Raw genomic sequence first — 45,681 nt, 5'->3', positions numbered from 1 at the left:
GGCACTCGCGACACCGAGAAGCCCTCGATTAGTAGTTTTTGGAGCACATACTTGGTCAGATCGCGTATTCGCAAGACGCAGATGCAGCCCTTATACCATGAGCCGAGAATCTCACCGCGCCTGATGTGGTGCAGAAGGGGGGTCTGGGACTTCGTTCCGCTGGATGAATAGTTCGGATTGTCGCGGGATGATGATATTCATGGTGTGTGGGTTAGTGAGAGTGTAGCGTCATTAGCGTCATCCTTAGCGTCATAGCTTCTTCGCAGCCGTGCGGCTGTGTTCCCGGCATGGTATGACGCTACTGACGCTAAAAAGCGCAAGACTTACCACTAGGGTGTATGACGCTATATTTATGTAGTACTTCACGAGTCTGCTTTTTGAGAAAAAGAAAGAGTACATATAACTTAATAGGTGTAGTGGTAAGTGTTGGTAAAAGTAGCGTCATTAGCGTCATGTTTCGTTGAGTCATAGGCCGTGTGGCTTTGCTGAAGCTATGACGCTAACCGAAAACCTTAGCGTCATTAGCGTCATTAGCGTCATCTTTTGGAACGGTGTTGTCGTTGTCGGTTTCTGAGTTGACCCAGTCGGGTTGAGACGAGTCTTGGTCGAGCCAAAGGCGGATAATTCGTCGTGTGCCAGGTGTGCTTCGATAGTAGATACCGGCATGTTCAAGAGGTCGTTGGAGTATGTTGAGTCGTCTGGACATTCTGGTGGCGTCTATGGGCCAGGTCTTGGGCGGACGCTGAGGGTCGTATCCAGCGTATGTGGTCAAAGTCTCAAAGAGCTCTGTTGGCGTGCCGCGGAACTCGTCGTTGACTGAGAGATAGTCAACTATGGTTGTGGAGAGGATGTCGGTTTTTACGATGTCTGCGAGGTTCTCGCGTGCGTTCATGGAATAGGCTTCATAGAACTCAGCGTCTTTACGTCCGAGCGCTCTGGTAAGGGCGACGCCCCATTGGGCTGCATCAGCCATTCTACATGGTTCTGTGAGTGTGATCTTGGGGTAGTGCACCATGGCCTTGCTGATCAGGTCGAGCAGTGCGCCGAAGATGCGTGGCTTGGCGAGTAGAAAGCGTTTTCGGAAGGATGATTCTGCTTCAGGATTGTTCAGTATTTTGAGATGGATTGATAGACATCGGTCGAGGAGGTCGGGTTGTTGCACGACGTTGGAAATGCCGGTCAAGATAAAGACGGGCTGAAATGCTCGGACAACATCATCGTCATCCGTGTAGTTTTTGCGTTTGGTGTCGGCTGTGCCGGTGATGGCGGAGCTAATGAAGTCTGATAGGGGGATTTTGATGTAGCTGAGATTGTCGAGTATAACGACCCGGTTGTGACAGCAATAGTGAGTGAGGCTGTCGAGGTCATGTGAATCCCTGCATATAGAGGCGGAACTAGGGTCGATGAGTTCTCGCAGGACCAATGACGCATTTGTCTTACCGCTGCCTTCGGTCCCGCTGAGTATGAGGGCGAACGCGGGCCGTTGGGCTAGGACAATGCCACCTACGAGAAACGTCAGGACGAGTAACCGGTGTTTCTCTGTTGTGTCGTCATCTCCGAGTTGGGGCAGGAAGTCCCACAGTTCATTGATGTCGCCGCCTGGGACGGGTTTGGACTGAGGCTTCATGTGTTTATAGCGTCTGAATATGGGGTGCGGCATCTTTTCAAACTGCCATCCAGAGGGTCTGATAGAGACGGTGAGCCAGTCGTGGCTGAGTAAGTCGTATCGGACGCAGCGGGAGTCAGGTTCGGTCATGACGCGGTTGTGCAATATGCGCATCCCGGTAATTGTCGTCTCGAGGGCTTGGCAAACATCGCCGATGGTTCGTCTGCCAGCGGGCTTGTCGTGAGAGTGACGCAAGAATAATTGGCCGAGGTCCCTGGTGATTACGCGACTGGCGACGGGGGCGATCTGAGTATGGGTCGTTTGAGGGAACTCAGCATATGCTTCGCCGAACTGGTCTTCAAATATGACGTATCGCTTTCGGGCCAACTTGAAGAGGATTGTCTTGTCAGGAACTTTGGGGTCTTTTCCGGGCTTCTTAAGGGGGTTCTCAACAGGTTTTCCGACCTTGCCTGCTGCAGCGACTCGCTCGCGCCACCATTTGTCTAGGTCCCGGCCCTTGCAGACGAAGTCGCTTACATCGTGGACATCCTCGGGGAGGCGAAAGACCTGGAGGTTGGAGAACAAGCCTTGCCATTTTTTGACCATGTCCTCGCCGGCGTCATCGTTATCGGGTAGGAGGATGACGCGCTCGAACTTCTTGATTAGCGCGTTGAGCTCGCTGCTGATTCTCGTAGTCGTGCCTAACGCCGCGACGGACACGCCGACCTGTTGAGAGACCAGCATAGCGTCAAATTCGCCTTCCGTGATTGCAAGCACCTGGCGGTCGCCGGCCAGATAGAAGAGGCTGCGATCGCTATGCTTGACGGCTTGATACTTTTTCTCTTTACCTTGCGGGTTCAAGCGTCTGACGTTGATAGATGTGACCTTGCCGTTCACGAATGAGGGGATGGTTACACCTGCGATGACTGTCGCGTCGTCGAGCCCGAATGGGCGTTGGCGGTCATTGTATCCGAGGCACATCCGCTCGATTGTCTTATCCTTCAAGGCGCGTGCATGGAGGTAGTCGAGGCCAGGCTTGCCCTCGTCGCTCCAGATGTGAGCCTTACAGCTTTGGACGAGCTCACCAGCGACCTTCTGCCAGGCGAGGCGCTGCTTGGCGCTTAGTTTATGTGGTGAGGTGGGCGTTGGCGGCGGGGTGTCACCAACGTAGTCCCTCGCTTCTTTGAAGCTCAGGCCTCGCTTCTCTTGGAGGTAGGCGATGGTGTCGCCGTGCTTTTCGCACTTCCTACACGCCCAGTAGTCTTTCCCGTTGTGATTCAGTTGAACTCTGAAACGGTCTTTGCCTCCGCAGAATGGACACGGCCCGTGGTATTCGTCGTGAGAGATGCGCTTTAGTTTGGTGTCTCCACTTACGATGTCGAGAAGGTTCATAGTGCCTCCCGTATGGCCATGAACTGACCGCAGACCTGCACAAGCGCTGATAGAAGAGCTTGATCGCTGGTGTCCCAGATGAGTTGACGAAAAAGATACAAGCCGTCGCCAAGGGCGGTGACCCACGTGGTGCTGATGTCGCATGACTCAGGGTTGATACAGAGGTTGAGCAGGTATTGCACTTGACAGCGCCGACAGCACTGGGATAACGTGCCGGTGCTGTTTAACTGGGCCGTCGTCAGGTTGCGAGTCTGAGGGCGGACCGATACTTTTCGCTGAGTCATTCCTCGGCTCCTACCTTCTGACGTTTCCCTGTGGCCAGTTGATAGGCGTTCAAGGATTCCCCATCGGGGCCAACGAGCGGCATGAGTTTCAGCCTTTGCTCTTTGTGAAGCTTGCGCCTCGAGGCCTTTCTGCGGCGGTTCTTGCGCTGCATGTTATCTCCTGCTTTGTGTGTCGCCTGCCTGCCCAGTCGGCTTGACGCGGTTTCGTTCCAAAATGTGATCGAGCTCACGGATGTCGAATCTCAAGGACCCGTTCAACCGTGAGAATGGCAACCTGCGGAGGCGGACTCGCTCGTAGAGACCTTTCGCGGACATGCCTAAATAGAGGGCGGCCTCAGCGGTGTTCAACCAACGGCGCGCGGGGCCTTGCATGATCAATTTTCTGGACATCTCTTCTCCTTTGCATCCAGCTAAGTTTGATAATTTCCGATGTCGTGCTTGACATGCCCTAACACTACTTGGTATAGTTGGGTCTATGAATCAGCAGCGCACAAAAGCATTCTTAGAACGGCTCTACGGCTGTGAGCCGGCGCATTTGGCCTCCTGCGATGAGCACAGCGATGGCGACTTTTATGCTAGAGCTCGAGGGGCGGGGGAGCGGGTGCTGAAGCGCTATGGTCGGCCGGGCAACTGGGTGCCTATCAGGGTTCGAATCGCGCAGCCAATTGAGGGAGATGACGACCCGGAGCTGCGTGAGTTTGTCGATGGGCTGTTTTCTCGGACGGTCTGGTTGCAATGCGTGGGAGGTTCGGAGCCTCGGGGGAGACTTCTGGCTGAGGGTGGGGACCGGTGTGGTGCGGGCTTCCGTAAGATAGTTTTGAAAACGGTGGAGCCGAGTGATGTTGTGCTGGCGCTTCAGGTTTCTCGGGAGGGGCCTGGGGATGTCTCACGGGAGCCTGACGTGGAGCTTCTGGACGAAGCGTATTGCGATCGTCATTTGCGGGAGGGTTTCATTAAGCGATCGTTAGTGCCGAGCTTGGGGCGTCGGTTGGGGAGGTTGGGGACCGATCGTGAGCTTTGGGATAAGGCGGTGGACGAGGCTTGGACGGCGGCAGAAGGCTGGGATGTCCCCGATCGAGAGACGGAGCGAAAGCGGTTTCTCGGTTTTCTCGAGCGGGTCGAGGCGCCTTTGCAGGAAGGTCTGGCCGTCGAACGTGCCAATCGGCTGTTCCCGAAGTACCGCTTTAACGCGCGAGGCGGGCGACCTGGGCTGTCTTGGCGGATGCAGAGGAAGGAGATGGTTGCGCTAAGAAGAGCTGCGATGCGATATTTGAAAGCGAGGGATGTAAATGGTGAAGAATGAAGGCCCGAAGCATCGAGGCTTGCGATTGAGAAGCGGTCTGTGGTGGATCGACGTGCAAGTTGCAGGTCATCGCGTGCGGCAAAGCACGGGCACAAGCTCCTTCACAGCGGCCAAGATGATTCTTCAACGCTGCCGGAGTGAATTAGCGAGACAAGAACACCTTGGGGAGCGGCCACGTCGCAGGGTTACTGTAAAAAAGCTTGTTGCGTCCTACCTCGGGAGACCTTCGCCGAATAGTCGGGACCGAGTGAGTGCAAAGCCGATTGTGAGGTTCTTTGGCGAGAACCGACAAGTGGCAGACATTCAGACAGCGGACATCCTGGGTTATCGGAAATGGAGGTTGGGGCAACCGAAGCAAATCGGTGGAGGGGATCTAAGCAACGCGTGTGTCAACCGCGAAGTGCAATTTTTGCGGGCCGCGTTCAATTATGGTCTGCAATCAGGCTTGGCGCGACACAACCCGGCAGCGGGCCTCGGGGCATTGCCGGAACAGTCACGGCTTCGCATTGCGACTCGCAACGAGATTCAAGCCTTGCTTGACGCCGCTTCAGACGGCCCGGGCTATTTGAGGCCGCTTCTTCTATGCGCGATTTATACAGCGGCCCGGAAGTCTGAGTTGCTTTCGCTTCAATGGGCGGACGTTGATTTTCAGCGTCGTGTACTTTGGATTCGGGAATCTAAGACAAATACAAGCCGATATGTTCCCGCGAATCAAACGGTCATCGAAGCCTTGCAGAGCCTGCCCAAAAACGGGGAGCTGGTATTCGGCGTCGGGGAGATCAAGAACCAATTCAGAACAGCACTGAAGCGCGCAGGCCTTGAGAAGGCGGGCATCAGGTTTCACGATCTTCGCCATTTTGGGGCCTCGCTGATGGCTGAAGGAGGCGCCGATACGCACACCCTACGCTCAATTCTTGGCCATACGTCGTTGAAGATGACCGCGACTTATGTTCACATTTCCCAAGCTCGATTGCACAGGGCGGTTGACAAGTTGCCCGTCATAGGTCGAAAAGCCGATGACGAAGGTTTGCAGAATGAGACGGCCCAATCAGAAGTAATGGCACAATAGCGGCACAGCACGTTTTCAGCGTTCCTAGCTGCCGCTTATAGGCGGCTCCTTCGACGGTAGTCTTTGGTCTTGAAAACCGCAGACCGAAAGGTCCGTGGGTTCGAATCCTACCCCCTCCGACAGCGAGCCGCGCTCGACTTTCGAGGCACGAGGTCATTAGAATGGAGCATTGCTTGCTGGATTCGGACAAGCTCAGGAAGGCACTGGGATGACTAAGAAGCAGATTAGGCAAGGGAGAGATTTAGAAACTGATTATGGGTCGATCCTTGGCGATATATCGAGCGTAATTGATGCCGCCAGGAGATCGGCAGCCCGTTCGGTCAATTCCATCATGACGGCTGCTTATTGGCTGATAGGCCGGCGCATCGTGGAGTTCGAGCAGTCGGGAGAAAAGCGAGCTGGATATGGAGAGAAGCTGCTTGAGCGGCTAGCGGATGATCTGACTACGAGGTTCGGGCGCGGCTTCTCCTATCCGAATCTGAATAAGTTTCGCCAGTTTTACCTGGCCTATCCTCAGGAGAACATCCTCTCGACAGTGTCAATAGAATCAAGCAGCCCAATTCTCTCGACACTGTCGATAGAATCGAATCAGCAAAATCACCAGACATTGTCTGAAAAATCGCAGGCCTTGCCTGGGCTGCATAGATCAGAGGTGATTCTTCAAACACTGTCCGAGGAATCGCGATCATCCACTGCCGAGGTTGTCCTGCACTATGCGGCTGCGTGCTTCCCGTTACCCTGGTCAGCATATGTCCGGCTGCTCTCAGTCAAGAACGAGAATGCGCGGCCCTTCTATGAGACCGAAGCCCTGCGTGGTGGCTGGTCGGTGAGGCAACTCAATCGACAGATCAACTCCCAGTTCTATGAGCGCACGGCTCTATCTCGAAACAAAGCCGCCATGCTGAGCAAGGGGCAAGAGGCCCAAGCAGAAGATGTGGTCCGGCCTGAGGAAGAGATCAAGGATCCGTATGTGCTGGAGTTTCTCGCGCTCAAGGATGAGTACTCCGAGAGCGATCTGGAAGAGGCCCTCATCCGGCATCTGGAGACCTTCCTCCTCGAACTTGGCGGCGACTTCTGCTTCATCGGCAGGCAGAAGCGCTTGCGCATCGGCGACGAGTGGTATCGCGTCGATCTTGTCTTCTTCCATCGTCGTTTGCGGTGTCTGGTGATCATCGATCTCAAGATCGGCAAGTTCACGCACGCCGACGCCGGCCAGATGCACCTCTATCTCAATTACGCCCGTGAGCAATGGGTGCGCGAGGGTGAGAATCCTCCTGTTGGCTTGATCCTCTGTGCCCAGAAGAACGAGGCGGTCGCCCGATACGCACTGGAGGGACTCCCGAACAAGGTGATGGCCTCGGAGTACCGGACGGTCTTGCCAGACGAGAAGCAACTGGCCACCGAGATCCAGCGCACACAGGCTATCCTACATGCCCGAAACAGCACCGCTCTTCCTTCTGTGGGAGAGGGTGGATCGAAGAAGCACGCGAAGAAGGAACTAAGCACAACCTGCGAGGAGGGGGAACAGACGTGATCCCCAAGGAATGCAAGCGTCTCGCTGAGGTGGATTTCCCGATTGCGGAAGTGTCGAGACACGCGCTGCGAGAGAAGTCTATCCGGCACGGGCGGCCGGGCAACTGGTTCTTACAGGCCTGTCTCTAGTCTCAGGGCCAGTGCGGTGGGAAGCCCTGCTGCGCAGATTTTCTGCTGCGTTCTCTTGAAATCGTAGGCGACCCGCTTGACTGAGACCGTCTGCGCCTCGTCATCCCATTCGGCGTAGCAGGCTTTGTTGGTGCCGTCCCTGGGCTGCCCCACGCTGCCAACGTTGATGATGTACTTGTCGTTGGTGTTGTAAGTTATCGTCGATTGTTCCTGACAGTGAATGATGTCGATGGCTCCGTCCGGGGCCTCAACGATGAAGATCGGCTGATGAGAATGCCCCACAAAACACAGCGGAGTTCTCATTACGGAGAACGCCATTTTGGCGAAACCGTAGGTTATGATGTAGTGCCACTCGGAGGGCTCAAACGGCGAGGCGTGCGTGAACGTTGCTATCCCTTTGCTGATCAGTATCCTGTCCTTCAACCTTTGCAGGCCGTTCCAGCCATCCTTGGTCAGATGGTCTCTCGTCCAGAGTATCGCCTCGGTGGCGACGATGTTGAATAGCTCTATCTCGGTGAGGCCGAGCACGCCGTAATCGTGGTTTCCAAGCACTGAGACGAAAGCCACCTGGGTGGTCAGATCGATACAGCGGTTTGGGTCAGGGCCGTAGCCGATGATGTCGCCGAGCGAGACTATCCTGTATTCCCCGTTTGCAGAAGCCTTGATCTGGGCGAGGACGGCCTCAAAGGCTTCGAGGTTGCCATGCACATCTGAGATGACGAAGTATTTCACGGCTGCTCGCCGGACGCCGCGTGCCCTTCCGCCCCAACGAGTCCGAGCTCCTTCACCTTGTCCAGCACACCATTTATGAACGCCGACGCCTCCTTGGAACTGAAGTGCTTGGCCAGCCGAACCGCCTCATCTATTGCGATAGCGGGCGCCGTGCCGAAATATAACAGCTCGAACGCGCCGAGTCGCAATATCGCAAGATCGACCGGTAGTATTCTCTCGAGCGACCAATGCTCTGAGACCTGTCGCAGAAGTGAATCTATGCTCTCGATGTTCGCTGCCGTCCCACTGACGAACTCCTCTGCGAAGGCTCTGGTCTCGCTGTTGACAGGGTGGGCCGCAAAATACGGCTTCAAAGCCTCCTCAACAGGGCCGCCGACCGCGTCCAACTGGTATATAAGCTGTATAGCTATCTCCCTCGCCTTGTGCTTATTTCCCATGCTAGGAACCTCGGCAGGCGGAAGGATGAAGGATGAAGGATGAAGGCGGAGGAGGGCTGTTCGCCAACTGCCAACTGCCAACTGCCAACTGCCAACCGCAGATTTGTCCCGAGTCGCGGTCCATTGTCAGGAACGTTCTTTAAGCGTCTTGTAGAGATTCACCATCTCAATCGCAGAAAGGGCGGCGTCAAAGCCCTTGTTGCCGGCCTTTGCGCCAGCCCGCTCGATCGCCTGCTCTATCGTGTCGCACGTAAGGACGCCAAAGACCACCGGGATTCCGCTGTTTAGCGAGACCGTCGCTATCGCGCGCGCGACCTGCGAGGAGACATGGTCGAAATGCGGCGTTGCGCCTCGGATGACAGCGCCCAGACAGATGATTGCGTCGTTAGTCTTTCTCTCGGCCAGCATTCGAGCAACGCTCGCAATCTCGAGCGCCCCGGGCACCCACACGACCTCGATGTCATCTTCCTCAACGTTGTGCCGCACGAGGCAATCCCGAGCGCCCGAGACCAGTTTTTGCGTAATGAACTCGTTGAAGCGAGCAGCAATGATTCCGATCTTGATCCCTTTGCCGTCGATTATCCCGTATTTTTCTATCATCATTCTCCCCTCGGTTCATTGATGATGATCCACGAAGAACACGAAAACACACGAAGAAAGAGCTTAGTGGCGCTTCGTGTCCTTAGTGGATGGCTCATAATATATCGCCAACTATCAACATGCTATCATACCTTCGTCAGGAGATGGCCCATCTTGGACCGTTTTACCTTTAGATAACCCTTGTTCTCTTCGTTCGGAGCAATCTCAAGCGGTATGCGCTCGACAGTCTCAAGCCCGTAACCTTGAAGCGCTATGAGCTTGACGGGGTTGTTGGTCAACAGTCGCATTTTCTTGACGCCGAGATGACGGAGTATCTGTGCTCCCATGCCATAGTCTCGCTTGTCAGGCGGAAAGCCGAGCGCCAAATTGGCCTCGACCGTGTCCTGGCCCTTGTCCTGAAGCTCGTAGGCGCGCAGCTTGTTGTGAAGACCGATGCCCCGGCCCTCTTGCCGCAAGTAAAGTAACACGCCCACGCCCGCCTTCGCGATAATCCGCATCGCCATCTCGAGCTGGTCTCCGCAATCACACCTCATGGACTTGAACACCTCACCCGTGAGGCACTGGGAATGGACGCGGACAAGAACGCTCTCCTGATGCTGTATGTCGCCCATCACAAGCGCCAAGTGATACTGGTCCCGAAGCGTATCTCGATACGTGAGACAAGTGAACTCACCATACCTAGTCGGCAGCCTGGTCTTCGACACCCGCTCCACAAGCATCTCACGCTTGAGCCTGTATCTGATCAGGTCCTGAACTGTAACGATCGGTATATTGTGCTTCTTGCGAAACTGCACAAGGTCCGGAACGCGTGCCATCGTCCCATCATTCTTCATTATCTCGCATATCACACCCGCCGGATACAGCCCAGCAAGGCGTGTAAGGTCAACGGCTGCCTCGGTCTGGCCAGTGCGGACCAAGACGCCTCCTGGCCTCGCACGAAGCGGGAAGACATGGCCCGGAACAACTATATCGTCCCTGCCTTTACTCGGGTCTGCGAGCACTCTGATGGCCAGCGCTCTGTCCGCAGCAGAGATGCCCGTCGTGACGCCATGAGCCGCATCAACGGAGACTGTGAAGGCAGTGCCAAAGGGCGCTTTGTTGTGCTCCGTCATCTGCGCAAGCCCCAGCTCGTCGAGTCGCTCTCCGAGCATCGGCACGCAGATAAGCCCACGGCCGAACCTCGCCATGAAGTTCACCGTCTCGGGCGTTACTCTCTCCGCAGCACATGTCAGATCACCCTCGTTCTCTCGGTCCTCGTCGTCAGCAACGATGACCATCCGGCCCGCAGCTATCTCGGCAATAGCCCTCTCGATTGTGTCGAAGGCCGTCTTCGTGACTTCTCCTGCATCCACGTTATCCATATCAAAAGCCCTTATGTCCCAATCTAATCCGCTACATGAATCCGTGTTCTTTCAAGAACTCAACACTCATCTTGCCCTTTAGGCTCCCCCCAATTTCCCCCGGCAAGTAAGACTGTAAGCACTTCAAGACATACTTGGCAAGAACGTCAAACTCAAGGTTCACTTGCTCGCCAACGCTCAGACCACCGAGCGACGTCCGCTCGAGAGTGTGGGGAATCATGGCCACACTGAAGCTGCCGCTGCCGCACTCTGCCACCGTGAGGCTAACGCCGTCAACACAGACCGAGCCTTTCTCCACGACTAGCCTGTCCCATCGCCCGGAGTGCTCCACAAACAGCACTGCCTCTCCGCCCTTCTTCTCAAAAGACGCGACCCTGCCAACCTCATCAACGTGCCCCTGCACGATGTGCCCGCCAAGCCGGTCCCCGAGCCTCAACGCGCGCTCGAGATTGACCCGAGCCCCGACCGGCAGCGCACCGAACTTGCTCCGCTGAAACGTCTCCGAGGAGACGAAGACCCCAAACTCGGCCCGGCCAACATCCGTTACCGTTACGCACACGCCAGAGACCGAGATGCTGTCGCCGACCTGGGTGTCCTCAAACGGCGAGCTGACAGCAACGCCCAATCGGTCCTCGCCTCGTCTGACGATACTTCTGATGACTCCTACTGTCTCAACTAGTCCCGCAAACATTTTTCCTCCACGTTGACCAATTGCATAATAAGTAGATCGAGGCAAGTTGACGAGTCGTATCTTCTACATGGGTGTGAATCTATATTGTTAGGTATGGTTATATAGGAGGGTGGTTGTTGTTTGGTTTAGAGGAATAACAGGCCTTCTGAAGGCGAGCTCCGTTTCGGTGCGAGGCGACCAATTGCGTTCGCCGGTAAAAAGAGCTATGGGTGCCCAGACACTGGGTCGAGGCGACCAATTGCGTTCGCCGGCAAAAAGACTAAGGGGAGCGGAGACACTCCGCCTGAAGGCGAGCTCGGCACGTGCGAGCCGACCAGGTGCGCCCGGGTCAGAAAGAGCTATCCGAGTGCCGTGGGCACTCCGCCGAGCAGGGCTAAGACCTCAGAAAGGATTGTCTCGGCTAGCTCCCGCTTGGCCATAGGCTCAAGCGCCCTGACCTTCCCATCGGGCCACAAGAGCGTGGCGGTATTCACGTCCACCTCGAGGCCGGAGTTTTTAAGCGAGACGTCGTTGGCGACGATGAAGTCCAGGTTCTTCTCGAACAGTTTCTGCCTCGCGTTCTCCACGATGTTCTCGGTCTCGGCCGCAAAACCAACGACCACCTGCCCCTTTGCCCTTGCCTGGCTGACCTCGGCCAACACGTCAGCCGTCCGAGAGAGCTCGAGAGAGAGTCCCTCGGGGCCCTTCTTGAGCTTCTGTTGCGCCGGGGCCTGGGGCGTGTAGTCGGAGACGGCAGCAGCCATGATCACAGCATGCTGCCCGGGCAGCGCGTCGAGGACGGCTTCCCGCATCTGTTCAGCGGAAATTACCTTTCTCACCTCAACCCCATGCGGCGCCTCAATACTCGTAGGCCCCGCAACTAGCGTAACCTTCGCGCCTCGTGCGGCTGCTGACCTTGCCAGCGCAAAACCCATCTTCCCTGATGAGCGGTTCGAGATGAACCTGATCGGGTCGATCATCTCGCGCGTCGGGCCTGCCGAGATCAACACGTTCAGTCCTTTTAGGTCGAGACCAAACCTCGCGACCGCGGAAACTGCATCGACGATCGTCTCTGGGTCCGACATCCTGCCCTTGCCGGAGGTCCCGCACGCCAGCTCGCCCGCCTCGGGACCAATGAACGAGGCGCCGATCTGGCGGAGTTTCTTGATGTTCTCCTGGACGATAGGATGCGCATACATGCGGGAGTTCATCGCGGGTGCGATGATCACGGGACACTCGCACGAGATGAAGGTAGTGGACAGAAGGTCGTCCGCCACGCCGCCTGCGAACTTAGCGATGATGTTGGCCGTGGCGGGGGCAATGAGCAACACGTCCGCCCAGTCTGAGAGCGAGATATGGCCGATCTGGTCGCTGCGGGCAGCGGCAAACATCTCCACGTAAACTGGATGACCGGAGAGGGTCGCCAGCGTCTCGACGCCGATGAACCTCGCCCCGTTCTCCGTCAGCAGAACCTTAACATCCAGCCCGCGCTTCGTGAGAAGTCGCACTATCTCGGCGGACTTATAGGCCGCTATGCTGCCCGTCACCCCGAGGAGGATATTGCCCGAAGGCGCGTCATTTGCGGTCATCATCTCCTGGCATGTCCTCAACAATCATGTGGCTGAAGAGCGTTCATATATGACCTTCCCCTCAAGCCAGGCCGGCCGCGCCACTGTGCCGGCATCTGGCGGTCCAGCTCAAACTCGTCCGGTGTAAGCACAATGATGTCTATTGCCAGTTCCAATCCCTCAAGAGCCCCATCCGTCTCAACCATCAACCTTCGACGCTTACCTTTGATGGGACAGGCAACGAGAATATCAACATCGCCCCGGTCATCCGACTTCCCGCGTGCATGAGAGCCGAACAGAATGATTCGCTCCGGCCGAAACCGCGCCACAAGACGTTTCGTGATGTCGGTCAGAATTCGCTCGCTAATCATGTCTTAACATCCATTGGCATCCGCTCTTCGCTCACCGGACATGCGAAAACCTGCACGGGAGCTTAACAAACTATTCCGCATGACCAGGCTCGTATGATTTGGGCCGTCTTTACGTCTAGAGACCGCTATGTTCATCCATCGCGCTTCATTAGAACAGTGAATCCTTCCTGCTCGAAATGATGATCATTCGTCAAGACCCTTGTCAATGACTCGGCTCTCATGACGTTCATTGAGATACAATCGGTCAAGCTGTATTTCTTGTCAGCTCTTTGCTCAAACAGGTCAAGACCGGATAGAAATGACTCCCTGGTTTGGGGGATTACTCTAATGTTTGGGTTCTTCATTATGGCTCGGACCATCTTCACGGCCTGTGAACGAGTGTACTTCAATGCGGAAAGCGCATTCAAGAACTCCGTAAGGACCTCATCTGTTGTGATGATGTATATCTCGCCGAGTATCTCCCGGACTTCCACCGCTATACGATGCCATGTGTCGCCAGGCCTCGCCCTGGCAATCCAGTAGAGAGTGTTCGCGAAAACGCTGTTACCGCTTTGGAGTTCCATACAGATAATGATCCAGATTGTCGGTCAGATCGTCTGGGAGCTTGTCCCATTCCTCCTGCGGAACCTCCTTCGCAAGCTCCTCCAGGATTTCCTCGATTGGCCTGGCTGTGCGGTCGTATTGACGTTCTTCAGAAACGAAACTCATCTCCACAACCTTGGTCACTCGGAGCAGCTTCCCCCGGGCCGAGTACTCGCCGAGCCCTCTCACATGCAGAGGACGTGTTTTATGCTCCTTTAGAGCGGTTGTAACCTGTTCTTCCTGTTCAGGTGTGAAGGCAGCAGTGATTCTAGTGTCTTTTCCAGCTAAGATCTGGAATCGCGACTGCCGAACATCTGCTTCAAAGACCTCACCCGAGAAATCCACGAAAGCTTCGTGCGGATTCTCAAGATAGCCTCGCAGCTTATGTCTTTGATCAGATGTCATGCGCGCAGGCTCTTTATCGCTGATATGCAGTTCTATTGCCTCATCGTCTCCAAGCGTCTGCCCCCATTTGGCGTACTCGTCCAGCAATTCCCTGGACATGTCTTTAGGCAAAGGTGAATCGGCTTCCAAAGCCATCAGTAGGTCATGGGCCGTGTTCAAAGCCTTCGTAAGTTCCGGGGCCTGTTCTTCCCACAACACGCCCTGCAGTTCCTTTTCAATATAGACCTCAAGGGGGGCAACTGCGCTTCCCTTTTCGATCTTCCTGAGATAAAGGCGCACACGCTCTTCGAAATGCGCTGGAAGATGCCTACCGTCCGGCTTCGCCGCCAGCCAAAGCGCTTTCGCAGTTTCCGCCATCATTCGTTGAAACTGGATCAGTTCGGTCAAAGCATCCAGGTCCAAGGCGTTGTCCCTGAATCGCTCGCCCTTGAAAACTAGCCTCGCCAGCTCTTTCCACTTTCCAGACATACTATTGCCTCAGAGTCGAATGCCGCGCATTGTGCTACCACGAACTCCGAGTTCGAGGGAACACCGACCACGGAATAGCCCGATGCACATCATAGTAGTGAATTGTGAGCAGTTTGGTCAACTCTGATCTGCGCCCATGTCGTGAATCAGCGCCCGATACTTCTTATCAGTCATTCTCGCGCGCTCGGCAGTGATTATGCTCCGGATACAGGAGACTGCCGAATCAACGTCATCATCGACGATAAGGTAGTCATAGCTCTTGCACAGCCGAATCTCTTCCCTCGCACGCGTAAGCCTCCTTGCCACCTCCGCGTCACCCTCGCTCCCTCGACCAACAAGTCGGGCCTTTGTGGAAGCGAATGACGGGCCAACCACAAAAAGCAAGACCGTTCCGGGACATTTTGACCGGACCGTCGTGCCGCCCTGAATGTCTATCTCCAGAAGCACGTCTCGACCGGTGGCCAGGATGTCAAGAACATCTGACGCTCGCGTCCCGTACAAATGCCCATGCACCTCGGCCCATTCAAGCATTCGACCCTGCTTGACTAGCGACTCAAACTCCGCCTGACTGAGAAAATGATAGTCAATGCCGGGCGTCTCTCCCGCCCTAGCCGGACGGGTTGTGCAGGACACATTGAGCCCTATGCGAGTATCGGCCGAGTCCACACGCCGCGACAACGTGGTCTTGCCAGCGCCGGCAGGGCCTGAAAGAACAAAGACAATCCTCCCTTCACGAAGAGATTGAGATAGAGCTCGCTCAATCGAGCCCCTGGCCGACGCTGATGGCATAATTTTCCTACAAGAAGCTTCCCTGGCTACCGCGCCAGCACCCTGCGTGACCTATTTTAACTTGTTCAACAGGGCGTCTCGCGTGAAGCTCGTCTGCCAGACGTGGTCCGTGTCTGTAATAATCAGGGTCTTGGTCCTCTTGCCCTGCGTGGCATCGATCAGCTTGCCTGCCTCGCCAGCCCGCTTCTTGATCTTCCTCGCAGGCGAGGAGTTGAAAGCTATCGCGCCTACGATCCTGGAGCGATCAAGGAAGTTACTCTCCGAATCCTCGAGGATGATGTAGCTCTTTGTCATACTTCAGTCACCTACCTTTCTATTCTAATTGCTCTGTCGCGTGGCACGTTGCCTCGAGCGCCATGCACGCATATATGACCTCAGCTTGTTTATACCTGCAATTGCGTAGTTCATCGTAATAACCGGATTCCTACTCCTCACGAGTCGGGAGATTATGTATCTCAATCTAAAATGAAACCTCCGAAAACACTCGTCCCGAAACCTCTCAACCTCGCCCTCTGTAAGATACAAGTGCCTGAAATGTGGCTCCTGTATCGCGTCCTTTTCAACAAGAAGTCCCAACTCTCTACAAATATCGTAAAGTTTTGTTCCTGGAAAACACCTAGCAAGAATAAACTCTGCAAAATCCCCGTCAAGCTCCAAAGCAAAATCTAGCGTCCTCTGCACACTCTCTGGCGTCTCCCACGGCAGCCCAAGTATGAAGAACATATACGCATCGATCCCAAATTGCCTGCACAGCCCAACGGCGCGACTCGACTGAGCCAACGTGATCCCCTTCTGCATGCGGTCCAGCATCGCCTGGTCGCCGCTCTCTATGCCGAGGCTTATGATGTGACATCCAGACCGCTTCATCCACTCAAGCCGCAACTCGTCCAGCGTATCGACCCGACCGTTGCAGCCCCACCGGATCTTCAGGCCGCGGTCCACAATCCCTCGGCACAACTCGATCACCCACTCCCTGTTTATTGTGAAAGTGTCCGCGTTGAAATAGAACTCGTGGATGTCATGTCGCGAAATACATTCCTCGATCTCCTGTATGATGTTCTCAGGAGAGCGGCTGCGGAGTCTCTTGCCGGAGACGCGCGGCACCAGGCAGTAGATGCAGTTGCTCGGACAGCCCCTCGCGGTCTGGATGACGGTTAAGCGCCTCCTCGTGTCGGGGGAGATGTAGAGGTTATTATCGATGAGGTCCCTTGCTGGAAACGGCAGCCGATCGAGCTCTTCGAGATACTCCGCGTCCCGGGTGCGACCAAATAAGCCATCTTTGCGGAAGGAATAGCCATCTGTCGTCACAAACGAACCGTCGAGAAGGGCTGATATGCGGAAGTCAACCTCGCCCCGATAGATCACATCCAGATCGCCAAACCGCCCGAGAACGTCCTCGTCATAAAGGAAAAGATACCCCCCCTTGGCGACGGTGAGGATGTCCGGGTTGACCGACTTCGCGATCTGGCAGGCCCTAAGGTCCTCAATGACCGTTGGCCCCGTCACGTTCAGCACTAGAACATCGGGTGCTATCGAGCGCACGGCGGCCTCAAATCGCTCCCAATCCCCGCCCGAGGCCGGATAGTCCTCGACAAAACACTCTGCCCCAGATTCCCTCAGTATCGCCGCCGCCTCAAGCAGAACTAGCGGAGGACGCGCGAAACTGATCGCGTGGCTCTCGACAACCGACTGACACCGGTCTTCACGCAGATACAGGCCAGTCGGAGGAACGACAAGCAATACTCGTTTGCTCAACCTCTCACACCCCTAAAGTGCCCATGACTCACCAATTCCAGCTGCGCCTCCACCAATCACAGCTACATCAGTCCTTCTCACCAGACTCCCTATTCCTTCATTATAGCTCACAGTGGCTATCGAGCGTCCCGGTCAAGAATCTCACCAGCCCCACAGCATGCTTAAAGACAAGCATCAGAAGCACAGCATACTTAAACTCAGATGGCTTGACAACGCCTTCGGCCAAGAAGAAGGCCTCTTGTTATCCATGTATTGATGTAAATGCTCTAGTTGTCTTGAGGCTTGTGGTCTGGGGCATACCCCTCACCACAAGCAGGCAGGACAGATGTCCAACATGGCTAACCGCCCTCTGTGTTTGAGGCGCGCCGGCAAGTTCCCTATTGACCTAATATATGCCTGCCCTATACAATATGTTGTGTTAATCCAGTGGCGGTGAGATGTGAACGTCATTGGTTGGTGTTCTCTAACCGGGAAGCGCGTTATTCTCGGGGCGATTCTGGTCTAATGCGCAATATGTAGGAGGCTTGGCTGATGAGGTGTCCATTTTGTGGGGTTACAAAGGACCGCGTCGTAGATTCACGCATGAGCAAAGATGGGGCGATGATCCGAAGACGGCGTGAGTGCTCGGCCTGCCTAAAGCGCTTCACGACGTATGAGGAGATTGAGGACGTTACGTATGTCGTTGTTAAAAAGGACAAGCGGCGGGAGCCGTTCGACAGACAGAAGCTGCTGGCGGGACTGGTGCGGGCGTGCGAGAAGCGCCCAATAGGCACGGTTCAGCTGGAGGAGATCGTCAACGAGGTCGAGCGCCAGTTGCACAGCAAGCCGGAGAAGGAGATATCGACGCACGAGATTGGCGAATACGTAATGGATGAGCTGCGGGCGCTTGATCAGGTCGCATACGTGCGATTTGCGTCGGTTTACAGGGATTTCAAGAGCGCGGACCAGTTTCTAAAGGAGCTGGAGCAGCTGCTACACGCAGAGCACTAGAAAGCCGTTCTTAGGACATAATTCGGAGATAATACATGGATGACAATGAAGTTCTGAAACAATTAATAAAACGAAAGGCGGCGGAACTTTCGAGCGAGATACTCTCCGTGAGGCGCACCATACATCGCAATCCCGAGCTTGCATTTCACGAGCATGAGACCTCTGCCCTTCTGGCGGAGCGGTTAGAGAAGTTCGGCATAAAGGTTCAGCGCGGCGTTGGCGGGACGGGCGTGGTTGGGCGCTTGCAGCCCGAGATTGAGGGAGCCAAGACGGTGGCGATTCGCGCCGACATGGACGCCTTGCCAATACAGGAGGAGACTGGCCTTGAGTTTGCATCACAGCATCCCGGCAAGATGCACGCCTGTGGGCACGACGCCAACTGTGCGATGGCGCTTGGCGCAGCACTCATCCTGAACTCTGAGGAGGTCAAAAAATCGCTCAAGGGCAACGTGCGTATCTTGTTTCAGCCGGCGGAGGAGGCTCCACCGGGCGGCGCGATCAAGATGATCGAGGACGGAGCGCTCGAGAATCCGAAGATCGACGCCATTATCGCCTCACACACGTTCAGCGAGGCGAAGCTCGGCGAGATAGTTTTCCGGGAAGGGCCGATGCTGGCAAGCGCCGACAACTTCGACCTGAAGATCATCGGTAAGGCAGGGCACGGCGCGATGCCTCAGCAGGGCAAGGACGCAATCGTAACATCGGCGGAGGTCATTCTGGGCTACCAGCGGATCGTCAGCAGGCAGATATCGCCGACCACTCCTGCCGTGATCACGATCGGGACGATTCACGGCGGCGACAGGTCAAATATCATCCCGAGCGAGGTCATAATGAAGGGCACCGTCAGGACGCTGGATATGGACGTCCAGAAGACGATCGAGCGGGCGATGCACGAGACCGCTGACGGCATCACCAAATCGGCTGGCTTGAGCTACGAGCTCGACTACCAGAAGGGCTATCCGACGCTTCTGATCGACCCTGACTTGAAGCGGCTAGTCGAGAGGGCGATAGGTGAGTTCGGCGCGGCAAAGTTCGTGGAGATGCCGTCCCCCGAGATGGGTGGCGAGGATTTTGCTTACTACACGCACCACGTGCCAGGCGTTTTCATGTTCTTGGGCGTCGTCTCCGAGACGAATCCTCAATGCCCGCTGCACCATCCCAAATACACGATTGACGAGCGTGTCCTGGGGATAGGCGCCTCGACTATGGCCTGGGTCGCAGCGAGGATACTGGCGGCGGGGTAAAACCGAGAGACGGTGAATGCTAGACCCCCGCGACCTTGTTGAACAGCTGAAACGGCGGTAGGGCAGACAGTCGCTCGAAGTCGTCCTGGAGTATCTTGGCATACGACCAGGATGCGCCCGTTAGCTCCGTCACCTTTTCGCACCATTCGCGCGCAGCCTGCGCCTTGAGCTCAACGTTCGCCGCCCTCATAGTCCTCCTGGCGCCAGCTCTGAACCGCCTGCCGTATTCTTGCCGCAAGTTCCATCAATGCCATCTTGTCATTTCACCAGTAGTCCAATCAGGTCCTCTCTGGACAGTCCGCACTGACTTAGGATCGCGAGTAGTGTTCCCCTTACCGAGGTCATCGTGCAGAGGCACGACGGTTCTGTGAGTCCCTTTTCGGAGACTTACATGACTGCCCCTTCGCCGGACTACAACGAACCCGGCCTTCTTTAGGGCCCGGATCAGTTCCTCGCCAGAAAGAACAGGCAGTTTAGCTGCCAACGGCGATCTCGAGGGGGTATAAAACGACCTCGCTGAGGCTCTCAGGTAGATCTTCATCTCCGAAACTCTCAATATAGAGCTCCACAGCCTCCTTGAGGTTTGCCTGGGCCTCCTCAATTGTCTTCCCCTGGCTCACGACGCCCAACTCGACACAGTGAGCCACGAACCACTTTTCCTCCTTGGTGATCACCGCCGTGAATCTCTTAAACATAGCGCAACCCCTCCAAATACTCGTCCAGATTCCTGAAGTGAAGCGGCTTGCTCCTCATCTCCTGAAGCATCCTGAGGTCCTCAGCATCCTCGAGGCGCTCCAGCATCTCCTGGTATTCGTCAATATCCAGGATAACTGCGACCGGCTTGCCATCTCGCACTATGACTTCCTGCGGCCTCACTTTCGCCCTGTCACTCATATTCTTACCTCCACGAGCTTCGTCGTGTCATTGCCGAATATATCTAAGCCTCTCGTGCATCATACTCCGCCGACTAGGCTGTCGGGAACCTCCTTTGAGCCGAAACTCTCAAGGTATAGCTCCACGGCTTCCTTGAGATTCGCCTGGGCCTCCTCAATCGTCTTCCCCTGGGTTGCCACGTCCAGTTCAATACAATGGCCGACGAACCATTTCTCCTCCTTCGTGATCACCGCTGTGAATCTCTTAGACATTGCCGCACCTCATTCAGTCCCGGCTGGCCTTCGCTCGGACTTGGCTTATCAGCTTGAGCGCTTTATCTAAATCTGCCTTGATCTCCTCGCGTTCGTACTCCGCAGGGGGGCCCGGCGGATAACGCCCATCAATGTAATACCGAGACGCTTTCTCGCAAAGCTCTAGAAAATCGCCGAAGCCGTCGTCGAAGGTCGCGATGTGATTGAGGAGCGCATCGAGCTCATGTGTCCTTGCGGCTTCCTGCCACGAAGAACGAGGTAACCTTTCAGGTACTTCTCGATCGCCTGCTGAATGTGATACACAATAGAATCTGTGTACCCATACTGCTCGTAGATTAACTGTGCCGTCTCTATGTCGTGCCGACCTCTTTCGAACCACTCCTCAGCCTGCCGCCTGAAGGCCTCATCCATAGAGCAACTCCCCCCTCTCAAGTATCTCTTCGACGAAGAAATCCCTCATAGAGAGCCTATCCTCAATCTCTTTCTCAGTGTAAACCAGAGGCGATACTGAGACCACCTGGATATGGTCCCGGACAAGCCTTTTCACCTCAAGCCATCTCTCAATGGGCCTCTTCTCAGTGTCCTTGATGATCAGAAGGTCAACGTCGCTATCCTCGTCCGGCTCGCCGTAAGCATAGGAGCCAAACAGAATCACCTTGCTGGGTTCATATCCCTCGACTATTCTTTGAACGATCTCAAGGATCGCCTGTCTCAGTCTTTCATCGGCTATCACACTGCTACCTCCAAGAGCCTCGTCGTGTCATTGCCGAATATGTCAACCACCTTGACCAGCATCTTGTATTGGCCGGGCTGTTCGTAAACATGCGAGGCGCTTGTCTGAAGCTTCGGCTGCTTGCGTGTCCTGAACGACCGCCAGCCGTTGTGAAGAAGGCTGAGTCATAGCCCCTTCATCCGTTGGCAGTTGGCAGTCAGCAGTTCCTTCATCCTTCCGCCTTCATCCTTGTAAGAACGTCCGTATCAGACCTCCACTGCCACAGATTCAATCCGCGAAATCGTCTTGGGACGCAGCCGACCAATTCGAACATAGACCACCTTCTCGCCACGCGACTCGATCGCGCGGCCTAGCTCTCTGTTAGAGGCACAAAGCTCTGTGTCGTAGTCTGGTAGGAGAACGATCTGGGCATCCTTCGGGATGGTCGATTCTATCTCGGGATGCTCAAAAAGGTAACGGCTGAACTCGGCGCTCAATTCGATGTTCTTCTGAACAACGTCTTCTTGTAGCTTGTTCATCACTCCTCCAAGAATCTTTTGCGGTAGGAAAACCAGTTTGTCTTGAGGTCGTTTTCCGCGAAGGTCAATGCGTCATTCAAGTCCTGATTAAAAAGAGGTGTTTTGATCGTGTTTCCCCGTCTGTCGAGCAGGTCTCGATGGGCGAATCCGTGCGCCGTATCATAGCGCACCACCGGCCTCCATTCTTCGTCCAAGAGGGTCTCCAGCTGCACCCGGAAGAAGACAATCCGTCCCCTAACTCTGATGTGAACATGTCTGTAGCGGTCCTTCGGGCCTAGTCGGATAACATACTCCGTCGTCTGCTCCGTGATTATCACTTGCCCTTCCAGACCAGCTCAGTCCTCTCAACGCCTTTCATCCTTCATCCTTCCGCCCTCATCCTTCTCCAGTATTAGCTCGGCATCATCATTAGGAGCGGGCGTCCTGAAGCCGGCTCACGGGCGCAGCCTCCTTCGACTAGTCGAGGCTTACCTCGGTGTATTGCATCTCGTCCGAGCCCATGTAGCGGATGCGCTCCGGTTTGAGGCGAAGCACGACGTAGTCGGGGTTGTCCGCATCGCCCACATGTTCCTTCATCACGGGCATGAGGTCGAGCAGCTCTTGCTTATCCGCCCTGTCGGTGCTGACCATGCACTTGCCCGATAGACGGACATGCTTCCCCTCTTTGTCAGCAAAGCAATACTCCACGTAAGCGACCTTCTTAATATCGACCGTCTTCGCATCCTTCATACCGGTTGCACACCAGAACTCCTTGCCAAACCAGCCGCAGCCGCCCATCGGCCTGACGCTTGCGCGCTCACCGTTCGTCGTTGCCAGAAAGCCCCAGCCGACTTGCTTCATAAACGCCTTCAGTTCCTCGAAATTCATGCCTCACCCTCCTCGTGACGTTTTGAGACTAATGTTAGGATTACGCTATTAATCCTTCCAAGAGTAATTCTCTAGTGCCGATGTTGGCAACAAGAATCGCCACTACCGGAGATTTTCGCATTTCTCCGTCTTGGTTAGACAGGTTATTGCAGGAACTCCAGCGCCTCGACCACTTGAGATCAGGCGACAGCTGGAGCATTCTCATCGGACACGACAGAAATATATGGCCATTTGCGGGGAAGTTCGACAGCGATGCGGAAGGATTACCTCATCTGTGTCTTACTGATTGCCTTTTGGGCGGTTGGCAATGTCGTCTGGCTGGCTTTGGACGACACGCCCCCAGTGTGGGACCCAGCGTTTCACATACTGGATGCTATCGAGGCGAGCCAGGCGATTTCACGGCTGGATGTTGGGCGGCTCCTGATGCTTCAGGGGGAAGGCACGTTTTACCCGCCGCTGTGGCACGTCGCGGCCGGCATCTTGATGCTTCTTTTCGGCAGAAGCGTTGACGTCGCAATCGCAGCTAACCTGCTGTTTGTGCCGGTGATCGTTTTTAGCATCTATTACGCGGCCAGGCAGCTCTTTGACCGGCGGGTCGGCCTCCTGGCTACATGCGTTGGAGTTCTTCTGCCTGGTCTTTGGGGATGGTCTCGGACGGCATACATTGACTTCGCTTTGACTGGCATGGTAGCGCTGTTTATGGCCCTCATCCTCGCGCCCGACGCACTACGTAAGAGGACGACTTGTGCCGCCTTGGGCCTCGTCTTTGGGCTCGGCATGTTGACCAAGTGGACATTTATCGTGTATGTGGCCGGGCCCGCTCTAGTTGTGCTCGTAACAGAGCTGCTCGGCAGGATTAAACAAGGGAAAGCCGAAAGCCGTTCTGGTTGTTCGACAAGAGGGTTCCTCGCGTGCGTACTCCTTCTCAGCTTGACAGCTGCCGTTGTTGCCTTGCCGTGGTATCTTCTGAATGCGAAGCACATACTGGCTCGCGCTGGCGGCACTGTTAGTGAATACCGCGAGATGGGTCCGTCGAGCGGGTTCTACACACTATTGGGAAGTTACTTATTGCGGCTCATCACCGACCAGCTTTTTGTGCCGTGCTTTCTTCTGGCCCTCGCCGGTGCCCTGATTAGCATCAGAAGGCCCAAGCCTCTGGCGTTCTTGCTGTCCTGGGCCCTAGCCCCGCTCCCGTTTCTCAGCGCCATCGGCCTTGCAGACCTGCGCTACACTTTGCCCATTGTGCCGGCATTCGCCATACTTGGCGGCATAGCTCTACAACGACTTATGAGGCGCCGCTGGCCTAGGGCCGTGGTCACATCTATTATCGTGCTACTAGCTGCACAGTGGGTCGTTGTCTCGTTTGGGGTTGGCGTCCATTCGAGCGTTGCCATCGAGGTCGGCGGCGTTCATCTGCCCATCTGGGGATGCATCGCTCAGGAGGTTCGCCCGGCGCTCGAGGCTTATTGGCCCTACAAAGAGATACTCGGCCATCTGACCCAAAGCGGCGTTGAAAGGCCCTCTGTCTTCGTGGTTCCTGTGTCGGCCGAGATCAATCCCTGGACGCTGATGCTGGAGGCGCGGCTCGCAGGGACCGGCAATGTCCGGGTCTGCTATCGCTCATTCGACCGGCCTGCACAAGATCATGTCGATGCTCTGCTGAACTCAGATTTCATCCTGTGTAAGGATGGCGGGCAGGGAGTATCGCCGTTTGCCTCAAAGGCTCTCGTGCTTGGTGGACTGCTGCTTAACGACATCCGCTCCAGTACGATTTGCGCCTCGCTTACGAAACGCTTCCCGCTTCCCGACGGGTCGTCCGTTTACGTGCTTGGGCCAAATCGCATCTCGCAAGAAGCGGCCAAGGCGCTTAAGGAGAGATTCGTCGCTGAGGTCGAACGGCTGGGGCGACCAAAGCGACCGGGGCGATTCGTCTCCCCGAATGAGACGAGCGTGTTCTCGAGATTTCCAGAACGGGTCCGATGGTCGCCTGCAGAAGAGTCGCTCTGGTATGTCGTTCGCATCTCAGGAGCGGTTCCGACGATAGAAGTAAGAGTCTGTGGAGAACAGCTAACCGTCGCAAAGATGCAGGCAGACCTAATGCCGCCGGGACAATACACGATTGAAGTCGCCGCCGCGAACCCCAAGGGCCGTTCAGAATGGCTGAAGGGGGAGTTCATCGTGGGGCACTTCTGAATCTCTTCTGTGGCTTCGCCCGCGTCATTTCTCGCGTCCGTTGGAGAAGTTACCCCCTGGGCCGGCTTGAGAACGGGCTAATGGCCATCGTCGCGTGGGTCTGGTGCGGACTTGGCCGGCTGGCCTGAACTCGCGTCGATCTGGGCAAGCTCAGCACGTGCGAGGCGCCCCAGTTCGCTCGCAAGCGGAAGAAGCTTCGGGAGCGGAGGCTCCCCGCCGCGTCGAACTCAAACTCCGTCACGTCGCTCTCAGGATTCGGCATCTTCGTCATCTGGTTCACGACGGAATACTGCCACGTCGTATTCCCGCCGCCGTCATTACTGCAAGCTGAATGTAGCCTCTGCCAGGTTGCTTGCCCAATCGAAGGTCACTGGCTCGAAGGCGGCCATGAGGATAGTGTATTCGCCAGCTTTTATGATGTCGGATGGTTCAGCGGGCGTAGGGATGGTGAATGCGAGGACTTCCGCGTCGAGGCCCGCGGCGAGAACTATGCCGGGAAGCCACGGACCGATGTCCATCGACCAGCCACCTCCCACCGCGTACCAGCCAACGTGCTCGGGTCCGAGATAGTCGTAACACACGAACAGATACACATCGACCTCGGACTCATCTCCCATGTTGTTGGCCCCCACATAGAGATAGATCGTATCTCCGAAGTCATAGGAACTGCTGTCTGTGAATACCCGCAGCACAAGTCCCCCCACACTACTGCCTGAACCAGCCAGATTCATCTCAACGCTCGGCTCATCAGGATCGTTCGATTCTACGGAGACGACGCCAGAGTAATCCGAGGCCGACTCTGGACCGAATATCACATCGAATTCGATCTGGTTGTCCGGCTCGATACTACATGGAAGCGAAATCTCTCCCAAGTCAAGGGAGAAGCCATCCCCATTAATCGATACATGATATAGCTCAAGAACTGCGTCTCCCGCATTATCCACCACTATACTGTCAACCGCCTCCCCACCAACCGCAACCTCGCCGAAATCAATGCTCTCCGGGCTCACCACGATGCGAGGCGCTGGGAATCGAACGTTGACACTGCAATCGGGATTATCCGGCAGCGATTCCCCGTTGCCGGCGGTATCTTCTGCAATCGTCGCGAACTCGTAGAGGCCCTCGCTCTGCACACTCGGCCGGAAGTTAAAGCTCGCGTTCGCCATCGGCGCCCAGAGGCCGGCGTTGGCCCAATCGCCGCCCTCGAATCTATACCACAGAGCGACCGAGCTCACCCCGCTCCCGGCATCCGTGGCCGTGTAGGACACCGCGACAGGGAAATCATGGGCCACTTCGTCGCAAGAGCAGCTTGAAGCGGGCGGAATCGTATCGACCAAAGTTGTGGCATCGGGAGCATCAGGCAGCGCCTCAACATTACCCGCGCGGTCACGTGCGAACGTGGCAAATGCATAGGTTCCATCGTCTTGGGTGGGTGGCGAGAATTCAAACGAGCCGGATATGGCAGCGCTCGTAGACGCGATTCCGCTGTCTGTCCATGTCCCGCCTTCGTAGCTGAACCACAGCTCGACCGAGGCAACCCCACTCGTCTCATCGGTCACGCTATACTCAACCTCAATCGGATACTGGTTGACCATACCTGGGGATGCACATGACGAAACTGGCGCGGTTGTGTCCACGACGACCGTGCAGTCTGGTCCTTCCGGGAGCGATTCCGTGTTCGAGGCAAGGTCCTGGGCGACCGTTGCGAACTCATAGACGCCATCAGCGGCCGCGACGAAGGAGAACACCCCTTCAGGCTCCGCCTCGCTCAACCCTGAATCCACCCAGCCCCGCCCCGAATCTGGGCCTCGATACCACAGCGAAACGGAGACCACTCCGCTGGTTGTGTCCGAGGCCGAGTATGATACCTGAACAGTCGAACCAGTCGAATATGCCTCGCACGAGGCGCTCGATGTCGGTGCTGATGTATCATAGACCGTTGTGGCCTGCGCCTCATCCGGCAACGTGCTTCTGTGGCCCTCGATGTCCTCCGCGACGACTGCGAACGCGTATTCGCCGTCCCCATCCGGCGGCTCAAAAGATAACTCCCCAATCGCCTCATACCCGCGCAGGCTGCTGTCCGCCCAAGACCCGCCCTCATACCTGTACCACAGCTCGACGTGATCCAATCCACACAGGGCACTCACCTCGTATTCGACGGCAATCGCCGTGTTGGCGTATTCCGGCGAAGTGCAGTGTAGGATAGTAAAATCCGGTGCGAAAACGTGAAGCTGAGGTTGGTCAACAAAACAGGCTACAAGGAACTTGCCCGGCCCGATGATCGTTGGTAGGCCGCTCCTAGGGAGGGCCTCTCGCACCCATCTCAGCTCTCCCTCGCTGTTAATGCAGTGAATTTCGGTATGCGCAATGCCTTCGGCGTAGATCAGCGAAGCGCCATCCGATGTGGTCACCAGGTGGCGGGCAAGCTCGCAATCCGAAACCGTGTATGTCCATTGCAGCTCCCCATCCGGTGACATGCAGAATAAATGAGAGTAATCGGAGTAACCTGCCTCATGCTTGTCCCATTCCTGATACACAGCCATTATCCTGCCAAACGAATCCCATGCCAGCGATTTGCACCACGAGCCCCATCCCTCGAACGCCGGAGAGAACGTCCATTTCTCTTCACCTGCGGAGTCCACACAACAAATGACGTCAACATCATATTCCCAATATCCGCCCTGCGCGGATCTCTCATGCTCAAATATGGTTCTTTCACCTGGCCCGATGCTCAGACCAGTGATATGGTCACTGGGACCTGTTTGTATTTCATGGCGCCAGCGAACGTTCCCGTCGGCATCCAGGGAGGTCAGGAATGACGATCCAATTAAAGCGTATATGTTGCCGCTCTCCGCGACGGCCAGCCCTTGAACAGACCCAGAACCGTAAGTCCAGGCGACTTCTCCTTCCGGGCTGATAGACCAGACTGCGGTTGTCCACCCATCACCAATGTCCCTGTTTAGTATGGAGCAAGCCCCCAGGAAGCCCGCTCGCGCATCGAGGCTATAATCCTGGCAAATCCCCCCATCTCCGGGAAACGTGTATGACCAGTTCATTTGGCCCCCGGAATTAACGGAGTAAAGGACGATGGGATTATCCACGGAGGCGCCTACCGCGTAGATTGTATGGTCACTTGTCACAGCCCTTAATCCTGTGGTCTTGCCATCATCCGGGGCCCAGGTCCATTTCACATCACCCTCAATGTCAATCCGGGCTATGCCATCCGAAGATTGAACGTAGATCTCATTCTCACTATAGACAAGGGGGGTATAGACGTTCTCCTGTATCTCACAGTGCCCGGGTGAATCCGCCGGCGCAGGGAATAGCCCGCAATAGCTGTTTCGGGCGTCCTGCCCCGGCATACCCCAGACGGGTCCCCCGTCTCCGCTCAGCGCTAGTCTCGCATTGGCAGAACCACGCTCTGCGACTGCAAACGATGCCGATTCCATCAGGAACAAAGAAAGAATCAATACAACAACTAAATACATCACATCTTTCATTCTATTCATTTTCACCCTCCTTGAGTATGGTCGATAGCCCCAGACCAGCCTTACTAACCTTGTACTGCATCGGCATCACCTTTCGCCGGGAGGCCAGGTGTCCTGGCAGTCCCGCGAATCGTCGCAATTCCATGTCCCCTACCGCCGTCAGCGCCATATTCCGTGCCTCGCCGATCGTTATCAACGTAGCACTTCGGGCCGCGTGCGTGAAGAGCTCCCGCTGGGCCTTTTATTTGGCAGCAGTTCAAGCTCGAGACCAAGGCAGGCGAGAGAGAGGATGAATCAGCCTTAGAACTACCCTCCGTCCTTCGCGGATAAGAGGATTACGTTATGAAGGATAAACCATGTCTATGGAAGGCCCTGGTGTCTGGCCGAAGCGTTTGTTTTTTGGAACGTGCTATTCCTTATCCAGTATAAGCTCGGCATCATCCCTCGAGGCGAGGCAATCACGCGGCACGGGTGCTCACGGCGAGGATACTGCTGCTGGGTGGTCTGGTTACAGGAGGGATAAAGCTGCCGCTGTGATTGCCCGGCTAATGGCCATCGTCGCGTGGGTCTGGTGCGGACTTGGCCGGCTGGCCTGAACTCGCGTCGATCTGAGCGAGCTCCTTCTCGAGCTCTTCTATGCGGGACGCGTCGAAGAACTCGTATTGACTGCGCGCTGAGTCGCCCTCATGCCTGGCCCTCTCTCTCGCCTTTTGGACGCCATCGAAAGGCAGGACAATGGTGAACTCGGTCCCGACTCCTTGCTCGCTCTCCGCGGTTATCTCGCCACCATGTTTCTTGATTATGCCGTAGCTGATCGAAAGGCCTAAACCTGTGCCCTGCCCAGCCGGCTTGGTCGTGAAGAACGGGTTGAATACATCCTTCAGCGCTCCCTTCGGGATGCCGCCGCCGGTGTCCTTTATCTTTATGACAATGTTGTTGCGCTCGGTGTATGTCTTTATCCAAATGGCACCCTCGCCCTCGATCGCCTGAGCCGCGTTGACCAGGATGTTCATAAAGACCTGATTGAGCTGGCCGGGGTAGCATTCCAGCTGCGGCAGGTCTCCGAACTCCTCGTGCACCGTGATCCTGTTCTTGAGCTCATGGTGGATAAGCTTCTCAGTGGTTTTGATCCCGTCGTTGATATTGGCGTGCTTGACCTCGGCCTCATCAACCCTGGAGAAAGTCTTGAGGTTGCGCACGATGTCCTTGATGCGCACCGCACCCTCCTTCATCGACCTGATGCTCCAGGGAAGTCCTTCCTCCAAAAGATAATCAACATCCTCCTCCGCATTGATCAGCCCATCGGCGAGCTCCTTGACCTTGCCGCCATTACCGTCCTTAATCGCCTTCAGCAGGTCCTCGTGCCGCTCCAAATAGTTTACAAGCTCCTCAACATTGCTCTCGAGCGCCTCGGCTCCGGCATAGACAGAGGTAGCGGGGTTGTTGATCTCGTGCGCGATGCCAGCAACCAGCTGCCCCAGCGAGGACAGCTTCTCCGCCTGAATCAGCTGCTGCTGCATACTCTTCAGCCGTTCCAGGCTGTGCTTCAGCTCCAAGGTGCGCTCGTTTACACGCTGCTCGAGAAACTGGTTCGCATCCTTCAGCTCCTCCAGTAAGTCCGCGTTGCGACGCCTTAGCTCCGTTTTCTCCAGCGAGGATCTCACCACGCCAACCAGGTGGTCCTCGTCGTAAGGCTTCTTGATGTAGTCAAAGATGCCCGACTTGAAAGCGCTCCGCATATCCTCAAACTCGGCGAAACCGGATATTACTATCGAGCCGATCAATGGATACTTGGCGTGAATCCTCTCCAAGAGCTGCGCACCCGACATACCGGGCATCCGCTGGTCTGTGAGGACGAGATCGATATCTCCGTGATTCTCCTCAAGGATATCGAGCGCCTCCTCCGCACATCCAGCCCGGAAAAACTCAATCTCGCCATCCTCGTCTCTATCCTCCAGAACGTCGATTATTGTCTCGAGGACGTGGGGCTCGTCATCGACAACGAGCAGCTTGTAACGACCAGCTCCACTACCGCTCACCATCAACATCTCCTCGACACAACGGAAGGTCGATCACGAACTCCGTTCCCTCGCATCTCTTGCTGGTAAACTCCACTTTCCCCCCTCGCCTGTCAATGATCTCCTTTACTATGCTCAGACCGACGCCAGTCCCTGTGAAATGCGACTTCGTTGTGAAAAACGGGTCGAATATCCTTTTCTTGACCTCATCAGTCATTCCCGCCCCGTTGTCGCGACATCGTATCCTTGCGAACCCATTCTGCTTGGCTATCTCAATCCGGATTGAACGCTCCCCGCCTGCCGGATACAGCCCGAGGTCTCGCTTCTCATTTATCGCATCAGCTGCGTTGTGCACCAGATTCTTCATTATGTATGAAATCTCATCCGGGGAGCACGCAACCCAAAGACCGCCCGGAGCACCATTAACAAAACTGATCTGAATGTTCTTCTCGCTCCTTAGATGGTCGGAGAAAAAATCAACGATCTGCTCTACCTCGCTGGAAACGTCAACCGGCGCCGGAACAACATCGCCACTTTCCCTTGCCTGCCTCAGCTGCTCGGACGCACTTCTGATAAGCTCAAGCTCCCTTAAACAAGGGTCAAAAGAACTACCGAGCTTCACCAGATCATGGTCTATCCCCCGACCCCTACCAGCCATCTTGCGGCATCGAGCGATCTCCTCCCTCAACTCCGAGGTAGGAAGCGCAGGGTCAATCCCCCGAAACTCCGCCAAGACATCGCGAACCCGGTCAAAATGCTTCCTGGCTAGCCTAATTGCCGGGAGCAGCACACTCAGCGCATTGCCTATCTCATGGTAAACCTCGGCGACTATACCGACCGGGACCACAAACTGCTGGCATTTCTCGAGGGCCTCAGCCCAGGGGTCTTCTTCAGTCCCAATACCCCCAGTGGGCCTCTGTACATTCTCACTCAAAACACGCTCCATACGTACATTCACCATCCGCTGGCGAGCTCTGCTCGTCCTAAATCTCAACAACAACACATGAAAAATGTGCCCTGCTCTTCCGGCAATTGCCAAAAGCCGGGCACTCACCCGGTGCAAGTCCGCTCAGTAAGCCTCTACGCACTAGCTCGTAAAAAGACGTCCTTCTCCCGGTCAAGGTTCTCGGAGAGACCTGCAAGGTCTGCAGCAACGAGCGATCCCGTCAGTGTGGTGGGCTGCCCATATAGAAACTGATCGAACTGATATACAGATTTGTTGACCTTTCTTACGTCAAGCGAACCGAATATGTAAACCGGCTCGATTGTAAGCCGAAGCCGTTCGCCCCGGAAGGCTCCTTTTGACAGCGATTCGATCTTCTGACCTATCTGGAGAGCGCTTTGCATCGCTGAAAAAAGCCTGTCGAAAGTTACGCGACTGTTCGGCCATCTCACCGCGTAAGTCAGATTGCTCGTCACACGTAGCGATCTGTGCCACATCTTCCGCTTCTCGAACCAGAACTTGAACGTCCCCTGAACATCCAAAACCTCCTGCTCAAACTTGTCCCCCAAAATCTTCCCCATCTCCTCAAGGTCCTCAGGAGTATTGGCGATCTTGGCGATCTCTCGCATGAAGAGGTTCCTGGGAGTCCGCGGGAACAACACAAACGACGCCTCAATAATGTATTCCTTCTCAGCGAGCTTGAACGCCTCAACGAACTCCTCACGCCGCTTGCGGATTCTCATCTGCTTCTCGTCGTAACTGAGGTCCTCAACCTTAATGCCAGCGTCCTTGAAGTCCCGATGAAACTGCGTCTGCATCTCCGTCTCGAAGTGCGTCATCATCTTACCGAGTACCAATTGCTGCTGCTCTATCGACTTGTTGATCAGCTGACGCAGCTTCTCTCGCTCCCACGGCTTGTCGATGTAGGCCGTTACCTCACCCTTGTTGATCGCGTCCTTCGCCACCTCCGCATCGGTGTAACCAGTCAGCAGCATCCTAATAGCATGAGGGTGCTTCACTTTAACCTTCACCAAAAAATCAACACCCTTCATCCCAGGCATCTTCTGGTCAGAAATGACTACGTCCGGCTCGAAATCGTCCAGGATCTTTAATCCCTCCTCCGCACTGCTCGCTATAGCTATCTCGTAGTCCTTTCTGAACTGATTCTTAAACATCCTAAGGATAGTCTCCTCGTCATCGACGATGAGAACCTTAGACTTCTGGGGGCGCTCCAATTGCTCTGTCATCATATCCCTCCGGTGGATAACTCCCTTTTTATTGACAATCGCCCACGTGTCTCGCTGTTATTCATACCAACGCAAAACATCTCCAACCATAAACATCTGGAGTATGATCATCTATATTAAATATAACAACATAGTTGACTCTTCGTCAACCCGCCTCGGACTTTCCGCGGCAGGCACAGAACATCACGCCCGGCGGGCACAGATGTGCGCCAAAAACCGAACACCACATCCGGCCAATTGAATCGAACGTGACGCCGGAAACCCAGTCGCCCAGAAGCCCATCCTCCGTTGTATAGGCCTTGAATCTGCCGTCCTTGTAACGGATGACGCCCTGGCCTGTCTTCCTGCTCATTGGATTACCTGAGCCGAGCCATAGCGCGCCATCAGGGCCCATGGTGATGCTCTGGATCGAGGGGTAGGGAAGGCCATCTGCTGTGGTGTATTTCTTGTAACGCCCTGTCCCAAGATTCGCCTCGATGAACCCAGTAGTAGTTGCGGCATAGACCATCCCGTCATCTCGTAGCAGAAGGTCCCTGATCTCATTCGAGTTCGAATAAGTCTCCCACGCGCCTCGTCTGAGCACGTTGAACCTAACGGTGTCGATGGGATCGAAATCGAGAGTCCCAGCAGCCGCCAGCCCCGCGTGGACTCTGTATCTGTGGAGCCCCTCAATCGGTTGAGAACTGCTGGGAAGACCAATCTTCAGGAAATCGACCGGGCCGACGCGCGCCCCTCCCGACAAGACGACCCCAGATATCGCTGGCGCCAGCTCAACGGGCCATCCGGGGTAAAAGAGAAACTCGCCAGAAGGAACCTCGAGCGCGAGGTAGAGGTCCACCTCAGCCTCCACCAGCGTCATGTTGATCGCCGACAACGAGACCGTGAGCACGTCGCCAGCGAAATAGCCCGTGGCGTCCGTATTGACGTCAAGTGACGTCCCGAAACCGAACGCCAACTGACACGCAGCGACAACCAATGCTGCGAACGTTGATAATAAGAGTACTCTTCGCATCTTCCTGCCTCCCTTGTCCCCGGGTTCGGCGTGGTGGCCTACACCCGGCCAAAACCAACTGTTGCCGATGGGCCGCCCGTGGGTCGTATTAGGCTCACAGAAGATGCGGGCCTAATTGCGAAAAACGATAACAGACATACCGTCAGCACCTCAAGCGCTCTTGTGCGAGGAGTTTTCGTAATCGTGCCCGGGCCTGCTGAACTGACGGCGTTCTTCCGGCATCCCCGCAAGGGGATGAACGTGAGTAGCCGTAGGTGAAACCTACGGGTCAGGGTCAGAGAAGGAAACATCATCAGCCCTGAAAGGGCTGAACATAGCCCTCTGGACGGGCTGTTCGACCCCTTCGGGCTCGCGAGCATACCGACGTGAACGGATTCCGTAGGTTCTACCTACGGCTACTATTGTGGCCCCCCTTCGGGGAACCGAAACGTCAGCATCACGTCAATCCTAATTCCACTGCCACTCTGCGCTCGTGCTACTCTGCGCTTCGCAGAGTAGCAAAGGCTACGAAGCACGAGTTCCTTCTTGGCCAGAACCAAGAACCACAGCCAACAACACAACACTCCTTAATCAAAAAATACGAAAACTCCTGGTCTGCAACGAAGAGTTTTGGCGTTGATCTGCCTTGGGCGCTTTCGATTGGGCAGAATGGCGCGGTCGGGTGCGATGGCGGCCAAGTTGACCTCTGGCGTCTTGCGGTAGAGCGAGTGAGGCCCGTTTCGGCCGCTGCGCGAGGGGTGTAATGTGAATGGGGAGCGGGGCGCTTTTATGTTGCCTCGCCATGCAGCTTGACATTTTGGCCAACTTCGAGTTATTCTTCATAGGAGAGGAGCGTTGTTGATGCGGGTGCTTTGAGGCACGATTGTTCAGGAAAGCGTTTGCCACGATTTGGAGGTTAGCTTAATGGGCAGCGAGTACAGGCCGGTAGCGAGGCCGGGTTTGGAGAAGTCCGAGATGGGCGATGAAACGTTGTTGTATAATTGCGAGAATGATAAGGTCTCGATGCTGAACAAGACGGCTGCAGCCGTCTGGGAGCTCTGCGACGGCAAACACACAATCGAGGAGATTGCGGCGGAGATAACAGAGAGCCTCGGTCCGCCGGAGGGGCGGGACGTCAAGAGCGATGTCGAGGCAGCGATCGAGAGGTTCAGAGAGGATGGGATACTTCACGAGTAGCTTGGCGAGCGGATTGGAGCCTGAAGCTTGACAGAGCAGATTTCGGTTTCGGTTGAAAGGCCCAAGATTCCCGATGGTTTTTTCGAGGTTTCTAGGGATGGGCAGTTTTTGTTGCTGCACCCGAGACTGCCGAGGTTCGCTATGCTCAACGAGACAGCCCGGTTCATCGCATCGCTATGCGACGGGAGACGGACCAGCTCAGATATAGCGAAGGTGGTTTCGAGTCACTACGGGGTTGAACTAGACCGCGTCGAGGCAGACGTTAGTGGCGCACTTAGGCAGCTTAGGGCGGGCGGGATGTTCAGCGACCGCGACGTGGCACAGAAGAGGTCTTATGGCAGGGTCAACAAGCGAGTGCATCTCACCATTACAGGACTCTGCAACCTGAGGTGTAAACATTGTGGGGCCATTAGTTCGCTGCACAAGAGCGACGGCCTTTCGACGTCGGACGTCAAGGGCATCGTGGACCAGTTGGCCGAGAGGCCGGACTCGTCAATTGCTATCACTGGTGGCGAGCCGCTCCTGCGCGGGGACATAGTTGAGATAGTTAAGTATTCTGCCGCGCGGGTGAAGACGATTGTCTCGACAAATGCCACGCTCGTAACCGAGGAGCTTGCCGGCGGTTTGGGCCCGCTTCCAGTCACATTTCAGGTGAGTTTGGACGGGGCTAGTGCGAGGGTGCATGATGCCGTTCGAGGCGCCGGCGCGTTTGAGAAGGCGCTTGCTGGGATCAGGCTTTTGCAGGCACACGGGGCGGGCGCCAATGTGGAGGTCTGCCGCACGCTCGTGGGGCAGCCGGACGAGGACCTTGACGCGCTTTTGGAGTTGGGCGAGAGGCTTGAAATCGGCGGGATAAGGTTTCTGTTTCTTGCGCGGCTTGGGCGAGCGGAGGATAACTTCGAGGCGCTCAACCCGACGCTAGATAGCTATCGCCATTTCTACCGGAGGTTCTTCGATATTCTGACCGATTCAAGCAGCAAGTTACCCATTGGCGGCGGGATGCCGGGCCTTTATATCGATGTGCCGGACGACGAGATGTGGTGCCACGTGGGCGAGATGTTTGAGGTCGGTCCCGAGGGCAAGATATACCCCTGTTCGATGCTCAATCAGCCTGAATTCGAGTTGGGAAATATCTGGAACATGACATTGCAGCAGGCAGCGGAGAGTGATAAGTTCATGAATCTGCATAAAGTTCTGGCAAGCAGGATGGAAACGGTTGAGGCGTGTAGAAAATGCTCGTTCAAGAACTATTGCCAGGGCGGATGCCCTGGAATGGCGCTGGTCGATAACGGGACGCTATTGGCGGAGGATGCGCAGTGCGAGCTGCGAAAGGAGCTTTTTGAGGAGCTCTTCTTCGAGATATTCCCGAAGCTCAAAGGCAAACAGTGCTTAAGTAGCTCAGAGGAGATTCAGATATAGTAATGTCGAGCGGGGTCCGACATGTTTGACATTCGTTCAGCAGGACAGAAGCGCTAGGAGAGGTAGTTTGGTTCGATTCGCTACTCCAAGCCCCGAGCAGGTGATCAGTAGGCACGGTAAGCTCTGCAAGTATGTCCAGTACTATCGGGTGTTCGAGCTGGACTTCTGCATTCGGTCTGACTCACCGCGGATTCTCTCCTACTTCAAGAAGATGTACTCTCATTTTATTGTGCCTCCTCCTGATAAGCCCGTTGTGACGAACTACGTTATCGAGACGCCCGTAGTGAGGGGCAATCCAGTCGTGGTTGCTGACGACAAGGTCTATGTTGTCTCCAATCCGGACATATTCCCCGGCTTTTCATACATGACTATCTTTAACTCGTTCATCGCGAAGCTACAGAACCATTTCCTGATTCATTCGGGCGCGGTTGGGTTCAAGGGCAACGGCATAATAATCCCCGGGGCTGCGCGATGCGGTAAGACGACCGTTACGTTGTCGCTGATTGGTCGGGGATTCTCTCTGTTTTCGGATGAGGTCGCGGCAATACATTGGCTTGACCACAAGGTCTATCCTTTCCCGAGGGGTCTTGGGATGCGCGAGGGAGTGGAGCACACTTTCAAAGGCATTGACCTTGAGGGGCTCGAGACCATCCCGATGATCGGCGGCGGCTTCAAACGCGTGTTAGACATAGGTGAGTTGAAGGGGGCGCTTGCCACAGAGCCCAGCCCGGCGAAGTTCATTTTCTTCCTTGTCCCCTCGGCTGACGAGGATTTCTCCCAGGCCTCCTCCGCGGCGATCTTATATCTCATAACCAGCGAGGTCTCGGACAAGATGCTTAGCGAGATGAGGGCGGTTGACGGGGTTGAGTCCACGGAGGTCACCGGCGATACCTCCGATGCGAAGTTTCCGATAATACGCTTCCGCGTCCAGAGCGGGTATCCTGTCCTCGCCAAACTGGAGGAGGTCTGCTACAAGCACAATGTCCTGATATTTGACACCGTTAAGGGCGAACATGCTCAGCCTGACTTCTCAGGTCCTCCTCGACTGACGCCCATGCCCTATTCAAGGGCGATGTTTGAGCTGCTGACGAGGTCGCGCACGGGCGCGCGCTCGGCGCTATTGACCAATCAGTTCAAAGGAAGCGTCACAAAGATGTACCTCGCCCTGGCGGATATCGTCCGCAAAACCAAATGCTACGAACTGGTTGTCGGCAAGCTGGACGACATGATCGATATGATCGAGGAAACCGTATCCGCTGGCTAACCGACTGTAATCTGACTTGCACCTCGAAAGGGGCTTAGATATGCAGAACACTTTCGTTTCGAGAACATGTCTTTGCTTTTTGCTAGCTGCCTCGCTCATTGTGGCGCTGGGGGGGGTCGCTTTTTGCTCTGAGGCTCCAGAGGTCATCGTTCGAGAAAGCGGCGACAACTACTTCCTGATCGATTTTGAGTCGCCCAGCCCGACGTTCAGCTGGCAAGAGATCCAGGGCAGTATGTTTGATACCGTGAAGGTCGCGGGCTGCGAGAGCATCGCCGAACCAGGAAAGCCCGACGTGCCGTTTATGGGGTTCTTGCTCGCGGTTCCCGCCGAATGCAAGCCTTTTGCGCGCTGCGAATCAGTTCAGGAGGAGCAGTTCTTCGGTCTTCGCGTAGTCCCGTGTTTTCAGTACGTCGAGGTTGAGACCGGCGATACGACAGTTATTGAGCCTCGGTTCGAGCTGGACGAAAAGCAGCATGCAACCGACGCGTATTATCCAGACTCGTTCGTCAGGACTGAGTTCTTCGGGGTGTTCCGGGGCCAGCCGGTCATCCGCGTCATGGTCTTCCCCGTCAGGTTCAATCCCGTCTCGAGCGAGCTTCGGGTGTTGAGGCGGGCAACGCTAAAGGTCTTCTTTGACGTGCTGCCGTGCGACTCAGACGCCAAGATGGCGGGCGTCTTGCACTCCGGGGCAGGCTCGTCTCAAACGATGGTCAACGCCGTTAAGAGCTGCGTTGCGAACCCTCGGGACGTCCGGCCTCTGCTGGTTCAAAACGAGCCTGCGTTGGGGCCGACCGCGACGGAGCTTTTGGATGCCTCGGACAAATATAAGATCGCAGTGAGCGAGGACGGAGTTTACAAACTAACTGGCGCCGACCTATCCAGGGCTGGCATTGACCTTTCTACGATCAACGCGGCCAATTTAAGCCTCAAAAAACTCGGCCAGGAGGTCCCGGTAATTCTTGAGGACGGCGGAGATGGGAGCTTCGATGACGCTGACTACATCCTCTTCTGGGGCGAGGCGCCTGATAGTGAGTTCACCAATGATAACATCTACTGGCTTTCCTTTGACGATAGCGGCGCGGCGCGGATGCAGGAATCTGATGCCCATCCGACCGGCACGGCGCAGGTTGCCACGTCCTTCGTCGAGACGCTGCACATCGAGCAGGATAACGTTTATTGGCAGAACATTCCTAACGGAGAGGGCGAGGACCACTATTTCCATAGCAAAGTAACCGCGCCGGACACGGAGGTCTTTCTGTTAGATACTTACAATCTCTCTTCCGAACCTTTCGACGCAACGTTCGTTGCCGAATTCCGGGGCAAGACTGACGTTACAGGTGTTGACCCTGACCATCACACTCAGGTAATCCTGAACGACCAGATTATCGATGACAAGACCTGGAACGGACAGATCAAGTTCGTCCAAAGCGTTAGTGGGGCGCAGTCGATGCTAGCAAAGGGGCGCAATGAGCTCAAGATCAACTACCCAGGCGACCTAACACTCCTTGACCAGGTCTATCTCAACTACGTTCAAGTAACCTTCCTCGCAACGTTCGTGGCGACAGAGGGCATCCTCGCATTCAGCCCCCAAGAGACGGGCCGGACGGAGTTTCGAGTTAGCGGTTTCTCGTCGAACGATGTTCTGGTCTTCGACGTAACAGACCCGTTGGCTGTCTGCTATCTGGCCAACGCCTCTGTCGAGGCTGACGGAGGCGTCTACCTCGTCAGGTTTGAGGATGACGCCAGCCCGAGCAGAAGATACGTAGTTCTTGACACCTCCGTGCTCAAGACGGGCTTATCGCCAACTCTCGACGCCCCGTCATTGCTGAAATCGCCGAATAATCGAGCGGACTACATCATCATTTCACATGCCAATTTTCTCGAGGCGGCGCAGGGGATAGCCCAACACCACGCCGCGAAGGGCGAGGTGGTGCTGATCGCTGACGTGGAGGATGTTTATGACGAGTTCAACTTTGGCGTCAAGAGCCCGGATGCGATCAAGGATTTTCTTGAGTATGCCTATGAAAGTTTCTCTCCACCTCCTCCGACGGACGTGCTGCTAGTCGGCGACGCGAACATGGACTATAAGAACAGGATCGGACACGAGGTGGATTTCGTGCCGACGCACGTCCATACCGACCCTGATCCCAGACGGATCGGCGAGACGCCGGGCGACAACTGGTTTGTCTGCGTGGATGGCTCGGACATCTTGCCGGACATGAACATCGGACGGATATGCGCCAATCGAGCGAGCGACGTTGATGACGCTTTGGCCAAGATACAGGCCTACGATAACGGTCAGGCCAGCGGCGATTGGCTCCATCGGGTGTTGTTTGTCGCTGACAACGAGAGTGTTTCTGTCTCGCTTAACAACGAGCTGGGCACGGGCTTTCTTCCTGACGATTATTCCGCAACCCAGATCAACTACAACGACTATGATTCGTCGGAGAGTGCCAACCAGGAGATTATGTCGAGTATCAATGAGGGCTGCCTGCTGATCAACTATGCAGGTCACGGGAACGTCAACAGGTGGGCTAAGGGAATGTTTGATTCGGGCGATATTGGTCAGCTTGAGAACGGAGACAAGATGCCTTTTGTGATCATGCTGACTTGCCTGAACGGGTTCTTCCCAATGTGGGACAGCACGGCCTGCCTCGGCGACGTGTTCGCGAGAACCGGGGGCAAGGGCGCGATTGCTTCCTGGGCGCCGACGAGCGTTGATACTGCGTCGAGCCATCTGATTCTGGCCAGAGCGTTTTTTGAGTCCGTATTCTACGATCTCGAGTGCTATATAGGGGCTGCCACGACAGTCGCCAAGGTGCGAGGCTACGCTCAGGCGGGCTATGTCAGTTACTTCGACGAGATAGTCGAGACCTTCGTGCTGTTTGGTGATCCGGGGCTTGCGCTGGCAGTTCCGACGGCGCCTTCTGGCCCAAGGCTGACAGTCTGGACTGACAAGGACACATACTACGCTGGCCAGACGCTCAACGTGGACGTCATGCTCGAGAACACTGGAGGCGAATCTATGCAGGTGGACGCTTACCTGGCTCTCGATTTTGGCGGCGCCCTTCTCTACTACCCCTCATTCGGCCTCGATCCGTCGCCTATCCGAGTCGCCCTGCCGCCGTATCTGAAGCTGAGGCTTCGCGCAGCATCGCTGCCGGTGCCCTCTCCGGCGCCTGCCGGAACTTATGCTTTCTTTGCCGCACTGACACAGCCGGGCGACATGTCGAGATTCATAGGTGGGATAAGCCAGGCGCAGTTTGAGATCCGCTAGTATGGACAGCCTAGAAAATCCATCCTACACCGGGGAACAGGCTGGAAGAGGCTGTCCAATAAGTCGGGTCCGAGGTTGTGTAGGGGCGTGGCTTGTCTCCGCCCATCTATATATTCGGGCAGACACAAGGCCTGCCCCTACATGTGGCTATAGAACGACATCAATGTCGTGTAGGGGCGGTTCACGAACCGCCCTTAAGGTGCCTGATCGGATTAGACCAGGGCGATTCGTGAATCGCCCCTACACAGGCCACACCGACTTATTGGACAGCCTCAGAAAGCGTCTCCTACACACTTGTGTCTCTTTCGACATCGCTTGAGATTGAATGTGACAAAGATTGACGGTCGCGTTGCGGACGAGATACTTGGCCTTTGGAAATCAAAGGGCAAAGAGAGTGTCCTCAAGACGACCGGCCTGAGCATGGTGCCAACAATCGAGCCGGACGATGAAATAGTCCTTCGACACACCGAGCTCGACGAGATTAAGCGGGGAGACCTGGTCACCTTCAAGGTCGGGCCTGAGGTCGTAACCCACAGAGTCATCAAACGGATCGAGAAGGACGGGAGAGTTTCGCTCCTTCAGAAGGGCGACAGCGGGCCCAGATGCTTCCCCCTGCCCGCCGAGTGCGTTGTTGGCAAGGTCGTTGAGATAAGGCTGAAGTCAGGCAACCATGTCATTCCAATGACTAGCTTGCTTGCCAGGTCTTTTGCACATCTCGTAGCGCTGCTTGAGCTCTGGTTTGCTGGGCCGATTCGGTTTCTTTCCGATATCCTACGCAAGAGAAGCCGGACAGATAAGCCCGGAGGCTTAGTCTCGTTCTGCTACCGCAATTCCTTGCGACTCAGGAGCAGGACGATACGCCCCCTTCTGAAAGCGATGAGGCTCTTGTGCAGGAAGCGCCTCGAGCGCAAACGCTAGGCGATTCACTCCTCGCCTTCCTAGCTTGGTTCCCGCGATTTGCACTCATTCCAGAGCGCGTCCATTTGCTCCAAAGTGGCATCAGCAGGGCTCTTGCCGTCCCTCTTGAGCGAGGCCTCAACAAACCTGAACCGCCGCTCGAAACGCTGAACTGCCTCGCGCAACACATCGTCCGGGTTCACCTTCAGGTATCTGCCGAGGTTCACCGCGATAAGCAGCAGGTCCCCGTATTCCGCACAGACCCGCAACTGATCATCGGCCGCCATCGCACGCTCAAGCTCCGATACCTCCTCCCTGATCTTCGCGAGCGCGCCACTAACATCCGGCCACTCAAATCCCACTCGACCAACCTTGTCCTGAACGACAAGCGCCCGCATGAAGCCCGGCAACGAGCTCGGGATGTCAGCAAGGACAGACTGTGCGCCTCGCTCGCCCTTCTTGATCTCCTCCCAGTTCTGTAGGACCTCCTTGGAGTCTTTCACATCCTCGCCCCCAAAGACGTGAGGATGCCGCCTTATCAGCTTCTCTACCGCCGCCGAGAGCACGTCCTCGATGCCAAAATCGCCCATCTCGCTCGATATCTGCGAGTGGAACAGAACCTGTATCAAAAGATCGCCGAGCTCCTGTGTGAGCATCTTTGGGTCAGACCTGTCAATCGCGTCGAGCGCCTCGTAGGCCTCTTCCACGAGGTTCATTTTGACCGAGTTGCGGGTCTGCTCTCGGTCCCATGGGCAGCCATTCTCGCCCCGCAAGCTCGCGATGGTCTCGACAAGCTCGACAAAGAGGTCTTTTCTCCTTGCCATACGAGCGACATCTGCGTCTTTATTCAAGGCGATGTTCTCCCCAAGAAACCAAAAGGGCTGCCCCGCGTAGGACAGCCTTTCTGGAGGCTATCCCATAAGTCGGGTCCGAGGTTGTGTAGGGGCGGGGCTTGTCTCCGCCCATCTATATATTCGGTCAGACACAAGGCCTGCCCCTACATGTGGCATACCCCGCTGCGTCATCCCCGTAGAAACCGACTTATGGGACAGCCTCTTCTAGCCGGTCCTTTAGAACGTCAGCAAGAGCATGGCCGCAAGCACGTTGTTAGCTTGCTTGCCATAGGGGCTAGTAACAGGATCATAGGCACAGCTGTCATCTAGATTCGCAACGTAATTCACCTGAAACCTGGCGTAATGCTTGTCTATGGCCACGTTCACGCCACAAGTTACCGCCCGCTGCAGATCGCCTGCGACCTCCCGGCTACTGTCAAGATACTCATACCGCACGACCGGCTCTACTTCCTGAAAGTAGTCGTAGCCCGTGTTGATCTTGTAGCCCACGTGCACGTAGAAGCCATAATTATCCCATGCCTTGTTGTCAGGAGCGAGATTGGCCTTGTTCTGGAGATAGTCCCTGTGCATCCCTATCCACTCGCCCGCCAGGTCCAGCCCATGGTAGTCAACCACAAACCCGGCGCTGTACTGCTGGTAGTTGGCGTGGCCACACAACGGGTCAGTATCCGGGACGCTCTTGGCGCCATAGGTGCCATACGTGTAGTTCCCGATAAAACTAATGCCCTTTATCGGCTGAATAGCGGTCCTCACGACCCAGTCCTTTTGGTCGTTGTCGTCGCTCGTATTGATTCCAGTGCCGTTGAACACACCGCCCTCGAGAAGAAACATCGTGAAATCGTCCCTCTCGAAGTGCAGCGTTGCCCTTGCCCCAATATCTATGAAGCACACCTTGTTCGCCAGAAAATAGGCTGTCGGCAGCGAATAGCCAATGAAGGGCAAGGTTCTGCTAGAATGCTTCGCCTCCCAAGAGACCGGCTTCCATTGCTGGCCGAATCGCAGGTCAAGATGCGGGAGTTTGAACGTGACGCTTGCGAGCAATAACTGAGGGTTCCCAAGCAGGTCAGCCTCCAAAAAGAAATAGACCTTATCATAAACGTGGCCATCAACATCGAGCCGGGCACGCCGCAGATCAAACGTATCTGCCCCCAGGTCCTCCTCATAACTGGCGTAATAGGTCTGAAGCGAGCCAAAAAGGCGCAAGTCGCCGTGGGCATGTTTCACTGTTAAAATGTCGCCGAACGCAGCGTTCGCGACAAGTGCCAGCGTTACTACAACAAGCCATGTCGTCCCAGCTCTCATCATTGTTGCCCTCTGTTCAGATTCATGTAGGCGCAGCACACACACGAAACCTTGCCACACTCAACCCCCTAAACCCCCTAGCACACACTCGGCCAGGTCTCGCGGTCCATACAATGCGAAAGGGGCAGAAAGCACAAACGCCCCTGCCCCTTGAATGCTAGCGAATTATGTCGCTCAGCAGCGGTCTGATGCCTGTCCTCTAAAACGCCGCCTGAAGCTGCGCCAAGAACACGTTGTCCGCTAACTCGCGGCCAGGACCGCTGTCGTTCAGGTTGATGATGTAATTGAGCTGTAGCTTTGCGTAGTGTTTGTCGATCGCCACATTAAGCCCGCAAGTAATAAGCCTCGCAAGGTCGTTAATCACGTGATTGTTGCTGTTCGGGTCGAGATACTCATACCTAGCGATCGGCTCAACCTCGCTGAAGTAGTCGTAGCCTGTGTCGATCTTGAACCCCAGATGGGTATAGAAGCCATACATGTCCCAAGACCGTTCGTGCGGGTCAACCATACCCACGCCCGCGGGCAAATATCTCGTGTTCATACCGATCCACTCGCCAACGAAGTCCAGGCCCTGATAGTCTATCGCCAACCCGGCGCTGTATTCTTGGTAAGGCTCATGGCCCGAACTCACGCCCAGTATGGAAAGCCCCTTGGCGCCATACGTCCCATACGTATAGTTACCGAAAACCTCCACGCCCTTAACGGGCTGTAGGCAGGCCCTCAGAACCCAGTCCTTCTGGTCGTTGTTGTCGCTTGTATTGGCGCCTGCCCCGTTGAACACGCCTCCCTCAAGAGTGATGAACGTGTAATCATCCTTCTCCAAGTGGAACGTCACCTTGGCGCCTATGTCTCGATTGGACACATTGTTGGACCTCATATACTGAGTCGGCACTGCGTAAAGGATGAATGGCAGTTTGCGGCTTGATGTCAGAGACTCGTAGGTGGCTGGTTTGTACATCTGCCCAAACGACAGATCAACGTGCGGGATATGCTTAAACGTGATGTAAGCGTCTTTCAGACCGTTCCCGCTCGTGTTCACGTCAAACTCAAGGTTGAAAAACACCTTGTCATAGACGTTACCTTCCACTCCGAGCCTAACACGGTTCATGTCAAACCCGTCAACTAGAGCATCATCCTCATACATCCCATAATAGGTCTGGATGAGACCCTTCAGCGTCAGCTCACCGTGCGCGTGCTTGACCGTGAGAATATCACCAAACACACAGCTTGCGGCAAGCGCGATCGCCATAACTAACAGCCAAATTGCTGCTCTCTTGGTCATCGTCCTCCTGTCTCCTGTTCCTTGGTTCACAACTCCAAAATAAATAAACAACCTTCAGCCATCAGACAAACTGCAGCAACCGCGCTGATTAGACCATAACACCTCGTGTTTCTGGTTTACCAATCAACTAGTGTCATTCGCCCCGATCACTGCTTGCCAATTCTCTAGCCCCACCAATCACCTCCTTACATCCTGCATTCTGAAAGTGATTGTCCCTCAATAATCAGCCTAACGAAGCCCTTCCGCACAAGCTCCCCAAATACAGTAACTAAATCTCAACGCAAGCCTAACCCACTCCTAATCCACATGTCAAGCGTTTTTTGACCTGCCGATCTTTCACCATTCCCCAGCGCATTTGTTCCTCCGTCTTGGGCGCCTTCGGAAACCGCAATCTCAGCTACATTATTGATCTCTGACAGCATCGCCATCGCAGAGGAGGTTGATCCGGAGTGCCTCGAGATTGTGAGAGTATCGTGAAGGAGCGGCGCTCGCCAGCCGTCGAGCACATCGCATCAGCGCCTGGCTAGAAGCCGTGGTCCTGTGGAACGGCCGGGACAACGTAGCCCGTGCCGGTCATCCCATTGTATATTGCGCAATACGCCTGAATGAATCCGCCATTATCCGTGCGAAACAGGATATATCCATAGCCCGCTGTAACCGGAATGAAGATTGGAACGCTGCCAGACGTCGAGAACATGAGCATCTCACCAGCCCGAATGCTGAACATATCGGCCATCGTGCTGCTACTGCAGCTGTAA

At 55.5% G+C, this 45,681-nt stretch carries 47 protein-coding genes; 11 read left to right on the top strand and 36 right to left on the bottom strand.

Annotation, left to right across the window (positions count from 1 at the left end):
- Window positions 1-499: 499 nt before the first annotated feature.
- Genes VM163_13805 through VM163_13795 form a run of 3 tightly spaced genes read right to left on the bottom strand, consistent with a single transcriptional unit; the run spans window position 500 to window position 3,434 of the window.
- Window positions 500-2,998 carry a CHC2 zinc finger domain-containing protein gene (locus VM163_13805; protein ID HUT04957.1) on the bottom strand — a complete coding sequence of 833 codons (2,499 nt, stop codon included), beginning with the start codon at window positions 2,996-2,998 and terminating at the stop codon, window positions 500-502.
- Entirely contained in the window at window positions 2,995-3,282 is a 288-nt protein-coding gene (locus VM163_13800) for a hypothetical protein (protein ID HUT04956.1), read from the bottom strand. The genes VM163_13805 and VM163_13800 overlap by 4 nt, the downstream gene beginning before the upstream one ends.
- A complete protein-coding gene (locus tag VM163_13795; GenBank protein HUT04955.1) occupies window positions 3,279-3,434 on the bottom strand; it encodes a hypothetical protein in 156 nt (51 codons plus the stop codon). Before VM163_13795 ends, VM163_13800 begins: the two co-directional genes overlap by 4 nt.
- 323 nt (window positions 3,435-3,757) lie before the next feature.
- Here VM163_13795 and VM163_13790 point away from each other — a divergent pair, with 323 nt between their 5' ends.
- The 3 genes from VM163_13790 (at window position 3,758) to VM163_13780 (ending at window position 7,188) form a co-directional block, all read left to right on the top strand.
- Window positions 3,758-4,585, top strand: a complete 828-nt coding sequence (locus VM163_13790) for a hypothetical protein (protein ID HUT04954.1) — start codon at window positions 3,758-3,760, stop codon at window positions 4,583-4,585.
- On the top strand, window positions 4,572-5,654 hold the full coding sequence (locus tag VM163_13785; GenBank protein ID HUT04953.1) for a site-specific integrase: 1,083 nt from the start codon (window positions 4,572-4,574) through the stop codon (window positions 5,652-5,654). Before VM163_13790 ends, VM163_13785 begins: the two co-directional genes overlap by 14 nt.
- 208 nt (window positions 5,655-5,862) lie before the next feature.
- On the top strand, window positions 5,863-7,188 hold the full coding sequence (locus VM163_13780; GenBank protein HUT04952.1) for a PDDEXK nuclease domain-containing protein: 1,326 nt from the start codon (window positions 5,863-5,865) through the stop codon (window positions 7,186-7,188).
- A gap of 110 nt (window positions 7,189-7,298) precedes the next feature.
- Here VM163_13780 and VM163_13775 read toward each other — a convergent pair whose 3' ends face one another.
- From VM163_13775 to VM163_13715, 13 genes are all read right to left on the bottom strand, one after another.
- Window positions 7,299-8,048 carry a metallophosphoesterase gene (locus tag VM163_13775; GenBank protein HUT04951.1) on the bottom strand — a complete coding sequence of 250 codons (750 nt, stop codon included), beginning with the start codon at window positions 8,046-8,048 and terminating at the stop codon, window positions 7,299-7,301.
- Window positions 8,045-8,485 (bottom strand): transcription antitermination factor NusB, encoded by a 441-nt coding sequence (nusB, locus tag VM163_13770; protein HUT04950.1) that lies wholly within the window; start codon window positions 8,483-8,485, stop codon window positions 8,045-8,047. Before nusB ends, VM163_13775 begins: the two co-directional genes overlap by 4 nt.
- A 126-nt stretch (window positions 8,486-8,611) precedes the next feature.
- Window positions 8,612-9,085, bottom strand: a complete 474-nt coding sequence (gene ribH / locus VM163_13765) for a 6,7-dimethyl-8-ribityllumazine synthase (GenBank protein HUT04949.1) — start codon at window positions 9,083-9,085, stop codon at window positions 8,612-8,614.
- Between the two features lie 125 nt (window positions 9,086-9,210).
- The gene (locus VM163_13760) at window positions 9,211-10,446 is read right to left on the bottom strand and encodes a bifunctional 3,4-dihydroxy-2-butanone-4-phosphate synthase/GTP cyclohydrolase II (protein HUT04948.1); all 1,236 of its coding nucleotides are present in this window, start codon (window positions 10,444-10,446) and stop codon (window positions 9,211-9,213) included.
- 31 nt (window positions 10,447-10,477) lie between these two features.
- Window positions 10,478-11,137 (bottom strand): riboflavin synthase, encoded by a 660-nt coding sequence (locus tag VM163_13755; protein ID HUT04947.1) that lies wholly within the window; start codon window positions 11,135-11,137, stop codon window positions 10,478-10,480.
- 338 nt (window positions 11,138-11,475) lie between these two features.
- Window positions 11,476-12,708 carry a bifunctional phosphopantothenoylcysteine decarboxylase/phosphopantothenate--cysteine ligase CoaBC gene (gene coaBC / locus VM163_13750; protein ID HUT04946.1) on the bottom strand — a complete coding sequence of 411 codons (1,233 nt, stop codon included), beginning with the start codon at window positions 12,706-12,708 and terminating at the stop codon, window positions 11,476-11,478.
- Window positions 12,709-12,722: 14 nt separating this feature from the next.
- Window positions 12,723-13,055, bottom strand: a complete 333-nt coding sequence (locus VM163_13745) for a nucleotidyltransferase domain-containing protein (protein HUT04945.1) — start codon at window positions 13,053-13,055, stop codon at window positions 12,723-12,725.
- Window positions 13,056-13,186: 131 nt separating this feature from the next.
- Window positions 13,187-13,618 (bottom strand): nucleic acid-binding protein, encoded by a 432-nt coding sequence (locus VM163_13740; GenBank protein HUT04944.1) that lies wholly within the window; start codon window positions 13,616-13,618, stop codon window positions 13,187-13,189.
- Window positions 13,599-14,444 (bottom strand): hypothetical protein, encoded by an 846-nt coding sequence (locus tag VM163_13735; GenBank protein ID HUT04943.1) that lies wholly within the window; start codon window positions 14,442-14,444, stop codon window positions 13,599-13,601. Before VM163_13735 ends, VM163_13740 begins: the two co-directional genes overlap by 20 nt.
- Before the next feature lie 183 nt (window positions 14,445-14,627).
- Window positions 14,628-15,299 (bottom strand): guanylate kinase, encoded by a 672-nt coding sequence (gmk, locus tag VM163_13730; protein ID HUT04942.1) that lies wholly within the window; start codon window positions 15,297-15,299, stop codon window positions 14,628-14,630.
- Window positions 15,300-15,350: 51 nt separating this feature from the next.
- Window positions 15,351-15,593, bottom strand: coding sequence for a DUF370 domain-containing protein (locus VM163_13725; protein HUT04941.1), 243 nt, complete (start codon window positions 15,591-15,593; stop codon window positions 15,351-15,353).
- 24 nt (window positions 15,594-15,617) lie between these two features.
- A complete protein-coding gene (locus tag VM163_13720) occupies window positions 15,618-17,054 on the bottom strand; it encodes a radical SAM protein (protein HUT04940.1) in 1,437 nt (478 codons plus the stop codon).
- A gap of 100 nt (window positions 17,055-17,154) precedes the next feature.
- Entirely contained in the window at window positions 17,155-17,280 is a 126-nt protein-coding gene (locus VM163_13715; GenBank protein HUT04939.1) for a hypothetical protein, read from the bottom strand.
- 305 nt (window positions 17,281-17,585) lie between these two features.
- Between VM163_13715 and nrdR the strand changes: the two genes are divergently transcribed.
- The gene (nrdR, locus tag VM163_13710; protein ID HUT04938.1) at window positions 17,586-18,044 is read left to right on the top strand and encodes a transcriptional regulator NrdR; all 459 of its coding nucleotides are present in this window, start codon (window positions 17,586-17,588) and stop codon (window positions 18,042-18,044) included.
- Window positions 18,045-18,079: 35 nt separating this feature from the next.
- Complete coding sequence (locus VM163_13705) at window positions 18,080-19,288, top strand: M20 family metallopeptidase (GenBank protein ID HUT04937.1); 1,209 nt, start codon at window positions 18,080-18,082, stop codon at window positions 19,286-19,288.
- 19 nt (window positions 19,289-19,307) lie between these two features.
- Here VM163_13705 and VM163_13700 read toward each other — a convergent pair whose 3' ends face one another.
- The 10 genes from VM163_13700 to VM163_13655 all read right to left on the bottom strand — a co-directional run bounded on the left by VM163_13700 (window position 19,308) and on the right by VM163_13655 (window position 22,551).
- Window positions 19,308-19,478, bottom strand: a complete 171-nt coding sequence (locus VM163_13700) for a hypothetical protein (GenBank protein ID HUT04936.1) — start codon at window positions 19,476-19,478, stop codon at window positions 19,308-19,310.
- 54 nt (window positions 19,479-19,532) lie between these two features.
- Window positions 19,533-19,829 (bottom strand): type II toxin-antitoxin system HicA family toxin, encoded by a 297-nt coding sequence (locus VM163_13695; GenBank protein HUT04935.1) that lies wholly within the window; start codon window positions 19,827-19,829, stop codon window positions 19,533-19,535.
- Entirely contained in the window at window positions 19,762-19,983 is a 222-nt protein-coding gene (locus tag VM163_13690) for a type II toxin-antitoxin system HicB family antitoxin (protein ID HUT04934.1), read from the bottom strand. Before VM163_13690 ends, VM163_13695 begins: the two co-directional genes overlap by 68 nt.
- Window positions 19,976-20,182, bottom strand: coding sequence for a type II toxin-antitoxin system prevent-host-death family antitoxin (locus VM163_13685; protein ID HUT04933.1), 207 nt, complete (start codon window positions 20,180-20,182; stop codon window positions 19,976-19,978). Before VM163_13685 ends, VM163_13690 begins: the two co-directional genes overlap by 8 nt.
- Before the next feature lie 59 nt (window positions 20,183-20,241).
- Window positions 20,242-20,433 carry a type II toxin-antitoxin system HicB family antitoxin gene (locus VM163_13680; GenBank protein HUT04932.1) on the bottom strand — a complete coding sequence of 64 codons (192 nt, stop codon included), beginning with the start codon at window positions 20,431-20,433 and terminating at the stop codon, window positions 20,242-20,244.
- Between the two features lie 162 nt (window positions 20,434-20,595).
- Window positions 20,596-20,844 carry a HEPN domain-containing protein gene (locus tag VM163_13675; GenBank protein ID HUT04931.1) on the bottom strand — a complete coding sequence of 83 codons (249 nt, stop codon included), beginning with the start codon at window positions 20,842-20,844 and terminating at the stop codon, window positions 20,596-20,598.
- A complete protein-coding gene (locus tag VM163_13670) occupies window positions 20,837-21,166 on the bottom strand; it encodes a nucleotidyltransferase domain-containing protein (GenBank protein ID HUT04930.1) in 330 nt (109 codons plus the stop codon). The genes VM163_13675 and VM163_13670 overlap by 8 nt, the downstream gene beginning before the upstream one ends.
- 245 nt (window positions 21,167-21,411) lie before the next feature.
- Window positions 21,412-21,684: a DUF5647 family protein gene (locus tag VM163_13665; GenBank protein ID HUT04929.1), complete on the bottom strand. Its 273-nt coding sequence runs from the start codon at window positions 21,682-21,684 to the stop codon at window positions 21,412-21,414.
- Window positions 21,684-22,001 (bottom strand): hypothetical protein, encoded by a 318-nt coding sequence (locus tag VM163_13660; protein ID HUT04928.1) that lies wholly within the window; start codon window positions 21,999-22,001, stop codon window positions 21,684-21,686. The genes VM163_13665 and VM163_13660 overlap by 1 nt, the downstream gene beginning before the upstream one ends.
- A gap of 139 nt (window positions 22,002-22,140) precedes the next feature.
- Window positions 22,141-22,551, bottom strand: a complete 411-nt coding sequence (locus tag VM163_13655) for a pyridoxamine 5'-phosphate oxidase family protein (protein ID HUT04927.1) — start codon at window positions 22,549-22,551, stop codon at window positions 22,141-22,143.
- Between the two features lie 252 nt (window positions 22,552-22,803).
- On the opposite strand from VM163_13655, the gene VM163_13650 reads away from it, so the two are divergent.
- On the top strand, window positions 22,804-24,744 hold the full coding sequence (locus VM163_13650) for a DUF6541 family protein (GenBank protein HUT04926.1): 1,941 nt from the start codon (window positions 22,804-22,806) through the stop codon (window positions 24,742-24,744).
- 49 nt (window positions 24,745-24,793) lie between these two features.
- Here VM163_13650 and VM163_13645 read toward each other — a convergent pair whose 3' ends face one another.
- The 6 genes from VM163_13645 to VM163_13620 all read right to left on the bottom strand — a co-directional run bounded on the left by VM163_13645 (window position 24,794) and on the right by VM163_13620 (window position 33,452).
- Window positions 24,794-25,015, bottom strand: coding sequence for a hypothetical protein (locus tag VM163_13645; protein HUT04925.1), 222 nt, complete (start codon window positions 25,013-25,015; stop codon window positions 24,794-24,796).
- A gap of 46 nt (window positions 25,016-25,061) precedes the next feature.
- Complete coding sequence (locus VM163_13640; protein ID HUT04924.1) at window positions 25,062-28,253, bottom strand: choice-of-anchor D domain-containing protein; 3,192 nt, start codon at window positions 28,251-28,253, stop codon at window positions 25,062-25,064.
- Between the two features lie 524 nt (window positions 28,254-28,777).
- Complete coding sequence (locus VM163_13635; protein ID HUT04923.1) at window positions 28,778-30,274, bottom strand: ATP-binding protein; 1,497 nt, start codon at window positions 30,272-30,274, stop codon at window positions 28,778-28,780.
- Window positions 30,261-31,184, bottom strand: coding sequence for a HAMP domain-containing sensor histidine kinase (locus VM163_13630; GenBank protein HUT04922.1), 924 nt, complete (start codon window positions 31,182-31,184; stop codon window positions 30,261-30,263). Before VM163_13630 ends, VM163_13635 begins: the two co-directional genes overlap by 14 nt.
- Window positions 31,185-31,330: 146 nt before the next feature.
- Entirely contained in the window at window positions 31,331-32,443 is a 1,113-nt protein-coding gene (locus VM163_13625; GenBank protein ID HUT04921.1) for a response regulator, read from the bottom strand.
- A 142-nt stretch (window positions 32,444-32,585) separates the two neighbouring features.
- On the bottom strand, window positions 32,586-33,452 hold the full coding sequence (locus tag VM163_13620) for a hypothetical protein (GenBank protein ID HUT04920.1): 867 nt from the start codon (window positions 33,450-33,452) through the stop codon (window positions 32,586-32,588).
- A gap of 903 nt (window positions 33,453-34,355) precedes the next feature.
- On the opposite strand from VM163_13620, the gene VM163_13615 reads away from it, so the two are divergent.
- The 5 genes from VM163_13615 (at window position 34,356) to VM163_13595 (ending at window position 41,506) form a co-directional block, all read left to right on the top strand.
- Window positions 34,356-34,628 (top strand): PqqD family protein, encoded by a 273-nt coding sequence (locus VM163_13615; GenBank protein HUT04919.1) that lies wholly within the window; start codon window positions 34,356-34,358, stop codon window positions 34,626-34,628.
- Window positions 34,629-34,655: 27 nt separating this feature from the next.
- The gene (locus VM163_13610; protein ID HUT04918.1) at window positions 34,656-36,047 is read left to right on the top strand and encodes a PqqD family peptide modification chaperone; all 1,392 of its coding nucleotides are present in this window, start codon (window positions 34,656-34,658) and stop codon (window positions 36,045-36,047) included.
- A 67-nt stretch (window positions 36,048-36,114) separates the two neighbouring features.
- Window positions 36,115-37,311: a hypothetical protein gene (locus VM163_13605; protein ID HUT04917.1), complete on the top strand. Its 1,197-nt coding sequence runs from the start codon at window positions 36,115-36,117 to the stop codon at window positions 37,309-37,311.
- 40 nt (window positions 37,312-37,351) lie between these two features.
- The gene (locus VM163_13600; GenBank protein ID HUT04916.1) at window positions 37,352-40,588 is read left to right on the top strand and encodes a C25 family cysteine peptidase; all 3,237 of its coding nucleotides are present in this window, start codon (window positions 37,352-37,354) and stop codon (window positions 40,586-40,588) included.
- Window positions 40,589-40,915: 327 nt separating this feature from the next.
- Window positions 40,916-41,506, top strand: a complete 591-nt coding sequence (locus tag VM163_13595) for a S24 family peptidase (GenBank protein ID HUT04915.1) — start codon at window positions 40,916-40,918, stop codon at window positions 41,504-41,506.
- A gap of 20 nt (window positions 41,507-41,526) precedes the next feature.
- Here VM163_13595 and mazG read toward each other — a convergent pair whose 3' ends face one another.
- The 4 genes from mazG to VM163_13575 form a co-directional block, all read right to left on the bottom strand.
- Entirely contained in the window at window positions 41,527-42,336 is an 810-nt protein-coding gene (gene mazG / locus VM163_13590; GenBank protein ID HUT04914.1) for a nucleoside triphosphate pyrophosphohydrolase, read from the bottom strand.
- A 219-nt stretch (window positions 42,337-42,555) separates the two neighbouring features.
- Entirely contained in the window at window positions 42,556-43,644 is a 1,089-nt protein-coding gene (locus tag VM163_13585) for a porin (protein HUT04913.1), read from the bottom strand.
- Window positions 43,645-43,840: 196 nt separating this feature from the next.
- Window positions 43,841-44,923: a porin gene (locus tag VM163_13580; GenBank protein ID HUT04912.1), complete on the bottom strand. Its 1,083-nt coding sequence runs from the start codon at window positions 44,921-44,923 to the stop codon at window positions 43,841-43,843.
- 523 nt (window positions 44,924-45,446) lie between these two features.
- Window positions 45,447-45,681 (bottom strand): hypothetical protein (locus VM163_13575; protein HUT04911.1); only part of this gene is annotated, 235 nt, incomplete at its 5' end.

The organism is bacterium, from assembly GCA_035527515.1.
GTDB lineage: Bacteria > B130-G9 > B130-G9 > B130-G9 > B130-G9 > B130-G9.
The sequence above is the reverse complement of the archived record's forward strand: the minus strand, read 5'-3'. Positions and strand labels throughout refer to the sequence as shown.

Excerpts from the sequence above, each read along its gene's own strand:
- VM163_13805 (HUT04957.1), bottom strand. The coding sequence starts at position 2,998 with ATGAACCTTCTCGACATCGTAAGTGGAGACACCAAACTAAAGCGCATC.
- VM163_13800 (HUT04956.1), bottom strand. The coding sequence starts at position 3,282 with ATGACTCAGCGAAAAGTATCGGTCCGCCCTCAGACTCGCAACCTGACG.
- VM163_13795 (HUT04955.1), bottom strand. The coding sequence starts at position 3,434 with ATGCAGCGCAAGAACCGCCGCAGAAAGGCCTCGAGGCGCAAGCTTCAC.
- VM163_13790 (HUT04954.1), top strand. The coding sequence starts at position 3,758 with ATGAATCAGCAGCGCACAAAAGCATTCTTAGAACGGCTCTACGGCTGT.
- VM163_13785 (HUT04953.1), top strand. The coding sequence starts at position 4,572 with ATGGTGAAGAATGAAGGCCCGAAGCATCGAGGCTTGCGATTGAGAAGC.
- VM163_13780 (HUT04952.1), top strand. The coding sequence starts at position 5,863 with ATGACTAAGAAGCAGATTAGGCAAGGGAGAGATTTAGAAACTGATTAT.
- nusB (HUT04950.1), bottom strand. The coding sequence starts at position 8,485 with ATGGGAAATAAGCACAAGGCGAGGGAGATAGCTATACAGCTTATATAC.
- ribH (HUT04949.1), bottom strand. The coding sequence starts at position 9,085 with ATGATAGAAAAATACGGGATAATCGACGGCAAAGGGATCAAGATCGGA.
- VM163_13760 (HUT04948.1), bottom strand. The coding sequence starts at position 10,446 with ATGGATAACGTGGATGCAGGAGAAGTCACGAAGACGGCCTTCGACACA.
- VM163_13755 (HUT04947.1), bottom strand. The coding sequence starts at position 11,137 with ATGTTTGCGGGACTAGTTGAGACAGTAGGAGTCATCAGAAGTATCGTC.
- coaBC (HUT04946.1), bottom strand. The coding sequence starts at position 12,708 with ATGATGACCGCAAATGACGCGCCTTCGGGCAATATCCTCCTCGGGGTG.
- VM163_13745 (HUT04945.1), bottom strand. The coding sequence starts at position 13,055 with ATGATTAGCGAGCGAATTCTGACCGACATCACGAAACGTCTTGTGGCG.
- VM163_13740 (HUT04944.1), bottom strand. The coding sequence starts at position 13,618 with ATGGAACTCCAAAGCGGTAACAGCGTTTTCGCGAACACTCTCTACTGG.
- gmk (HUT04942.1), bottom strand. The coding sequence starts at position 15,299 with ATGCCATCAGCGTCGGCCAGGGGCTCGATTGAGCGAGCTCTATCTCAA.
- VM163_13725 (HUT04941.1), bottom strand. The coding sequence starts at position 15,593 with ATGACAAAGAGCTACATCATCCTCGAGGATTCGGAGAGTAACTTCCTT.
- nrdR (HUT04938.1), top strand. The coding sequence starts at position 17,586 with ATGAGGTGTCCATTTTGTGGGGTTACAAAGGACCGCGTCGTAGATTCA.
- VM163_13705 (HUT04937.1), top strand. The coding sequence starts at position 18,080 with ATGGATGACAATGAAGTTCTGAAACAATTAATAAAACGAAAGGCGGCG.
- VM163_13700 (HUT04936.1), bottom strand. The coding sequence starts at position 19,478 with ATGAGGGCGGCGAACGTTGAGCTCAAGGCGCAGGCTGCGCGCGAATGG.
- VM163_13695 (HUT04935.1), bottom strand. The coding sequence starts at position 19,829 with ATGAAGATCTACCTGAGAGCCTCAGCGAGGTCGTTTTATACCCCCTCG.
- VM163_13690 (HUT04934.1), bottom strand. The coding sequence starts at position 19,983 with ATGTTTAAGAGATTCACGGCGGTGATCACCAAGGAGGAAAAGTGGTTC.
- VM163_13685 (HUT04933.1), bottom strand. The coding sequence starts at position 20,182 with ATGAGTGACAGGGCGAAAGTGAGGCCGCAGGAAGTCATAGTGCGAGAT.
- VM163_13680 (HUT04932.1), bottom strand. The coding sequence starts at position 20,433 with ATGTCTAAGAGATTCACAGCGGTGATCACGAAGGAGGAGAAATGGTTC.
- VM163_13675 (HUT04931.1), bottom strand. The coding sequence starts at position 20,844 with ATGGATGAGGCCTTCAGGCGGCAGGCTGAGGAGTGGTTCGAAAGAGGT.
- VM163_13665 (HUT04929.1), bottom strand. The coding sequence starts at position 21,684 with ATGAACAAGCTACAAGAAGACGTTGTTCAGAAGAACATCGAATTGAGC.
- VM163_13655 (HUT04927.1), bottom strand. The coding sequence starts at position 22,551 with ATGAATTTCGAGGAACTGAAGGCGTTTATGAAGCAAGTCGGCTGGGGC.
- VM163_13650 (HUT04926.1), top strand. The coding sequence starts at position 22,804 with ATGCGGAAGGATTACCTCATCTGTGTCTTACTGATTGCCTTTTGGGCG.
- VM163_13645 (HUT04925.1), bottom strand. The coding sequence starts at position 25,015 with ATGACGAAGATGCCGAATCCTGAGAGCGACGTGACGGAGTTTGAGTTC.
- VM163_13640 (HUT04924.1), bottom strand. The coding sequence starts at position 28,253 with ATGAATAGAATGAAAGATGTGATGTATTTAGTTGTTGTATTGATTCTT.
- VM163_13635 (HUT04923.1), bottom strand. The coding sequence starts at position 30,274 with ATGGTGAGCGGTAGTGGAGCTGGTCGTTACAAGCTGCTCGTTGTCGAT.
- VM163_13625 (HUT04921.1), bottom strand. The coding sequence starts at position 32,443 with ATGATGACAGAGCAATTGGAGCGCCCCCAGAAGTCTAAGGTTCTCATC.
- VM163_13620 (HUT04920.1), bottom strand. The coding sequence starts at position 33,452 with ATGCGAAGAGTACTCTTATTATCAACGTTCGCAGCATTGGTTGTCGCT.
- VM163_13615 (HUT04919.1), top strand. The coding sequence starts at position 34,356 with ATGGGCAGCGAGTACAGGCCGGTAGCGAGGCCGGGTTTGGAGAAGTCC.
- VM163_13600 (HUT04916.1), top strand. The coding sequence starts at position 37,352 with ATGCAGAACACTTTCGTTTCGAGAACATGTCTTTGCTTTTTGCTAGCT.
- VM163_13585 (HUT04913.1), bottom strand. The coding sequence starts at position 43,644 with ATGATGAGAGCTGGGACGACATGGCTTGTTGTAGTAACGCTGGCACTT.
- VM163_13580 (HUT04912.1), bottom strand. The coding sequence starts at position 44,923 with ATGACCAAGAGAGCAGCAATTTGGCTGTTAGTTATGGCGATCGCGCTT.